We start from the raw sequence: 57,671 nt of genomic DNA on the forward strand, positions 1-57,671 counted from the left end.
AAGAAATTATATACAAAAATTTCTTATTAATAAAAATACCATTCCTAATGCAAGCGCTGTGGTATTTAGAAAAGATAAGTATATTGAAACTGAAGGAGCTGAAGTAATGTTAAAGATAAATGGAGACTGGGAGCTATGGTTAAAGATTTTGCTATTAGGTGATATATATTTTTCAAACGAAACTTTGAACAAGTTTAGATATCATTTAACAAGTGTTATAGCTAAGGCTAAAAATGGCAATCTGACGATTGAAAAAAAATACTATTTACTTGAGCAAAGAGTATTAATGAGAGAAAGCTTTAGAAATAGATTAAAAGATAAAAGATTTAGTGATAGTCAGATTAACCTGCTAAATAATAGAAAAATATTTATTGATAAGCTTAAATCTAGAATTGTATCAATTTATATCTTTTTTAAGAAGTAAATATGGAAAAGAGTTTAAAAAAGGAAACAGTTTATCTGTATTTAATACAGTTCTCAAATTTTTTAGTTCCTTTAGCAGCTTTCCCATATTTAACCAATAAGCTGGGTATAGAGGGTTTTGGTAAGTTTGGTTATGCTCAAACTTTATTTTTTTTATTTATGTTTCTGATTGATTTTGGTTTTATTCTCTCAGGTGCCAAAAGTATTAGCTTAAATAAAGAAAATAAATTACAGGTAGATAAAATATATTCAAATATACAGTTTGTTAAATTTTTAATTTATACATGTATTATTTTAATCTTGTTTATTTCAACATACTTTAATCTATTTGGTTTGAATTTCTTAGATATTGATACACATCTGCTATGGTTTGCTATAGTTGCTTCATTTAGTGCTATTCTGATACCGACTTACTTGTTTAATGGGTTAAGTTTAAACTCAACCTTAGCATTTATTACAATTTTTATAAAATTGGTTTTTTTAATACCAGTTTTTGTTTTTGTTAAAGATGTTGGTGATTTATATTTGGCAGTGGTTTTTCAATTAATGTCAGGTTTAATTGTAGGTGTGATTGTTCAATATCTAATATTTAAAAGAAATTATGCTAGATTTTCATTTAAACTAATTAACAAACAAATTAGTATAAATGAAACGCGCCAAAGCTACGATAACTTTATAGGGTCATTTTTTACACTAGGTTTTACTTATTTAACACCATTAGTTATTAAATTTACCCTAGGTGATGTTTCATTAGGAGTTTATACAGTAGTTGATAAATTAGTCAATGTTTTACGTCAACTGTATGTTCCACTTAATCAAGCTTTTTTTGCTAAAATTTGTATAGCATATGATTCAAAAGACAAATTAAATTATTACTCAATGATAAGAAAAGTTTCTCTTTTTTATTTAATTCTAGGAGGGGTAGCTTTTTTTGGTAATCTACTTTTAGGTGAGTGGTTGTTACCATTTATTTTTGGTTTTAATTATGATTTAAGTAATTTTTTAAGTGTCGCAATTGCAACTCAAATTATTATCTCGATAGCTTCAATTATTGTGAATTTCTTTATCATTCCTTCAGATCTAGCCTATATACTAAAAAGAATTTATTTTGTCGGGTTGTTGTTTTATTTTCCTATTTGTTTGCAATTTGTGAATTTATTTAAATTATATGGGGTGTTTTTTTCTATGTTATTAATTGAGGTGTTTATATTGCTAATAATGCTAGTATTTATTTACATCAAAAGATTTAAATTTTCATTTATAGATTCTAGTAAATTAGGTTGAGATGTTGAATATGAATATTAGTGTAATTATTGTTACCTTTAATCCAGATATAAATAAGTTATCAAGTCTGCTTGATTTTATTTTATTTGAAAATATTAATATCATTATTGTTGATAATAACTCAAAAAATAGTGATGAAATTAGAGAGTTGTTAAAAAAATCATCATTGATAGATGTTGAAGTTGTTGGTGAAAATAAAGGTATTGCTTACGCGCAAAATTTAGGGATAAAGATCTCCACAAATAAAAATAGTGATTATGTGCTTTTTTTTGATCAAGATAGTTCAATTGATAGTAATTTTATCAGTAATTTATATCTTGAATTTATTGATTTAAAAAATAAAAACATTAATATAGCAGCTATAGGTCCTAGGTTCATTGATGAGAAAAGAAAATTTTATTTCCCAGCTCTTAAGTTAAATGAATATAATTTGATAGAAAAGATAAATGTTGAAAACATTACAACTCCTAAAGAGGTAAGTGTTTTGATTTCATCTGGATCTTTAGTTTCTATTGAGAGTTTAAGTAAAATAGGAGTTATGAGAGAAGAGTTTTTTATTGATTTTGTGGATACAGAGTGGTGTTTTAGAGCGTTAAGTAAGGGTTATAAAATATTTGTATCAAGTAGCGCAATTATGAAGCATAGTATAGGTGATGATACTATAGAAATATTAACTTTCAAAATTCCTGTGCATTCGGGATATAGAAGATATTATAGGATAAGAAATTTGTTTTTTATGTGGAAAATGACATATATACCAAAACGATTAACATTTAAACTTATGCTAAGTAACTTCTTTCATCAGATTCTATTATTTGTTTTAAAGAGAAATAAACTGGATTATGTTAAATACTATTACAAAGGTGTTAAGGATGGTATTAAACACAGTAAAGAAATCAAATTTGAATAATTTTAATAAGTTAGGGTTGTATTAATGAGTGTTATTTTTGTAAAGAAAAATCCTAATTTTCACAACATAATTCAATTTTTAGTTGTTTTTTTTATATTTTCAGTAGTTATTCTTCCCTCAGGTACTATTGGAGATATTAATATTAAACTTCTGTCAATTGGACTTTTATCTTTGGCTTTTTCTCTTGAGTTAATTTCAAAGAAAAGTATAAGTAAAAAAAGTTTATCTCTTTTTTTAGTCTTTTTGTTTGGTTTAATGTTTGTTGCTCTAAATTATAGTAAATCATCATACTTGTCTGCAATGCGTGGATATAATTTAGATGAATCTATTCTTTTTCTTACTTATTTTATTTCTACCGCACTTTTATCAATAATAATTGTTGAGAAAATTGTAAGTACAACACTGATATTAAAGTCAATTTTTTACTCTTCTGTGTTTTATGCTTGTATCAAAATATTATTAACTTTTTTATCGTTCGCAAATATTATACCAATCCAAATAACTTCCGAGTTTATTTTTCACGAATTTAAGGTTCAGCCTATGCTGTTCCCTATTACTGATAATTTAAGTCGTTTACAATTGGCAAATGATTATATTGTTTGTTTTTTACTTTTTTTTATAATTTCAATGCCATATAAGTTTGATTTTTTAGATAAATATAAATTATCTTTGTGTTTTTTTATTTTACTATTTTGTGTCCTTATATCATTTTCAAGATATATGATGATAGTCCTTTTTTTAGCAATTGTAATTTATATTGTAAGTTTCTTTAGATTTACTATTAAGAAAATAATTTATTTTTTAATTTTTATATTGATTTCATTGCTTGTCTATTTTCAGTATATGGATGTGATAAATAACTTTTTATCAATAAGATTTTCTAATGATACAAGTGGGAGTTCTGATTCAACTAGACAGTTGCAGGTAGATTGTTTGCTTTCTGCATTTCAAGAAAGACCTTTTTTAGGTTATGGTGGTATGGGTGATTATTCATCAGCTTGTCCAGGTCCTTATGGTGCTGAGTTTTCCTATGAGGTACAATATCTTGGTTATCTGTTCAGATTTGGAATGTTTCAAACGCTAGCTATTGTCATAATATATTTCACATTGTTTTCTTTAAGTATAAATCGTAGATTTTATACTATTGAAAACTTTATCCCTTTATTGGCAGTTTTAATATGGATGACCATAGGTTTTTTTAATCCATATTTAGTTAGTAGTTATGCTTCGGTTATTGTTATTTTGTGTGTGATTATGACATACAATAGAGAAATCAATTTTCAATAAACATACCAACTTACACCATCAAAAAAAGCCTCTTTATTCCATTCTTTTTCTTTGATGGTTAAATTTTTATTACCATTTATTTTTGTATTTGATTCTGAAGTTTCAAAATGGACGCTTCCTTGTGATGTTATTTTTGAAACTTTAACTGTATAGCCTTTAAATACTCTTTCTATTGCTGGGAGTTTTAGAGTGATATTACTGTTATTATTTATAATGTACCTTCCTACATCATCTGACATTTCTGTACTATCAGTGATTTTTACTGTTTTATAGCCGATTTTTGATATTAATCCATTAGAGTCTATTTCTGCCATGATTCTATTGTTATTCTTCCATAAAATTGAGTTTTTCTTATTTTTTCCTGTAAAAACTAATCCATTTTCTGCACTAGAATCTTCTAAAAAACCAATTTGTGGTGGTGAAATTGCTGAGTCCGAACTTCTAAAATTAATTTCACTACCTTGAGATATAAAACCTACACGCCATCTTTGTTTGTAACCAGTTTCTGCATTTCTTGCTAGATAAGCAGCTGTTCCACCATATACTGATTGAGGTAGAACTACGGTGTCTATTCCATTTATTGTGTTTGGTAGTTCAACTTTAGCATTAATCAATCCATTTTCTTGAATAGCTGCACCAGTCGCTAGGCTTTCTTTGGGTATAAAAGAATTAAAGTTGGTTGTCCATATTTTTGTTACAGGATTAATTAATACACGTGTTCCATCTTTTGGAGTGCCAATTTCTTTTGTTTTAGAGTTAACCCAGCCCGCTGTTGTAATTTTGCCAGATTCAACACTAATAACATATGATGACCACTTTTCTTTTTCATCTGTATCTAAAATCATTCCTTGTCTAATTTTAACTTCATTTATTTCTTCTGAAATTAAACTATTCTCTCTGAATTTTGTATTCGAAATGATTTCCCAAGACTTTAGTGATGGTGCTGTATTATCTGCATATAAAGTAACAGAATCTCTATCTTGGTAATTTGCCATATCTAATAAATTTGCAAAACCCAATACAGGAAAATCAAAAGGCTTCTCAGAATTAGCTTGAAATGCAGCAACTACAGCATTACTTCTCATACCATATGTATCTCGCGCAGCAAAAAAATTCGAAGCAATTTTTTTTGAAATTAATAAATCTGTCGAATCTATAATTCCAATTGGATTAATTTCTATTGTTTCAGAGTAACAAAGATTTGAGCTAGATATTACAATTGCAATAAGTACTTTGTTACTGTAAGACATTTATCTTTATCCTAAATATTTTTAAACTGTTTTAAGCATTCTTTATTGATATGATCTCTTCTGGTATCTATCAACCATCCCCATTTATTAAAATATTGATAAGCACTTTTTAGATGGGCTTTCAAAAGAGTCTTATTTTTATAAGAACCTTGTTCATGTAAGTGGGTGACATAGGCTAGAGGGTAGTAAATTGCACCATATTTCTCAGCACAACGTCTTGATAAATCAACATCCTCCATATACATAAAGAAGCGTTCATCAAAGCCAGCTAGATCGAGTAGTGCATGACTTGCAAATAGCATAAAGCATCCAATCAAATTGGGCGCAAATATTGGTTTATCAATAGAAAACTTTTTTAATAAATAATTTTGATCCAGTTTCTCTCCTAATGCTGGAGAGAAGCGTCGAGCAAATAAATTCATCGGTGTTGGTAATAAACGAGCGCCATGCTGATCTACACCATCGCCTTTAAATATGCGAGGTAAGAATAATCCAGCATCTGATTTTGCCGCAAAACTTAATAACTTCTCGAATTCATTTGCTTCAAACTCAATATCAGGATTACAAATCAAAAAGAAATCTGAGGCTTTTGCATATTGGTGAATTGCAAGATTATGACCATATCCAAATCCAAAATTACCCTCAGATTTTATGTAAACAATTTTTTCATTATTTAAAGTTTGAGCCCAATTACTTTGGTCATTATCTATAAGAATGATTTTTTGTATTAAAGGGGTATTGCTTAGGGAGTCTAAAGTTGGCTTCAAGTCTAAATAGGAATGTTTGTAAATAACAATAGAGGCGAAAACTATCTTGTCAGAAACTAGTTGGGAGTCCTCAATGATCATATTAGTATGCGCCTTTGCCAAGAATAACAATGATAAATGTTTTTGCGAGAATTTTTAGGTCTTGGGAAAATGACCAATTTTTGACGTATTGAGTGTCTAATGATACACGTGTTTCATAATCAATATCGTTACGTCCACTGACCTGCCATAGCCCTGTTAGACCTGGTGTAACTGCCAGATAGTAAATAACATTGTCTTTATAACGAGTTAGTTCATCTTGGGTTACAGGTCTAGGACCTACAAAGCTCATTTCACCTTTAATGATGTTAATAAGTTGAGGCATCTCGTCTAAACTTGATTTTCTTAAAAAATGACCAATTCTTGTCACGCGAGGATCATTTTTTAGTTTGTAGGTACTGTGCCATTCTTCATATGCTATTGGATCAGATGCTAAGAGATTCTGTAATAGTTCTTGGGAGTTGCTGGCCATAGATCTAAATTTTAAACATTTAAATTTTTGACCATTTTTGCCTACTCTCTCATGTCCGTAAAAAGCACTGCCACCATCTACTTTTACAATAATGGAAAATAATAAAAACAAAGGTAGTAATACAATAAAAAGTATGATTGCAAAGGATAAATCAAAGACTCGTTTGAGAGGGGGTTGAGGTTTGATAATCATGAATTGATTTTCTTCGTTCGATATTGGGTATGTTAATTTTGTATTCATAAGAGGTAAAATTTTGCGTTCATCTATCATGATACAAGTGTAATGTGGTTTTTATTACAACTGTATTGCAAATAGCGATTGGGCAAACTTAATTAACCCGAAGTTTATTCAATTTTAAGGAATAATTCAATAAGATAGAATTTTTAGGATTTAAATAACAGCTATAGATTAAAAAATACTGAAAATTACATTCAAATTTCGATAAGATAGTTATCATTGCTCGAATAGTTTTGAGATTATAGAATGATGAAGCTGAAGCAAAAACAAATTTTAATGGGATTATTTCTTTTAGGATCAACAACATCAGTTGTTTTTGCGCAAGGAATTTTATTGAATGACAGTGAGTTGCGTAATGATTTGAACTGGCTGAATCAGCAAGGTGTAATTCAAATAAGCACGTCTACATGGCCATTGAGCGGTGATGAAATTCAAAAAGCCTTATCGAATGCAAAACCGAAAAATTCCGTACAAGAAAAAGTTATTGCTTCAATACAAAAAAATATAAATTTAGACAACAACGCTGTAAAGATTGGATTGTTTGCAGAGTCTGATCCAAAATATTTACCTAAAAGTTTTGCAGATACAAGCAAATCTGAATATCAAGGCTATTTGGAATTGAATACAGGTGGAACCTTTTGGGATGCAAAGCTTCATGTTAATGTAGAAAAAGATCAAAAAGACACGATGAATGAAGATATTAACGTTGAAGGTTCTTATCTTGCTACTAAGCTATGGAATCAGTGGTTAATAGCAGGTCAAATACCAACATGGTGGGGTCCTGGTCATGAAGGTAGCTTAATTCGTGGTGATGCGAGTAGACCTGTCTATGGTGTCACTATGCAAAGAGCCTTACAAAATCCATTTGAAACAAAATGGTTGTCTTGGTTTGGATCATGGCAGTATCAGGCTTTTGCCGGGCAACTCAAAGATTATGATGCTGTTCCGCATGCAAAATTACTCGGGCTAAGAGTAACGGCTCAACCATTTCAGTTTTTAGAGCTTGGTGCTTCACGTGTATTACAATGGGGTGGAGAGGGGCGTTCTGAAAGTTTAAATACTTTATGGGAGGCGATCAAAGGCAATGATAATGTCGATAATCCTAACGAAGATCGTTCTAATCAGCTTGCAGGGATAGATTTTAGACTTAATTTAAATAAAGCTTTAGGATATCCAATAGGTGTCTATGGACAAGTAGTTGGAGAAGATGAAGCAAGTGGTTTACCTTCGAGAAAAACTTACTTAGCCGGTTTGGATTACGCAGCTTCTTATAAAAATATGCCTTTTTCAGCTTATGTGGAGTGGGCGGACACTAGCACAAATGGTGAAAACTTAGGTTATAGTTATAATCACTATATTTATACTGATGGTTATTATCAGAATGGTTATCCCCTTGCTTACCCAATTGGCGGTGATGGTGATATGTTTTCATTAGGTGGGGATATTCAGTTCGATAAAGTTAATCGTTTAATGGGTAGAGTGTTTTATACTCAAGTTAATCAATCGAATGTAGAAACTAATCATGCATTTGATCAAAAAGATAAGATAAAAGGTTTGGATCTTACTTGGACTCATAATATCAAACCTCAAATTCCTTTAAAGATTAATGCTTGGTTAAGTGACTCTGATGTTAAAGGAAAAGATAGTGGTGCTTCTGTGAGTCTAGAACTTCCATTAAATATGAAATTTTAAAGATGAAAGAACTGTTTTTTATCTGACTAGACGATATAAATTTATCCAAACCATCTCACGGTTTAATAACATGTGAGATTTATTTAATCTTAGATAGAAAGTTTTATAGTGAATAAAAAAATGATCAAAAAAGCCATTCTTCCTGTTGCTGGGTTAGGGACTCGTTTCTTACCTGCCAGTAAGTCAATTCCTAAAGAAATGGTCACGGTTGTTGATCGTCCGGCAATTGAATACGTTGTTCGAGAGGCTGTTGAAGCAGGTATTGAGCAAATTATTTTAGTGACTCATTCATCGAAAGTGTCGATAGAGAATTATTTTGATCGTAATTTTGAGTTAGAGACAATTTTGATAGAAAAACAAAAATTTGATCTCTTGGACGAAATTACAGATATTATTCCTGATCATGTCTCTATTGTTAGTATTCGTCAACCTCAACCACTTGGCTTAGGGCATGCTGTTTTATGTGCGAAAGATATCGTTGGTGATGATGATTTTGCTGTCCTACTTCCTGACGTTTTAGTTAAAAATGCCTCCAATCAGCAAAGCGATTTGGAAATAATGATTGGGCGCTATAACAAAGTTAATATTGCTCAGGTTATGGTTGAAAGTGTGTTGCCACATTTAGTAGATCAATATGGGATCGTTGATGTTGCGACATTACCTCAGGAGGGTGGAAGCGAGGTGATGCGAGGAATTGTTGAAAAACCTAAAATTGCTGATGCACCATCAAACCTTTCTGTAGTCGGTCGTTATGTTTTACCTAATAAAATTATGAAAATTCTAGAGCACACATCAAAAGGTGCGGGTAATGAAATTCAATTGACTGATGCAATTGCAACATTACAAAAAAATGATGTAGTTGAGGCTTATAGAATGAGAGGTAAAACGTTTGATTGTGGAAATAAATTAGGCTACTTAAAAGCTGTATTGGATTATGGAGTAAACCATCCAAAATTAGGAAAGGATTTTAAACAATTAATTGCAGACTTGGATATTCATCTTTCTTAGATAATAGGATGCAAAATGAAAATTGCAATCTTTGGTACCACTTTACATGCTGGAGTTATGGCAGCATTGTTATCTGAGTATGGTAATCAGGTTTATTGGTGCCGTCAGAATTCATATTTGAACAACAATATTTCAGGTATCGAATATCAAGAAGAAGAAGTAAATCGTAGGCTAATCAAACAGCGAGATTTAGGCAGTTTAATTGAAAAGAACTTGACTGATATTCCTGTGGATGTGGAAGTTTACTTTTTCTGCTTTAATCCAACAGAGTATGATCTTGCATTCAATACATTGAGTCTGCTATCACATCGGTCTATAGTTCATCCTCGATTAATGATAAATAGTTCAACCTTTGGTTTACATGGAACTGAAAAACTAAAAGCAATATTACCAAATGATTATTGGGTTTATTTCCCTGATGTTATTCAAGAGGGAAATGCTGTTAATAGTGTCTTAAATGTTAAACATGTTATTGTTGGTGTAGAGGTAGAAGAATCAAAACTATTGATTAAAGAGTTATTGAGACCATTTTTTCGATATGAGAATCAATATTTATTTATGCCTATTTTAGATGCAGAATTTACCAAATTGAGTATCTCAGGCATGTTGGCGACACGTGTAAGTTATATGAATGACTTGGCTTTAGTTGCTGAGAAACTGGGTATCGATATATTGAATGTGAAACAAGCATTAGGTGCAGATACTCGAATTGGCTCGGCTTATTTATCGCCAGGATCTGGTTTTGGTGGAGAGAATTTTTCACATGATATTTTGACCTTATCAAGTGCGGTTTCCAAGACAGGTGCTAAAAGTCGTCTTCTTCAACAGGTTTGGGAGATTAATGAAACACAAAAAGAAATTCTTTTTAGGAAACTTTGGAATTATTATCATTCAAATCTGAAAGAAAAAACCATAGCTATATGGGGAGCATCGTTCAAGGAAAATAGTTCTAATGTCAATAACTCTCCTATCCACACGATATTAGCCGCATTATGGGCTCAAGGGGCAAAGGTACGATTACATGACCCCCAAGCATTACAAGAAATATATAAAATTTACGGTGAGCGAGAAGATTTAGTCCTTAGTCACGATCCTTATGAAGTTGTTAATGATGCCGATGCACTGTGTATTGTTACAGCATGGAAGTGTTATTTTAGCCCTAATTTTCAACAATTACATAAAAAAATGCGTCATCCATTAATTTTAGATGGGCGTAATATTTATGATCCTGACTATGTTAAAGCAAACGGCTTTGTTTATGAGGGTGTTGGACGTAAATGAATGAAAAAATTGAAGAATATTTAATGAAAAACATGCATATACCAAATTACACTTTGCAGTTATTAGCTGACAAACTAAAATCTAAACACCTTAATGAATTATTTTCAGAGCAAGTTGATCGTTTCGAACAGTTTTGCTTACACTATGACGATATAAGTTTTGATTTTAGTAAACATAGAATAGATATAGAAATAATAAATGCTTTAGTCGAATTTGCTAATAAAAAACAGCTGGATATTTGGATCAAAAGATTGTTCTCTGGTGAGAAGATAAACTACACCGAGAATCGGTCAGCGATGCACTGGGCTCTGAGATTACCGAGATTTAACACCGAATTTGATGAGTTATCATCATCCGTGCATCGACAACTTGAAAACATGTACAAGTTAGTAAACCAAATACATGCCGGACAGTATCGTGGTGTAACTGGTGAAGTTATTCAAGATGTCGTAAATATTGGTGTTGGTGGATCAGATCTAGGACCTTTAATGGTTACGCACGCACTTTCTGATTTTAAAGTGCTTACAGCTAAACCTTTAGCAGTACATTTTGTTTCTACCATGGATGGTAGTCAGTTATCTGATTTATTACATCAATTACGACCTGAAACCACTCTTTTTATTATATCCTCAAAATCGTTTGGTACTATTGATACTTTATCAAATGCGGAAACGGCTCGTCAGTGGCTGCAAAAAGCTCTGGGAGATAGAGAGTGTGTGATAAAAAGTCATTTTGTAGGTGTATCGACAAAACCTGAAAAAATGACAGAGTGGGGAATATCCCCTGACAAACAACTTCTGCTCTGGGATTGGGTCGGTGGTCGATATTCATTATGGTCATGCATTGGATTTCCTATAGCTTTAAGTATAGGTGTTGATGGTTTTAAGCATCTACTCGCTGGTGCCTATGCGATGGATCAACACTTTCAAACAACAGCTTTTGAGAACAACATTCCTGTTTTAATGGGATTACTCGGAGTTTGGAATAATAATTTCTTAAATATTCAAACTCATGCAGTATTACCATATGATGGACGTTTAAAGTACTTTGCTTCCTATTTGCAGCAATTGGAAATGGAGTCCAATGGAAAGTCAACTCAACGTAATGGAGAAAAAGTGGACTCTGTTACATGTCCAATTATTTGGGGAGAAGTTGGACCAAATGCACAACATGCATTTTATCAGCTTTTGCATCAAGGCACGCATTCCGTAAGTTGTGACTTTATTGCACCTGTAAAACGATATAACGCTAATCAATTTACTTATGCAGAGAATGCTGCCGCTCTAGTAGATCAACATCATCTTGCTTTATCTAATTGTTTGGCTCAGTCACGGTTATTAGCATTTGGTAACCAGGCGCTTTCGAATAATGAATTAAATAATTTACCAACTTATAAACAATATGAGGGTAATCAACCAAGCTCTACTATTCTTTTAAAAGAATTAAATCCATATAGTTTGGGTATGTTGATAGCAATGTACGAACATAAGGTTTTCGTACAATCAGTTTTGTGGAATATTAATCCTTTTGATCAATGGGGTGTTGAGAAAGGGAAGGAAATTGCTAGTCAGTTATTACCTGTTTTAAATCGTGAGATCGAAGATATTTCAACTTTTGATGTTTCAACACAAGGTTTATTAAAAATATTATTAGGGAAGACAGATGGCTAAAATATTAGTGACCGGAGGTGCTGGTTATATTGGTTCACATGCTTGTCTTGAATTACTTAATGCGGGTCACGAAGTTATTGTATTGGATAATTTGTCAAATAGCTCTGAAGAATCTCTAAAACGTGTACAAAAGCTGGCGAATAAATCCTTAATTTTTGTTCAAGGAGACATCCGTGATGAAGATGCTTTAGATCAGTTGTTTAAAAATTATGATATTGAAGCGGTTATTCATTTTGCTGGTTTAAAAGCTGTTGGCGAAAGTCAGGAAAGACCATTAATTTATTTTGACAATAATATTGCAGGTAGTAATCAGCTTGTTAAATCTATGGAGAAAGCAGGAATTTTTAATCTTGTATTTAGTTCATCGGCAACAGTTTATGGTGAACTAAACCCATCTCCATACCATGAAGATATGCTTTTAAGTATTCCTAATAATAATTATGGGTATACTAAAATGATTATTGAGCAGATGCTACAAAAAATAGCACTGGCAGATTCTAGATGGTCGATTGCTTTATTACGTTATTTCAATCCTGTTGGTGCTCATAAAAGTGGACAGATTGGTGAAGACCCTCTAGGTGTTCCAAATAATTTGATGCCTTATGTGACACAAGTTGCTGTAGGGCGGCGTGAGAAACTGTCGATTTTTGGCAATGACTACCCAACTAAAGATGGAACTTGTGAACGGGACTTTATCCATGTTGTTGACTTGGCTAGAGCCCATGTTTTGGCAGTGGCGAATCGTTTGAATAGTCGTGGCTGTCGGGCTTGGAATATTGGAACAGGTGTTCCAATATCAGTTTTGCAAATTAAAGAAACCTTTGAAAAAGTGAATGGTATTCAAATTCCAACAGAGTTTGTTGATAGACGTGAGGGGGATTTATCCGCTTTTTATGCAGATGCCTCTCGTGCTGAACAAGAGTTGGAATGGAAGCCACAATATACTTTGGAAGATATGCTAGCGGATAGTTGGAACTGGCAAAAACAAAATCCCAATGGTTTTTAAGTAGTTGAGTAGTGATAATAAAGGAGCTTTAAGCTCCTTTATTTTTGGGATGAATTAGCCCTGAATTAAAGCAGTGAGTTCATCGACATAACTTTGCATAGGTTGCGGATTTTTATCAGCACGACTTTCAATGTTTAAGCGAAGCAGTGGTTCTGTATTCGATGCGCGAACATTCAAACGCCACGCACCAAAATCAAGGCTGACGCCATCAGTACGATCGATCTGTGGATTTTGGTCCGCATAATGATCAAAGATCTTTTGAACCGTTGCTTGCGTGTCTGCCACTTTAAAATTAATTTCGCCGCTACACGGGAATTTGGCAATCATATTTTCAACGAGTGTGGAGAGGGATTGTTCTGTTTCTGAGAGTAGAGCAATGGTGAGTAACCAAGGAATCATACCGCTATCACAATAAGCGAAGTCACGGAAATAATGATGTGCACTCATTTCTCCACCGTAAACAGCATTGTGTTCACGCATTACATCTTTAATAAAAGCATGTCCAGATTTTGATTGAACTGCGATACCATGGTATTGCTCTACGATATCAAAGGTATTCCAAACTAGACGTGGGTCATGCACTATTTTCTCGCCAGATTGTTTGATCAAGAATGCTTGTGCCAATAAGCCAACAATGTAGTAGCCTTCGATAAATTGACCTTTCTCATCAAATAGGAAGCAGCGGTCAAAGTCGCCATCCCATGCAACGCCCATATCTGCATGGTGTGCGAGCACAGCATTACGGGTACTGTCTCGGTTTTCAATTAAGATCGGATTCGGAATACCATTAGGGAAGGTTCCATCGGCTTCATGATGAATTTTAATAAATTCAACAGGAATATTCAGTTGCTGAAATTTCTGTTCAATCGCATCAATCACATGACCTGCTGCACCATTACCTGCATTTACCACCAGCTTGAGTGGTTTAATTTTCTGAGGATCGATATAGGTTAATAAGTGATCGACAAACTCTGGCAAAATATTATAGTTTTCAGTTGTACCTTTTTGCTCAACTTCTGTAAAAGTACCTGATTCAGCGAGTGCTTGAATGTCTTTTAAACCTGTATCAGCACTGATTGGACGTGCATTTTCACGTACCAATTTCATGCCATTGTAGTCCATCGGGTTGTGGCTGGCAGTTACTTCAATGCCACCTTGGACATCAAGATGGAAAGCGCCGAAATAAACTTCTTCAGTACCCGTCATGCCTAAATCTAGAACATTGACACCTGCATCATTGAGACCACGAATGGTTGCTTGCTTTAAGCCTTCACTGCTCTGACGGATGTCACAACCAATCACCACTTTTTTAGGTTGATAGATTTGTCCGTATGCACGACCAATTTTATAGGCGATTTCTTCGTTCAGTTCGGTACCTAATTTTCCGCGAATATCATACGCTTTGAAGCAAGTCAGTTGAGTCATTTTGAAAAGTGCTGTTGTAGTTAATTAATGTGTTGCAGTATACAAAGACTGAGCTAGATTGAACATTGAATGATACAGATTTAATCATTAAATCATTTTTCTTTGCCTAAGCTTGATGATCAATCTTAAATATATGAGTAGCAAATAAAAAAGGTTGTTTCACGTGAAACAACCTTTTTTGATACATAAAGTCTCCCTTTTAAAAGGGAGATGAGGAGCGAATATAGCTCCGCAAGGGGATGTTAAGCTGATTTTGCTAACACTTCAGCCATTGCTTTTGCAACTTTATAAATATTATTCATATTTAAACCTGCAACGCAGATACGACCACTACGAACAAGGTAAATTGCATATTCTTCACGTAAGGTGTCGACTTGCTCGCCTGTCAAACCTGTGTAGCTGAACATACCTTTTTGGTTTACAAGGTAGCTAAAGTCACGCTCAGGAAGTGCTTTCGTCAACTCATCTTTTAAGATACTACGCATTTTGATAATACGTTCGCGCATCTCTTTAACTTCGTTTTGCCATTGTTGATTAAGATCAGCATCATTTAATACTTGATCAACCAACCATGCACCCGTTGTTGGTGGGCTAGAATAGATACGACGGACCGTTGCTTTTAACTGACCGAATGTGCATTTTGCTGCTTCAGCATCGTCACATACGAAAGTTAAACCACCAACACGCTCACCATAAAGTGAGAAGATTTTAGAGAACGAGTTGCTTACGATGAAGTTCAGACCAGCTTGGTCTAAAGCACGAATCGCATAAGCATCTTGTTCCATGCTATCGCCAAAGCCTTGGTAAGCAATATCAAGGAATGGAATCAAGTTACGCTCTTTTAATGCTGCAATGACTTGATCCCACTGTGCTGGATTTAGATCAGCACCTGTCGGGTTATGGCAGCAAGGGTGTAACAATACGATGCTTTGCTCTGGCAAAGTTTTTAATGTAGACAACATGCCGTCAAAATCAACACCACGAGTTTCTGCATCGAAGTAAGGATAGTAGTTGCTCTTGATGCCAGCACCGTTGAAGATCGCAACATGGTTATCCCACGTTGGTTGGCTCACCCACACTTCTGAATTTGGGAAATAAGTTTTTAAGAAATCTGCACCAACTTTTAATGCACCTGAACCACCAAGAGTTTGGATGGTAGCAACACGACCTTGTTGAATTGCAGGGCTATTTGCACCAAACAATAACGCTTGAATCGCATCACGGTAAGGTTTAAAACCTTCCATTGGTAGATAAAGTTTGGTTTGAGTATTTTTAGGTGCAATACGTTTTTGAGCTTCGATAATAGTTTCGAGCTGTGGAACGATACTGTCTTCGTTGTAGTACAAACCAATACTTAAATTAACCTTTTCAGCGCGTGGATCAGCGTTGAACTGTTCCATTAAAGAGAGAATTGGGTCGCCTGCATAAGGTGGGATATGTTGAAACATTAACAATGTCCTTTTATTCAACAAGGTGCATGGATGTGTCTTGTGGAGCGCTGCTCCAGATGCCCAATAATGTACCAATAAAGCGATGATGAAGCACGCTGTTATTTACATTTCTAGTGTAGGGTCTGTTGACATTTCACAGATGCTTGCGACAGAGGACATTTTTTTAGCCGGTACAAGGCATGTTTAGCGAAATTTAGTTATTCTAAATGAGCGAAACATAACGCAGTAACGACAAAAATGTTCCTGTCCCGCAGGGTTATGGCTAAAACCTCCCTAAACTGCGTTATGAAACTTGACAAGGGAAGGCCATTGCCTGCGTTTCATGTCTTGTTTATGTTGTTTTAGCCGATAACGCAATGCATGGCTGAAATATCAACAGACCCTATTATTTACTTACAAAAATTTGTAGCAAAGCACTCGATTATAAAGATTGTCTACAATCAAGCTGTCATACCATAGTCGTAGCATAAGCAATATCAATGGGTCCAAAGATATAAAAAATTGAGCTTAGACTAATTGCAGTAAAATCATAAACATTTGTTTTATTTATACTTATTATGATTTTTATGACGGTTTTGAATGATTCTAATCAGAATGGATAGAATGTCTGACTGACTGCACAGGTCTATTTTATTGTCGACAATCCTATTGCATTATTTCTATTATCCCGTTATAAAATCATCAAAACTGTAGAGATTGTCGACAATATGCAAGATACCCTTGTTCCTCAAGCCATCAGCACAAGTCAGAGTATTACCCTGACGGAACATGTATTTAAGCAAATTCAATCCGCAATCGTGTTAGGGCAGATTCCTGCGGGAAGCAAGATTTCTGAACCTGAACTGGCACGCATCTATGGCATTAGTCGTGGGCCTTTGCGTGAAGCGATTCATCGTCTTGAAGGGCAGCGATTGGTTGAGCGTACCGCCCATGTTGGTGCGCGAGTTGTTTCTCTTTCTCTACAACAATTTAAAGAACTTTACCAAATTCGTGCTTCACTTGAAGGCTTAGCTTGTAAGTTGGCTGCACAGCATATTGATAAAAAACAAATCTTAGCATTGCGTGATGTGTTACGAATGCATGCTGAAGATGAAAACTTTAAAGCAGGTAAGGGTTATTACCTACAAGAAGGTCAAGACGATTTCCATTACTGCATTATCAAAAGCAGTGGCAATAAAACCTTAGAAAAAATGTTATGTGATGAGCTGTATCACCTCATCCGTATGTACCGAATTCAATTTTCAAACACCCCAAATCGACCGAGCAAAGCTTGGGACGAACATATCCGCATTTTAGATGCGATCGCAGAAGGTGACGGTGAACTTGCCGAAATGCTGATGCACCGTCACATCAATGCATCTTACAAAATTGTTGAGCAAACATTGCTGCAAACCCAAGGAGAACATCAACATGGCTAAATCTGCTGGTCAGCTATTCCGCGACGCGGTCGCAAATGAAAAACCATTACAAGTGGTTGGTGCGATCAACGCCAATCATGCATTGTTAGCAAAACGTGCAGGCTATAAAGCAATTTATTTGTCAGGTGGTGGTGTTGCCGCAGGTTCGTTAGGTTTACCTGATTTAGGGATTAGTAACCTTGATGATGTATTGACGGATGTACGCCGTATTACTGATGTCTGTGATTTACCATTATTGGTTGATGTGGATACAGGTTTTGGTGCTTCAGCATTCAACATTGCACGTACTACTAAATCAATGATTAAGTTCGGCGCAGCAGCAATGCACATCGAAGACCAAGTGGGTGCAAAGCGTTGTGGACACCGTCCAAACAAAGCAATCGTGACCCAACAAGAAATGGTTGATCGTATTAAAGCTGCGGTTGATGCGCGTACTGATGAAAACTTTGTGATCATGGCGCGTACTGATGCACTTGCAGTTGAAGGTTTACAAGCAGCAATTGACCGTGCAGGTGCTTACATTGAAGCAGGTGCGGATATGTTGTTCCCTGAAGCGATCACTGAATTGGCGATGTACAAGCAATTTGCTGATCTGACCAAAGTTCCAGTATTAGCAAACATTACTGAATTTGGTTCTACACCATTATTCACGACTGAAGAATTGGCTTCTGCGGATGTGAGCATTGCGTTGTACCCACTTTCAGCATTCCGTGCGATGAACAAAGCAGCGGAAAATGTGTATGAGACTCTGCGTCAAGAAGGCACACAGAAGAACGTTGTTGACACCATGCAAACTCGTCAAGAATTGTATGAGCGCATTAACTACCATGCGTTTGAACAATACCTAGATGGAACTTTCGCGAAGAATAAATAAGGAATCCCCCTAAATCCCCCTTTGTAAAGGGGGACTTCCCTCCCTTTGGAAAGGGAGGTGAGGAGCGGTTGTAGCTCCGCAAGTGGGATTTTAGAACTCATAATTCACATAGAAAGAACAGAAAAGGACAATCTTATGAGCAGTAATGAAACTCCAACAGGCTTCAAGCCAAAAAAATCAGTTGCGTTAAGTGGTCAAGTTGCAGGTAACACAGCACTTTGTACCGTAGGTCGTAGTGGTAATGACTTGCACTATCGTGGTTATGACATTCTTGACCTTGCAGTGGGTAGCGAATTTGAAGAAGTTGCGCACTTGCTTGTACATGGCAAACTGCCAAACAAAGCTGAGTTGAAAGCCTATAAAGCAAAACTGAAAGCACTTCGTGGCTTACCAGCCGCATTGAAAACTGCACTTGAGCAGTTACCACCATCTGCACACCCAATGGACGTGATGCGTACGGGCGTTTCAGTTCTAGGTTGTTTAACGCCTGAACATGAAGACCACAATGAAGCAGGTGCAAAAGACATCGCTGATAAATTGATGGCAAGCTTGGGTTCAATGTTGTTGTATTGGTACCACTTCAGCAACAACGGTCGTCGTATCGAAGTTGAAACGAATGATGACTCAATCGCTGCGCATTTCCTCCATTTACTTCATGGTGAAGCGCCATCTGAAGAATGGATTCAAGCAATGCATACGTCTTTGATTCTGTATGCTGAGCATGAATTCAACGCTTCTACATTTACTTCACGTGTTGTTGCAGGTACAGGTTCAGACATGTACTCAGCAATTACAGGTGGTATTGGTGCGTTGCGTGGTCCAAAACATGGTGGTGCGAATGAAGTTGCATTTGTGATTCAACAACGTTATGACAACGCTGATGAAGCAGAAGCAGACATCCGTAGCCGTGTAGAGAAAAAAGAAGTGATCATCGGCTTTGGTCACCCTGTTTATACGATCTCTGATCCACGTAACGAAGTGATCAAGAAAGTGGCGCGTGATCTTGCTGAAGCGCAAGAGAACACCAAAATGTACCTCATTGCTGAACGTTTAGAAGCAGTGATGAAAGAAGTGAAAAACATGTTCCCGAATCTCGACTGGTTCAGCGCTGTGAGCTATCACTTGATGGGTGTGCCAACAGCCATGTTCACGCCATTATTCGTGATTGCACGTACAGCGGGTTGGTCGGCACACGTGATTGAACAACGTCAAGACGGCAAAATTATTCGCCCAAGCGCGAACTATACTGGCCCTGAAAACTTAGAATTTAAACCATTGGCGGAGCGTGGTTAATGACAAATCAATACCGTAAACCGCTGCCAAATCAGAATGGCAATACCCAGCTCGAATACTATGACGTGCGTCAAGCCGTTGAAGATATTCAGCCAGGCGCATATGAAACTTTGCCATACACCTCGAAAGTGTTGGCAGAGCAGCTTGTGCGTAAAGCTGATGCAGAAAACTTAACTGATTATTTAAAGCAACTGATTGAACGCCGTCAGGACTTGGATTTTCCTTGGTATCCTGCGCGCGTGGTGTGTCATGACATCTTAGGTCAAACAGCATTGGTTGATCTTGCAGGCTTGCGTGATGCGATTGCTGAAAAAGGTGGTGATCCATCTAAAGTCAATCCAGTGGTGCCAACGCAGTTGATCGTGGATCACTCTTTGGCAGTTGAATTTGGTGGCTTTGATCCTGACGCGTTTGAGAAAAACCGTGCGATTGAAGATCGTCGCAACGAAGACCGTTTCCACTTTATTGAGTGGACGAAAACGGCATTTAAAAATGTCGACGTGATCCCTGCGGGTAACGGCATCATGCATCAAATCAACTTGGAGAAAATGTCTCCAGTGATTCAAAATCGTGATGGTTTAGCGTTCCCAGACACATGTGTAGGTACAGACTCACATACACCACATACGGATGCACTTGGTGTGATCTCAGTGGGTGTAGGTGGTTTAGAAGCTGAAAACGTGATGTTGGGTCGTGCATCGTGGATGCGTCTTCCAGACATTATCGGTGTTGAGCTAGTCGGTCAGCGTCAAGCAGGTATTACTGCAACGGATATCGTACTTGCTTTAACTGAGTTCTTGCGTAAAGAACGTGTCGTTGGTGCATATCTTGAGTTCTTCGGTGAAGGCGCTGACAGTATGTCTGTGGGTGACCGTGCAACCATCTCGAACATGACACCTGAATACGGTGCAACGGCTGCGATGTTCTACATCGACCAAAACACGATTGATTATTTACGCCTGACAGGTCGTGAAGATGCACAAGTGGCATTGGTTGAGCAATACGCAAAAGAAATCGGTCTTTGGGCATCAGATATGACCAAAGCACAGTATCCACGCGTACTTCGTTTTGATCTTTCAACAGTCACTCGTAACATTGCAGGTCCATCAAACCCACATGCACGTGTATCTACTGCTGACTTGAAAGAAAAAGGTATTGCTGGTGTTGTTGAAAACCGTACGGATGGTTTAATGCCTGATGGCGCGATCATCATTGCGGCAATTACTTCTTGTACCAATACCTCAAATCCACGTAACACGGTGGCAGCAGGTCTATTGGCACGTAAAGCCAATGAACTTGGTTTAGTGCGTAAACCTTGGGTGAAATCTTCATTTGCACCAGGTTCTAAAGCTGCTGCACTTTATCTTGAAGAAGCTGGCGTACTGAAAGACTTAGAAAAACTTGGTTTTGGTATCGTGGCGTATGCATGTACTACGTGTAATGGTATGTCAGGTGCGCTTGATCCAGTGATTCAACAAGAAATCATTGACCGTGATTTGTATGCGACAGCGGTACTTTCGGGTAACCGTAACTTCGATGGTCGTATCCATCCATATGCAAAACAAGCGTTCTTGGCATCGCCTCCACTTGTGGTAGCGTATGCGATTGCAGGGACAATTCGTTTTGACATCGAAAAAGATTCATTGGGTACAGACAAAGACGGTAATCCAATTTACCTGAAAGATATCTGGCCATCTGATGCTGAAATCGATGCACTGGTAAAAGAAGCTGTGAAGCCTGAACAATTCCGTAAAGTCTACATTCCTATGTTTGACCTCGGTGAAGTTGAGCAAGCGGAAAGCCCACTTTACGACTGGCGTCCTATGAGTACTTACATCCGTCGTCCGCCGTATTGGGAAGGGGCGTTGGCTGCACCACGTACTTTGACCAACATGCGTCCGCTTGCAATTTTGGGTGATAACATCACGACTGACCATTTATCGCCTTCAAATGCGATCATGATGGATTCGGCTGCGGGTGAATACCTACACAAAATGGGCGTACCTGAAGAAGACTTCAACTCATACGCGACACATCGTGGTGACCATTTGACCGCACAACGTGCAACATTTGCCAACCCGAAATTGTTTAATGAAATGGTGGTTCGTTCAGACGGCACGATTAAACAAGGTTCAAAAGCGCGTGTAGAGCCTGAAGGCGAAGTGATGCGTATGTGGGAAGCGATTGAAACTTACATGAACCGTAAGCAACCGTTGATCATTGTAGCGGGTGCGGATTATGGTCAAGGTTCAAGCCGTGACTGGGCAGCGAAAGGTGTTCGTCTTGCAGGTGTTGAAGCAATCGTGGCTGAAGGTTTTGAGCGTATTCACCGTACTAACCTAGTCGGTATGGGCGTGTTACCGCTTGAGTTTAAACCAGGTGTGAACCGTAAAACGTTGAAGTTAGATGGTACTGAGCTTTATAGCGTGATTGGTAATATCTCACCGCGTTCGACTTTGACTTTAGTGATTGAGCGTTCAACTGCTGATGGTAAAGAAGAAATTCTTGAAGTTCCTGTAACTTGCCGTTTAGATACAGAAGAAGAAGTTTCTGTATATGAAGCGGGCGGTGTATTACAGCGTTTTGCGCAAGACTTTTTAGAAGGTCAAGTGGCTTAATACTTTAGCTAAAATTAATTGATATGATTTAAAAAAGACCCTACATTAATGTGGGGTTTTTTAATACTAATATTTATGGATTAAACAATGTATAAGATTGAACGTGTGGACATCAGTGATTTTTGGCATAGATTTGATGTTGGCTGTGAGTTTAACGAAGATGTAAATATCATTATTGGTAGAAATGGTACTGGGAAAACTACATTTATGAATATTCTCCATGCTATTTTAACGGTTGATCCTGTTGGTTTAGTTGAGAATGATTTTGGATCCGCCAAAATACTATTAAAAAATGAGAGTAAACAAAGAAAGACAATCATAGTTAAAAAAATTGAAGATGAGCATTTTAATTTCCCTATTATTGAATACCAAATTTCAAATAAAAAATATAAGTTTAGACTAATAAATTTAGAAGAACGTAGAATTTCTCAAATGCAAAAACGTCGAATATCAGAGGAATCAATGGATATTCGGAATGAAATGTTTGGTTTAACTTCAGTTTCTTCATTGTCAGTATATAGATTAAGAAATGATGATGAATATGAGGTGAGAGATAGGCATGGTGCTGTTTTTTTATCACCAGTTGATTATAGGCTATCACAAGCCTTAGCAGGATTAACGGAATTTCAATTAGCATTGGCTGAAGAAGCTCAAATAGTTGCTAAGGATCTACAGAAAAATGTTTTAGCATCAATTTTATATAGTGAAGAAGATGCAAAGCAAAAAGCTTTGAATCTATCTTTTGACAAGGAAGCCGAACAAGAAAGATTGATTTCTGCTTATGAACAGTTAAGTTCTTATGATGCAGCTATTAGAAAAAAAATAAAATTCCATGTATCTAGTATTGCTGAAACAATGGATGAAATTCAGAGTAATAAACCTGAAAAAAATATTGATATTAAGTCTTTGGAAGCACTTCGTAAAACAAGAAAAATTATTGATTTATCACTAGCTGCTAAAGATAAAACACAATCTATTTACTCTCAAATAAACTTATTTTTATCAATAATACAAAACTTTATACCAGATAAAAAATTTAGCTTTATTTCTGGTCGTTTGATTATTGAAAATAGTTTAGGAGTCATTGAACATTCAAAACTTTCATCTGGAGAAAAACAACTAATCATATTAATGATTGAAGCATTATTGCAAAAAGGGAATAAACATATATTTATGGCTGATGAACCAGAGTTATCTTTACATATAGCATGGCAACGTCAAATTATTCCTGCAATTAGAAAAATAAATCCGAATTCTCAAATAATTGTTGCTACTCATTCTCCAGAAGTTGCTTCTAGATATAAAGAGTCAATTTTTGATATGGAGAAATTGATTAATGCCTAGTCTAGATTATTCACTTGATGCTCTTAACCTCCTCAATGCTTTTCATCAAGTTGATAAAGTGATTTATGTTGAGGGTCAAGATGATGTCCCTTTTTGGGAATTTCTGTTTAAAAAATTTACTAATTTAAAGATCTATATTGAAGATGTTGGTGGAAAGGAAAATCTTAAACCTTACATTAAAAAAATTAAGCATGAGTCTGTAGAATTTATTGTTGCCAAGGATCTAGACTATGATAGTTTTTTAGATGAAAGCTTGAAATATAACAGTATTTTAACAACAGCTGGATATTCAATAGAAAATACGCTAATAGACAAAAATACTTTATTCTATGTAGTTAAAAAGTTGAGTTTATTACCTGACTCAAAAATTGAAAAAGATGAATTCAAAGACTGGCTTTCAAAGCTTAACTCTATAATAAAAAATCTAATATTATTCGGAATACATAATGAGTTAACCGAGAGTGGTGTTTCTGTAGTCCCTACAAACGCAGATAGATTTATGGTTTCTAAAAACTCAGCTTTACTTTGTTCAGAAAAAATAGATACCTATCTAGAAAAAATAGATTTGATAATAAGTGCAGATGAACTGAATAGATTATTAAATAAAGTAAATAAAGTAAATAAAGTAAATAAAGACTATCTAGATTTATTAAATGGTCATTTCTATTTTTCTGCTGCACATAGATTTGTAACGCTCAAAAGTGCAGAGTTGAAATCATCGACCAAAGCAGAGAAAATTCAATGTTCTATGGATACTTTTTTAGCGTTATTGATGAGTGCATTTGAAAATTGCTTTAATTCAGAACATATACATTATGTACATTATCGAGAACAATTCTCACTGGTGGTATAGATGAAGCTGATAATTTAAGGATTCTGCATTAACCTTTCAGCCACTATCATTTGTCAGAAAGGTCAATAAATAATCAAAACTATCACGCTATAGTATATGAACCATTTCTAAAATCTATGGAGAACAAAGATGGTTACTGCTGGCGAAAGACCTGGAACTGGCTTCTATTTTTGTGTCCAATGCGGACATCGCACCTATTTAGAAATTGGTACTGATCGTTTACCTCCGTGTACCAAATGCCTTGGCAATCAATTCAACAGTAAGAATGCCTAAGCCGCAAACACCAAACAGTTACCCACTGTTTTGATGAAAGCCCTGTCACTCGATAGGGCTTTTTTGTTACTGTAAAATATGAAATAACAAGATAGGGATATCTGACAAAAATAAGGAAAACCCAGATGGAAACAATTTTAGGACTTTATATCGGCGTAGGATTAAGCGCAGCCTGTGGTTTTCGTGTCTTTGTTCCTTTATTGGTGATGAGCATTGCAACCCTGATGGGCTGGTATGAACCTGCAAAAGGCTTTGAATGGTTAGCGATCCCTGCTGTATGCGCTGCACTTGGATTTGCAACCATCTGTGAAATCGCAGCTTATTATGTGCCGTGGGTCGATAATCTCTTGGATACCATTGCCACGCCTGCTGCTGTAGTGGCAGGCACACTCAGTACGATGGCGGTCAGTAGTGGAGAAATGTCACAATTTGCGACTTGGGCAGCCGCGCTGATCGTGGGGGGCGGAACAGCAGGCGTGGTGCAAATGAGCACGGTAGCTGCACGAGGTGTTTCAACAGCAACCACTGGTGGACTGGGGAATTTTGTAGTGGCAACAGGTGAGTTGATTGGCTCAATTGTCTTGTCGATCTTGGCATTTGTGATGCCTGTTGTGATTACGGTATTTGTGATTATTCTCGTGATTGTGGTCGCACGTTGGGTGAGCCAAAAAAAACAAGAAAAGATCAGTCATTCAACATCGTGAGTTTTTAAATTCAGTACAATCAGGAAACTTAGACCTAATTTTATAACCTAAGTTTCCTATATGTATTACCACTTCACACGTTTTAATAAGATATCTTTATACATAATAAAATCGCAGGCGAGACTAAAGAATGGCTGCTTAAAGGTTGCAGGTTTATTATGCTCATAAAAGAAATGACCTACCCACGCAAAGCCATATCCGACTACAGGCAAAGCCCAAAGTAATTTGGCATTTCCAGTTGCGATAGATGCAGCAGCAATACCAATTACGCAGCTTGTCCCCACGAAATGCAGACGACGACAAGTCGCATTTTCATGTTGCGAAAGATAAAAAGGATAAAATTCAGCAAGGGTTTTATAACGAGCTTCACTGGCTTCCATCTGCACAGTATTGTTTTTCATCAGTTCTTGAGTATTGTGAGACATACGACTATTCCTTTCGTTTAAAGTCGTCTTCATTTTGAACACTCCAACCGAAATGGTCTTGAACGAATATGCTATCTCAACATAAGGAATTGGACTCGACCACACCGTATAAAAGCTTGGTCTATGCGTGGGATGGTGTGATTGTGTATGTGACTCAAGATCATTTGAATAAAACACACGCGCATTTTCCAGCACTATTACAAATCGGTTTGGACACTGCTTTCACATTGGCTGTTGAAGATCAGCCTGTGAACTATCATGAAATTGTAGTGATGGCACCCAATATTAGCCACAGTACCGATTCACAGAATCAACCTTATATTGCAATTCTGATCGATCCTGATCATGTGCTTTATGCTTATCTGCATCCTTTATTGAATGGACAGACATTTAATTCATTATCTGCTGATCGACTTCAATCTTTTCAAAAACAGTTTCAGCAATTGATGACTGCTCAACTCTGCTTAGAACAAGTAAAGCAATTGCTGAAGGATGTGTTATTGGCACTCAATCCTCAGCCATTATTGGCTTTACCATGGGATCAACGAATTCAACTCGCTCGTGAATACATCAAACGCTGTGTGCCCCATCAAATTCCAACCATCGCAGATGTTGCGCTACAGGTTGGGCTATCAGAGTCACGCTTGATGCATCTGTTTAGTCAGCAACTCGGACTATCTATGCGGCAATATATCTTGTGGTTGCGTATCCGCTATGCCATCAAGCTGTGGATGCAGGGCAAAACTTTGATTGAGATAGCAGTTGAATCAGGCTTTTCTGATCAAGCTCATTTCACCCGAACTTTACGTCGTATGGTGGATTTTGCGCCGTCGATGTTGAAAGCCAATACGATTTTTATCAGCGATGACGCTACCGAAAAATAAACTAAGCATTGAAAGAGCTCGGTCAAAGTATTTCTAAGATTCGATGCTAAGATTTTCATGAACACTCAGAAGAATTACAGATATGAAAATCGTCGCCATTCAGCCTGCATTGCAGTTAGGACAGGTTGAAGCAAATTTAAAAAAACTCGAACAATTGATTTTAGCGGCATATCAAGAGCATACGCCTGATGTGATCGTACTTCCTGAGTCGATGACTTCTCCAAATGTCTATTCACCACAAGCTTTGCTGACGCCACAACCATTACAGGGTCAGCCCTTACAGCTTTTAATTCGCTTAGCCAAGCAATTGAATGTGGTGATCACAGGGGGCTTCGTGGCAATTCGTGACGGGCATACCTATGGTACTTATGTCATGGTGGAGCGGAATGGCGATTATCATCTGCATGACAAAGATATTCCAACCGCATGGGAGCAAAATTTTTATCGCGGTGGTTCGGATGATGGAGTTGTGGATTCAAGTAGCTTGAACTGTAAGGTTGCATTGCTCTCAGGTTGGGAGTGGGCAAGGTTCCGTAACGCCAAGCGTGTTCGAGAACAACATGCACAGTTGATTTTAGGTGGAATGTGTTGGTATTCGATGCCGATCAATTGGTATGGATTGTTGGGTACTTGGATGCGTCGTGAACATGAAATTTACAAACAACAAAGTAAAGCGTTACCTGTGCAAATGGCACGCTTAACAGGTATTCCCGTAGTGCATGCCGCTCATGTCGGCGAAGTCTTGAGTGATATGCCGATGTTACCTTATGTCAAATGGTTAACTGAAATGGTGGGCGAAACGCAGATTTGTGATGCTGCTGGAAATGTTTTAGCGCGTATGAGTCTAGCCGATGGTGAGGGCTATATCGCCGCAGAAATTGAATTGGCTGAACCAAAACCTGTCGATCCTTTAGCATCTAGTTATTGGATTCCTGACATGACGCTGACTTCAAAATTAGCATGGCATGTCGGCAATCTTCATGGCGGACTGATGTATCGTGTGAGACATCGCCTAAAAAAGTTTCCTTGGCAAAAACAGTTGAAGTGAAGCAAAGCTAGCTTCTCATTCAACAAACAGCGATGGCATGGTGATCTTACCCATCGCTTCTGAGTTGCAAAGACAGTATTTTTCTCAATCAAAGCTCGAAAAATCATCTTCAAGCGAGTAAATTACACCCACATTTTGAGTGGGCATGGTTGATGATGGCGTTTACTTGGATTTTATTTACCTTGATGGCTGCTTTTATGCAGGCGTGGCGCAATGCATTTCAAAAACAACTCAGCACCACAGTCGATGTTTATGGCACGACATTGGCACGCTTTCTATTTGCACCGATCTTTGCTTTTAGTTATATCGTCATTCTTTATGCTCAGCAGCCTGTCAGTGTTGAAGTTAGTTTTTCCAATAAATTTTGGTTCTATGTGGTGATCGCAGGGATTAGCCAAATCTATGCAACGGCTTTAATGGTCAAATTATTTCAACAAAAGAATTATGCCATCGGGGTCGGACTCGCCAAAAGTGAAGCTATTTTAGCGGCATTGGTCGGTGTACTGTTTTTACAAGAGCATTTAACAGCATGGGGCTGGGTGGGTGTTTCGATTGGTGCAGTCGCGGTATTTTTACTGAGTAAAGGCAGACAACATACTGAACTTTCAATGAAAACATTGATGATCGGTTTAGGCAGTGGTTTGTGTTTTGCCATCACCTCATTGTTGGTGCGTGAAGCAAGTTTAGAGTTGAACATGTTGCCATTTCTACATCGTGCCGCATGGGTGCTGTGTAGCTTGATTAGTTTTCAGTGCATTATATTGTTGCTATATCTTGGTATTTTCAGTCGTCAGACTTTATACAAAATGTGGCAACGTCTTGGACTGACTTTCAAAGTGAGTGTCTGTAGTTTTCTTGCTTCATTGGGGTGGTTTAGTGCGATGAGTATGCAAACCGTGGCAATCGTGAAAACACTGGGTCAGGTCGAGATTTTATTTAGTTTATTGATCTCTGCATTTTTCTTTAAGGAAAAATTGGCGAGAACCGATCATTTAGGTTTGTGGTTGGTGATCGTGGCTGCGATTATGGTGATTTGGGCTTAAATTTTTAGGCTCATGAAAAAATACACATGTAAATTTGAATATATCGGAATTTAAATCAGTTATTTTTTGTTGAAATGGGAAATAATTCTGATTTTAGAATCTGTTACGCAAAACTATTTCATTTGTGGCGAAAAATACCATTTTTTAGGAAAACAATCCCATCCCGATCTGCCTAAACTATGTCTCAAGGGTGTGAAAGGGATCGAAAAGAGTAGCATGCACCGACGCTTATAAAGCAAGTGTGTACGAACCCAAAAGGTCTCGATTCGGCTTAGGACGCTATAGATCAAAAGTTTATAGGCAAAGGTTATGGCTTACAAAGTCATAGGTGTTGAAGTAAACAACATGTTTTCCCTTGATACCCTAAAAAATTAATCTAAACAGAATATGACGAAAACATTAAAAATAATAAAAACTGGATCAATAAAAGAAAATTCGAATGTGAAACACATCTTTAAATTCAAAAAATGTGAATAGAAGTCGAGATTTTTATATTAAAAAACAAAGTGATATAATGCCATTAAAAGCTAAAAATCAAAATATGATCATACTGGAATAGGTCAGAAAAATAATGAACGAGTTCGATCTGAAAATACGTTATCCCCATCAAACCAACAGAAATGATGCTGCTCATTTGGGTATATTTGACGCAGAGACGATCATTCGTAAGTTTGATGAAATGGGATGGCGACAACAAATGGTCCGTCAGTTACAACTGGATGGTACAAGCACCAGTTTTATCGTAACGAATGAATATACAGGACAAAGTGTCCGTATCATTTTGGATGCCTATGCTCAATCCCAGCAACTTGAATTTAAATTGGATAGTGATATTCCTGTTCTGATTTCGAGAAAGGATGTATTTGGATTGGTCACCCGCAAAGCCAAAGATACGATTTCCTTTAATCACCTGACACTAGACCGTGCCAAAGAATATCTCATCGCGTTTATGAATGGTGAGGTTGAGGAGTTAGAAGCACTTTATCGTGACAGCTTAAATAAACCGATGAAGACAGCGTCTTAACTTTTAATCTTCCTGAACTCAATCAAATAAACCCTTAATAAAGACATTTTATTCAGGGTTTTTATTTTAGATAAACCAAGGATAAAAAATAGCGATCCGCTGGCTGTGATTTTTTTGAATGGGTCGATTTTCTATCCGTTGTCGTTATAATCTGCTCGCTTGATTCAATCTGTTTGCTTCCTATGCCTTTAAACGATCATTTTATTTACCAACCTCCCCAAGAACCTCTTGAGATCATGTACGAAGATGAGGATTTGGTCGTGGTCAATAAACCTGCGGGCTTATTGTCCGTGATGGGGCGATTACCAGAACATCATGACAGCGCGTATTTGCGTGTATTGGATCTCCATCCAACGGCTAAAGTAACGCACCGTTTAGATATGGCCACTTCAGGTTTACTGATGTTTGCTAAGCATCGTGATGCAGAGGTCGCCGTGAGTAAAATGTTTCAAGCGCGTACCGTTAAAAAATATTATGAGGCCTTGGTACAAGGTGCAATTCAGGCTGAAGGCAGTGTCGATGTTCCATTGATTACAGATTGGGAAAATCGTCCACGTCAAATCGTACATTTCGAGTTGGGTAAGCAAGCCAAGACACTGTTTCAATTGATGGATTACGATGTTGAAACTGATCAAAGTCGTGTGCGACTAGAACCCGTTACAGGTCGCTCACACCAACTTCGTGTGCACATGATGCATATTGGACATCCAATCATGGGCGATAAACTTTATCATCCTGAACCTGCCAAATTTCATTTAAAACGTATGGCATTACATGCTGCATTCTTGTCTTTTCAGCATCCTTTACAACAACATCTCGTTGAAATTAAATCGGTGATTCCATTTTAAAATGTAAGCTAAGGTGAAATAAGTGTAGCTAAGCTAGGTATGTGGATGGATTTATAATAGATTATAAAAACATATAATGTTTTGTGAGATGCCCGATGAGTCAACCATTAACCCAGCATTGGCAAACCATCTATTCCACCAAAGATCCTAAAGAAGTCAGTTGGTTCCAAGCTCAGGCTTCGACCTCCTTGCGATTGATCCAAAAAGCGCAACTCCACCCTGAGGCAGAAATCATAGACGTTGGGGGTGGCGCCTCAGTTTTAGTTGATCAGCTTTTAGAACAAGGCTTTAAACACATCACAGTTTTAGATTTGGCAGAGGCTGCGTTACAAAAAAGTCAGGTACGCTTGGGAGAACTTGCCAACAAAGTGACATGGCTTATTGCGAATATAGTCGAGGTTGAGTTTGCAGATCACCAATTTGATCTTTGGCATGATCGGGCAGTTTTTCATTTTTTGACAGAGCACAACGATCAGCAGCGTTATTTGCAAAAAGTAACTGCTGCGCTGAAATCAGGTGGTTATCTAGTGATCTCAACCTTTGCAGAAGATGGAGCATTGAAGTGTAGTGGTTTACCTGTGCTACGTTACAGCACACAAGAGCTGATACATTTCTTTGGACAATCTGCATTTGATGTGGTGGAAGAGGGGAAAGAAGTTCATATCACCCCAGCGGGAAATGAACAGAAGTTTAGTTATCTACTCTTGCGAAAAAAATAAAATAAGGAATAACGTTCTTAACTATGTATTCGTGTATCAACGAGTTAAAGTGGGCTGGTTTGCCGACTTTGACTCAAGCGCAATTAAAAAAATTACTACTTGAAGCCGATCCAGATTGGCAGCATGTTTTAGCTTATCTATCAGAAGTAAAAATCTTTGTGATTTCCAATGATCGTCGGGATGTAATTGCAGAATTATGTTTATTACAACGCGGGGATGAAGCGGAAATTATCAATTTAGCCGTCACCAAAGAGCATCGAGGTTTTGGTCTAGCCAAATCATTGATTAAACATGCGATAGAAAATGCATGGCAATCTTCGGTCAGCACTGTTTTGATTAAAACAGGCAACTCAAGTTTTGATCAGTTGGCTCTATATCAGAAGTGTGGTTTTCGTATGTCATACATTGAGCGAGATGTGTTTAAACACTATCCTGAACCGATTTATGAAAATGGAATCCGTTGTATCGATCAAGTTGTTCTATCCATCGAGTTGACCATATAGCTATCGGAGATCCACATGAAGATCATTTATGCTTTCACTACAATAATGATCTTCATGCGTCTAAAAACTGACATAAAAATAGGTTAATCTATAGCCAAATAATTAAACTGAAACGACAACAAAGGATATTCAAATGACACGTGATTACGAGCAATTTCCTGATAATGACAATGGTAATGTGCTTTGGCAAATGGTTGAAGATGGCAATGACCTAAGTGAACCGCATGAAGTCGAATTTTCAATTGTGTTTGAAAAGCAAGAACAAGCAGAAAAGTGTGGATTGCATCTGTTACATCAAGAGCAAAAAATTTCACTGTATCAAGAAGAATTGCATTCAGATGGATCGGATTTGTGGGTATTAAATATTCACGTCAATATGATGTTGGAATATGAAGATATTGCAGATTTAGAAGAGTGGATGACGCGGATTGCGCAAGAGTTTGATGGTGAATACGACGGATGGGGTTGTATGAGCTATATCTATGATGATGAAGACGAATAATGATACATATTCAGCCTGCGTTTGCAGGCTGAAATATTTTTAATCGTGCATCGTACGACATCTAATTTTATTTACTCACATCTAAATAAAGACTTTCTTTGACTTCTTCCATCACCACATAACTATGGGATGATGCCGAAGCAGGCAGTTTTTTCAGTAAATCACCCAATAAACGTCGATAAGCACTCATTTCTTTGAGTCGGGCTTTGACTAAATAATCAAACTCACCTGATATTAGATGACATTCCAAGACCTCAGGAATATCGACTAAATCTCGAGCCACTTGATCAAAGACATCACCTGATTTTGCTGACAGTTTGATTTCCAAAAACACCAACAGGCTGCGATCAACATGCGCAGGATTAAGTCGAGCATAGTAGCCCATAATAATACCTTCACGTTCCAAACGTTTGACGCGTTCTGAGCAAGGCGTGGTAGATAAGTTCACACGTGAAGCTAACTCACTAATTGCGATGCGCCCTTCACGTTGCAGAATGTCTAAAATCAGGCGATCAATACGGTCTAATTTACGCATAGATTATTCCCTTTTATTTTAATTTTTCCGCGATAAAAACATTAAATTACCTAGATTATAGCCATAAAAACAGTCAAAAAAACTATTGAAGCAAAAATATACTAGTTAAATAAACTAGTGGGCGAGAGGGACCTATTATGCGCGTCATCGTTTTAGGAAGTGGTGTTATTGGTGTAGCAAGTGCTTACTATCTTGCGCAACAAGGTGCCCAAGTGACTGTACTTGATCGTCAGTCTGGTCCAGCAAAAGAAACCAGTTTTGGTAATGCTGGGCAAATCTCGCCAGGATATTCAACACCTTGGGCTGCACCAGGGATTCCATTCAAAGCAGTAAAATGGATGTTCCAGCATCATGCACCACTTGCCATTAATATAGATGGCAGCATGTGGCAGCTTCAGTGGATGGCACAGATGCTGAAAAACTGTAATCCACAAAGTTATGCGGTCAACAAAGAACGCATGATGCGTGTGGCGGAATACAGTCGTGATTGTTTGCGTCAACTCAGAAGTGAAACAGGTATTCATTACGAAAATCGTTCCAAAGGTACCTTACAGGTATTTCGTAATGAAGCGCAGCTTGAAGCAGTGCAACGAGACATCCAAGTACTGAAAGAATGTGGTGTTGATTTTAATTTACTCAATGCTCAAGAACTGGGCAGCGTAGAACCAGCATTGGCACACACCGATAAATTAGTCGGTGGTTTACATTTGCCGAATGATGAAACGGGTGATTGTTATTTATTCACCAATGCTTTGGCAAAAGTGGCGCAAGACTTAGGTGTCGAATTTAAATTCGATCAAAATGTTGAGCAACTGATCGTAGAAGGTGACGAAATCAAAGGTGTGATGGTCAATGGTGCGATTTTAACGGCTGATCGTTTCGTACTTGCCTTTGGTAGTTATTCACGCGATTTCTTAAAACCATTGCAATTGAATCTGCCAGTTTATCCAGTGAAAGGTTATTCATTGACGATTCCAATTGTTGAACCAAAATTTGCTCCGCAATCAACGGTTTTAGATGAGACATATAAAGTCGCGATTACACGTTTCGACCAACGTATCCGTGTGGGTGGTATGGCGGAATTAAGTGGCTTTAACTTGGGCTTGAATGATGATCGTCGTGCAACTTTGGAAATGGTTACCCAAGACTTATTCCCAGGTGGTGACTTACAACAAGCATCATTCTGGACAGGTCTACGTCCAATGACACCAGACAGCACACCGATTATTGGTGCAACCAAATATAAGAACCTATTCTTAAATACTGGTCATGGCACTTTAGGTTGGACCATGGCATGTGGTTCAGGCAAATTGATTAGTGATTTGGTGATGAATCATCGTACCGAGATTAGTACGGATGGCTTATCGATCCAGCGTTATTCACACGCGGCATAATTTGATTATACAAGGAAGTTCATTATGCCTCGCCCAATTACTGCGGTCATCCATACTCAAGCTTTGCGCCAAAATCTTGAAGTCGTGAGAACTTCTGCTCCAGACAGCAAGGTGTTTGCAGTGGTCAAAGCCAATGCCTATGGACATGGAATCGAACGAGTTTACGATGCTTTAAAAACTGCGGACGGCTTCGCATTGCTTGATATAGATGAAGCGAAACGTTTGCGTGCATTAGGTTGGACTGGTCCAATTCTATTGCTGGAAGGAATTTTTTCGCCACAGGATTTATTTGACTGCGCTGAATATCAGTTGAGTTTCACGGTACATAGCGAGCATCAAGTCGAATGGATACAGCAGCATATCTATCCAGCCCAGTTTGATATTTTCTTAAAAATGAACAGTGGCATGAACCGTCTAGGTTTCAAGCCTCAACAATACCGAAAAATCTGGCAACATCTGCAACGCCTCAATAATGTTTCCAACATCACCCATATGACGCATTTCTCTGATGCTGATGGCGAACGTTTTGGTCAAGCTGGGGTTGAATATCAACTCGCAGAATTTGAAAGCACCATTCAGGACTTACCTGGCGAAAGATCGGTGAGTAATAGTGCTGCCATTCTCAGATATCCCTCGCAAGTACACTCCGATTATGTCCGTGGCGGCATCATGCTCTATGGCAGCTCTCCCGATTATCCGAAGCATAGTATCCACGATTGGGGACTTGCACCGACCATGAGTTTGCGCAGTGAACTGATCGCGATCCAGCAGTTAAATGCCAATGAAAGTGTGGGTTATGGTTCAAGTTTCGTAGCTGCACATGCAATGACGATTGGTATTGTCGCGTGTGGTTATGCAGATGGTTATCAGCGTACCTCTCCTACAGGCACGCCAGTGTTAGTCAATGGAATCCGTACTCGAACCATTGGGCGAGTCAGTATGGATATGTTGGCAGTCTATCTAACGCCAGTTCCGAATGCTGAAATTGGCAGTGAAGTTGTGCTTTGGGGAACATCAAAAACAGGACAAATTCTCTCTATTGATGATGTTGCAGCAGCCTCAGGCACAGTTGGCTATGAACTTATGTGCGGCGTAACTGCACGAGTTCCATTTATCACTCAAGATTAAGGAAGTCATCATGTCACATTCAGATATCCAGAAAATCAATAGCACCGAAGTGATGAGTGCAGTCACGGTTTTTAATCAGGTGGTGTATCTAGCAGGACAAGTGCCTAAAAATCCTGATTTAGATATCGAAGGACAAACGCGTGATGTATTGGCAACGATCGAGCAATTGTTAGCCTCCGCAAATAGCGATAAATCACGTTTACTTTCGGTACAGCTTTTTCTGAAAGACCTAGCTGATTTTCCTAAGGTCAATGCGATCTATGTTGATTGGTTAAAAGACTGTGTGGCGCCATCACGCGCTACGATTCAAGCTGATTTGGTCAATCCAAATTGGTTAATTGAAATTGCAGTGATTGCAGCACAAAAATAAAGCGAATCGCTTTATTTTTGTTTAAATGAGATTAAAAAAGAAGAAAAGTAACGTATTTGTCATAGATAAAAGTAAGGCAAATACGTATTTTCTTGCAGTCAAAATGAATGGGTCATTTATAAAGGACAGCTGGTTAAGCTCATAAATTAGCGACCGATTCATTTTAGGAAGTAGTAAAAAGGAACTTTTTTATGACGGTGATACATAATCAGTCTTCAGGTGATGATGCACCTCAAGACTTACAACGAAAACTTTCCAATCGCCATTTGCAATTGATTGCCATTGGTGGCGCGATTGGGACTGGACTGTTCATGGGTTCAGGAAAAACCATCTCCCTTGCTGGTCCATCAATCTTGTTTATTTACATGATTATTGGTGGCATGTTCTTCTTTTTGATGCGAGCACTCGGTGAATTGTTGCTTGCCAATTTACAGTACAAATCTTTCGTCGATATGGCACACGATCTGATTGGACCGTGGGCCGGATATTATTTGGGTTGGACCTATTGGTTAGGTTGGGTCTTGGTCGGTATTGCGGACTTAGCTGCTGTGATTAATTATCTTGGTTTTTGGCTGCCTGATGGAACGACCTTTACTCCAATAGGGCAGGCGCTGATTAGTGCGGGCTGCGTATTATTCGTTTTGGCGTTGAATTTACTTACGGTCAAATTGTTTGGTGAAGTCGAGTTCTGGTTTGCACTGATTAAAATCTTGGCGATTATTGGTTTGATTGGGGTTGGGGGCTATATGATTTTTAGTCACTTTACCGCACCTCATGGCACAGTGGTTTCGCTAAATAATATTTGGTCGCATGGTGGTATGTTCCCGAAAGGTGATGATGGCTTCTTGGCTGGTTTCCAAATTGCCGTTTTTGCCTTTGTCGGAGTGGAGCTGATTGGAACCACGGCGGCAGAAACCAAAGACCCACATAAGAATCTTCCCAAAGCGATTAATGCGATTCCGATTCGTATTATTTTGTTCTATGTCTTAGCTTTATTGGTGGTGATGGCTGTGACACCGTGGGATCAAATTCGCGCAGATAAAAGCCCATTCGTTGAGTTATTCCTGAATGCGGGGATTGTGACCTCAGCGATCATCATGAATTTAGTGGTGTTGTCTTCGGTGATGTCGTCGATGAACAGTGGTGTTTTCTCTACCAGTCGTATGTTGTTTGGTCTGTCAAAAGATGGTCAGGCGCCAAATTCATTTAGTCGCTTATCCAAAAGTGCAGTGCCAGCAAATGGTCTGATCTTCTCATGTGTATTTATCATGGGTGGAGCTGTGCTTCAGTATTTTGTCCCGAACACCATGGAAGCCTTTACTTTGGCAAGTTCGCTCTGTGTGATCCTGTTCATTAGCGTATGGAGCCTGATCATGGTTTGCTATATCCGCTATCGCAAATGACCCCAACCTTGGCAAGGTCACCGAGATTTATTCCATTAAATGACGCTAATTATAAGTATATGATTTAATTAATAGTATATGTTTTTTGGTGGGGTAAAATTTTGATCAATTTGGATCATTTAATGTGGTTTTGGTCACTTTATTTTAGACGTTTTAGCTCATAAAAGTCACCTATTTTTTGATGCTGATTTTCATGAGAAATAATAACAATATATAAGTTAATATAATGATTCTTAATCCTCATGAAAATGTTTTATATTCAATTCAATAAATGAATATTATGCTCAATCCTATTTTGGATCATTTGGATAGTTTCTGCTTGAATTTGTGCAGGTAATAGATCATGAGCGATATCACTGAATCGGATTGCAACCTTACAAATCGAGCCAATAATTTCATCGACTTCTTGGGCAGAAAGTTCCGCTTCCTGAGTACCAAGTTTTACAAGAGCTTGTCGAGGAATATCCAGTGCTTCACCCATGATATCCATTTGATGATATCCACCTGGCCCTTCACAGAAAGTAACATCATAGGCAGGGGAGAGTTTCCATTGCCCATTTTGGGACATCAGAAATGAAAAGTTTTTGCAATGATCATCTCGATTATTGAAGACTACATTGAAAACAGCTCGCTTGAATGCAATTGCTTTTTCGCGAACATCATTGGTGCAAAAGTGTGCAGCGCGAAGAAAATTACTGTAGTCTAAACTCCCTGGTGATTTAAAATCAGCTCCGGTGAAGGCAGCTAAACTTTGCATAGGGATACGCATACCATCATGGCGGTCAAATCTTTTTGATGCAAATGCGGTTAATCCATTCGGAAGAGTAAAATATTGAGTGTCAGGGGTGTCAATATCACAATGACGTAAACATTCTGCATAAACAGCTTCAATTGCACAAACTTCAGGATGCTCTTGCTGAGCTGGAAATTTGATCAGCCAGGCTTCATGTTGATATGAGCTAACTGTTGAGAATTCGTTGGTGACAGGATCACGATAGACGAGCGCTTTTGGCCTTGCACCTTGTGGAGATCCACCCATAATTAATAAGTGCTGTAAAAATTCTGCACCTTCTCCTTTGAGAACTTCCTGAACTTCTTGAGCGAGTTTAATCAGTGGAATATTTTTAGTTAATGCTAACTCAGGTGCTGAAGGTTCAAAGGATAATGCCCCCATTGCATGTGTATTAATATACGTGAGTCGTTCTAATGGCCCAATCCGTGCTGGATTGAGTCCATTTTTTTTAAATAAGCGATCCATAAGAAGCATGCCCCAACCATCGGGCAAGGCATCATATATAGGACCTGGCAATCCCATTTGATGTGTAGGAAAGTTCGTTCTTAATGAGTCACCTTTTAATGGAAGTAGGTAAGAGGAAAGTTCTAAACCTTTACTGATCGCTTCTGCACTGTATTCAAAGGCAATTAATGGCCGACCTGTGATTGCGGTTGAGGAGACCAGTGTACCCCAAAGCCAATATTCACCCCATCCATTGTAGTAAACATTAAGTTTTTTGAGCATGGACTTATTTCCTTTTGATACGTTGGCGAGCCGTATTGCTCTCATAGCGGAGAATGTCATTTACACTGTTTAAATGAGGTTTGAAGAGTTCCTCTAATTCTTTTAATCGGCCCAATACCATGGCAACGCGTACTAAATTTTCAAATGAAACATTTCGACCAGCTTCCAGATTAGATACTGTATTCACACTAATACCAGCACGTGTAGCGACGTCTGCCTGAGTCATTTCCAGATAAAGTCGTTCTTTGCGAAGCCTTTCACATAATAACGTGACAACCTCTTCAGGTTTTTTGAAGTTTAAATCCATAATATTGGGTCTTATGTGTATATATGTATATTAAAACACAAAATAATGGATTTATATAAATAAACCATTTGATGTAAGGAAGGTGCTTTATGGGCTGATTGATCCTATTAGATTAAAGAAGTCTAATTAGATATTTAAAATCTAAAGGAATCTAATACGTAAGCGTCCGCTGAGCCCCATAGCTATTTTAATTCGGTTCAGGTTTCCAGCGGTGTGTTAGTAATTCTTCTATTTGGGTCACTTTATGTGTCGGCAGCCTTTTCAGCACATCATTTAAATAGGCATACTGATCTAGGCCATTCAGCTTTGCTGACTGTATTATTGACGGAATTAGGCCAGACATATACATCTTGAGAAGAGGGGAAATTCTTATTCCTTGCATTTGAATTATTGGAGAGGGCCATCACTTTCAAATTTTTCTGTAATACTTTGCTTATCTTAAAGTTTAGCCCGAAGACCTTCCACCAATTGTAAAATAGAGGCCAATCCCTGAGGGTTCTGAATCTGTTCTATTGGAATGTCACTCATCAATTTATTGGGTGATCTCATAAAATGCTGTATCCAGGCTGTATCCCCACCTGTCAGAGCATCTAGTGATGTGGTAATACCGGATTAAAGTGAGGGCGATTTCTCCCTGTTTTGAAGTGGGATCTAATTCAAGAGATGTTAAAGTTTTCACCGAATCTATATTGAGTGTTAAGGCTAGTTGATCCTGTGCAAGACCAAGTCGTTTAGCAGCAGCTAAAACTGCCTTAGCTAATATCATTTTCTGTTTTGCAGTTTTTTCTGATGTTGTATACATGACCGATCCCTGTTTCAGACGCTGCTAATTCATAGAGTTTATACGATTTAATTATCGTTGATTAGACATCCAATGTTTACTAAAGATATATTAAATTTGACTTTAGATAAGGAAACAACGGTTAAATTATTTAACAGCATGTGGTTGTTTTTAGACCTTCAGCTTTAAGTTCAAGAGATCGAGGTCTGCCGATACATGCTAGATGTAAGCAAAATTTAAATGCAGCAAGAGCATGACCATCTTTTACTGAGTAGAGTTGTAGACGAGGAAATTCCTCTTGAGTTGATGGATGTTTATCTATTGATGCTTTTGCTAATTTGAAAAGTTGAGGCTGTTGTTTAGCATCTAACTTTGTTTGCAAATCTTGTCCAAGTAAGTGCCAAAATTTGGCAGGAAATAAAGCCTTAACTTGGGAGTAAAAATGTTCGAGTTGATCGATATCCTTCCAGCGATAATGGATACCTGTGTGTGATGCGGTCACTCGATTCAAAAATATATTCAGGACGCATGCAATTTGTATTGGATTTTTACGAGCTATTTTCTGTAGATGTTCAAAAAAATAAGTCACCGCATAAAGCTCTTCAGCGCTATCAAGCATTGCTGGTTTTAAGTGAGTTGAGCTATCAATACTAAATAAACGTGGATTCCCTTTTTTTGATTTAATGTTTGCTAAATTTAGAGCATTTTCATACCAATAATTGACGAGTTCTTCTGGCAAGCACATACGTTGAGCTGTACTTTTAGGATCTTTAGTAGTCTCCAATATATTGAGCGTTTCATAGAAGCATTGAAGTGAAATTTTAGAATCTTCTGTTCCAACAAAGAAAGCAAAAAAATCATGGGATTGATCTATTTGTAACGACAGTTCATCTAAAATGTCAGTAGCATTACTTTGAAGCCATTTTGTTTGATCGTTCAATAATATAGTTGCTAGAACGGCCTGGTTTTTTTCAAAATTAAAGTCTTTTTCACCATTTGTTATTTGCAAATTTTTAAACGTTGCATTGTGTCCCATAATTTTTTTAGCCAATTCATTAGGCATATCTGGATGATGTTTTAGTAGTTTTTGACCAGCTATGAGATAACTTAAATGAATATAGCTTTTGAATGTTTCAACTGGCTCTATATGTCCTAAGAGATGTGCAATAACAAACCAATGGTTTTGTCCATGTTGATTTTGAAGTAGCTCAGCTCGAATTTTTTGATATTCGTTTTCGCTATAGTCGGTTAGCTTTTGCACAAGTGGTGCATATTCACAGTTCAGTAAAAGCGATAAATGATTCGCTGCAGTGTGACGAAAAGAGTGAAAGGAGTAATGATGCCCTTTAAAGACCTGATTTAATATCAGTTTTAGGGGTACGGTGACAGTGTGTTTATTCAGTTTTTTATTTTCATTCAAGTTGCTGAATAAATATAAACTTTTCTTATTTTCTAAGCGTTTTTCAACAACAAAATCGCTAAAGAATTGGTACTCATCATCTTTTAGCAAAGCGTATGCAGGCACAATCCGTTCCGCACTATCCGTTTTGAGCAGATGTTGATTCCCTTGTTTTTTTGAACCATAAGGTTGAACCCAGATAGAAAATTGATTTAAACCCTCGATATCTTTTACACGTAACCCGAGTATTTCGTTAATACGCATACCAGTACGGTAAGCCAAAATATAAATAATTTTTAATAATTTATAGTGATGGTCTGAGATGGATTGGTCATGTAAGAGCTGATTTAATTTCTTTAATATGACCTGGAAGGCTGTATGACCAATGATGCGTGCACGAGGTCTACTTTGCGATGCAATAAATTCAAGTTCAAAATCTTCTGCTTGAAAAACAATTTGTTGAAAGGTGTGAAAGCGTTTCAACATGCGGATTGTTTGGTCTTTAGATTTTTTAAACTCAGGTCGATCTGCTTCATCAGCAAGTCGTGTATTGCTAATGATTTGTTGATAGATTTTGTTCAGCAGATCATTAATGTCATCGTCGGCATCGAAGTATTGTAAGGCATGAGTTAAAAACGGTTCTGCGATCCGGGTGTAATATGTATAGATTGAACTATCTGCGAGTTTTTGATTGTCTTGAAATGCCTTCGTGTACTGAGTTGTATCAAAATCAAAGGTGGCTGATAATTTTTTTATTTGCTCTGAACTTGGTAGATAGAGACTGATGAGCCACAAAATAATACGTTTAGAAAACTCATTAAACTGCTCTTGGTGACGCAGGCAAAAATCAATAATGAGTTCAGCAATAGGTTGGTCCGTTGATGATGTGCGAATTATTTTCAGCAAGTTTTTATGAATAAATATCACATTCTCTACTGCTTCAGACGTATTGAGATCTGGTAGGACTTTGGCTGTAGAAGAGACATTTCGTTCGATTTCATCACTTAATTGAGTTTTAAATTTTGGGAATGCAAAGTTTTCAAACTCATGTTCTGATAAACCACACGTGAGTGTGTTTTCTAACAAATATTGTGAAAGGGCAGGATCAACATCTGCATTCTGCAGTTGTAGCCAATTAAAATTGGCGTAGTCACGTAAAAACTTAAAAGTCTTGTTGGTGTATGGATGTTTTATTTTTTGAAAAATGAGGTGCAGATACGCATTCACGTCTAGACTGATATCACGAATTTGTCTTGTATTAAAGTGAATGAGCCAGAGTCGTGTGAGTTGATCTGGAACAAAATTACGTGATTTTCGTATTGTTTTTTCATCAACAAATAGATCGCCATAGCTTGGAGAAAGTGGCTCTAAAAAGATGATATTAAAATCGCAAATTTTTTGGATTTTTTCAGGGTTGTTTAAATGTTCGAGCAAAGCATTTAATGAAGCTGTTTGATTTAATCCACCGTATAACATTGAGCAAAGCAGAATATTCCCAATAATTTCATCATCAGAAAAAGCGGAACTATCTTGAGCAAGAATCCAGTAATCCCACAGTTTTTCGAGGATGATGTCAATTTCATGACCGGCTTGGATCCAATCTAGGGTGAAAATTGGTTCATCGCGTTTCATCTCAAAGGTGAGATAAGGTAGTGGGAGGTCTAGGTTATTACTTTTATTGAGGTCTTTGATATATGTTCGGAAGAATTCATGAGCATATTTTTTCCAAGCAAGATTCGGTGCTTTACGTTTAATAAACTCATAAATTGCAGGATAAGCTTGAATTAAGTCTTCATTTGAGAATTTTTGCTCATCAAAGTACTGTCGGAGCTCTTGTTCTGCATCGGCTCGTAGGTTCCTTTCTAATTCATTACGTTGAAGTTGACGTCTATCTTCAGCATAGCGTTTTTTTGGATTTTTTTATTGAATGATGACATTTACTTCAATCCCGCTAATTTTAAATTGATCTTTCATTTGCTCTAAAACATTCGCAATTTTAGAAAATTGAGATAGTGATAAACTGGAAAAAGGATGTGCGGCTTCTTGTTGCATGAGCTCATGTCAAAAGAGAGCTAAAATCTCAGGTTCGGTAATTTTATGAGTCAAAAATGCACGAGCTGTATGGCGATGCCAATTTGCATGATCAAGTCCTAATTCAGGATGGAAATCTTTGACTGTAGAAGGACTTAGTGGTTTCCACTCATCATCTTGGATGATCCCCAAAAAGGGCAGCTTACTTGCTTCTATTTGTTGTATAACATCACTTAAAGCTGGATGGCTCATCATGATTTGAGTCGAAAAATATTCTAAAAATTTAAGGAATTTTTTTATCTCTTCAACTAAAAATGAACAAAGTGGGATTAGACGTCCGAATCCATTGCGGCCGCCTACTTCTTTGTCAGAAACCATCAAAATTTGGCGTTTTAAATTAAAGTTTTTAAGAAATCCAGGGAATTCAGCAACGGGGCGTGCTGCTGTAAAAAGAAGGAGGGTATGCCACATCCATATGTTGTAGTGGTTGTATATAGCAATCAGATCGTCTTCAGCTTGTGAAAAAATATTAAATTTCAATACAGCAAAAATCTCTGTAATGACCTGTGGTTTTGGAGCCTTACGACTACCAAAATGAATTATTGAATCAGGGAGCGAAGGTACACAACTTTCATATGTGTTTGCTACATCTGCACAAAGTGATTTTAGAATATCAACATATTGTGCATGTAATTGTGAAATATTCTGATGACAATAAGAAACAGATGATGACTGATTGGCATCAATCCCTGTGATTAAATCTGCGAGTTGTTTATTCCCTGTTTTTGCAAGAACCGTATGATGCAGTAGAGAACTCACCTTTACGACAGACAGTTTTGGAATCAATAATTCTTGTCTTAATTTGCGTAAATATTGCTGTATATCATCGAAACTAACCGAATCCATTTTGCGGAGATCCTCAATGAATAGATTCGGGATTGGAATGTCTAAATAGATCGTCTGATTAAGCAAGCTTTTTGAATACTCAAAATCACGGTTCTCAAATACATTAAATTTACTGCTTAAGAAGAACTGATCATTTTTATGGATCAATTTTTGGCAGTTATTTAAGTTTTTAGCTCGCTTGCTTTGTATATATAGCCACTCATTCACACTGTTGCCTGTTAAAAATGCGAGCATCAGGATCAAAGCACTTTTATTTTGATGTTCAGAGTAGTCCACATGAAGTCTTTTCAGTAGATGGTTCACGCTAGATGGATTCGGAAAAAAACTACTCGACGTGAGTAAATGTTCTTTGCGTTGAATATGTTTTGCAACAAGCGGTAGAACATAGCTTTGACTCGTTTCTGAATGTGCTGCGAGTGGTGTGACGTCAGTTGGATTGACAACAATTTGCCGATTAATCGGCTCATCGATTAAGGTTTCTATATTCAGTGCTTTAGATTTAGCCCCTTTTTTGATTTCGATACTTTCTTCAATGAATTGTTCTTCATCAAGAAACTGATGTTGAAGCTGCGTATCGATACTTGCACGTGCGATCTTCGCTTTGTTTTTTAAAACATAGTTAAAAGTAATGCGAATATCATTGAGTAGATTGCGATCAAACTCAGGCAATTCATCCGTATCTAATGTGATCAGATGTTGAATAAATTGCTCTAAGCTCAGCGTTAGATCTTTAAGATAGACATTCCAGAGGCGTTTATATTCTTCTGTATTATAATATTTTTTTTCAGTATCTAAATTTTTATTTGCAGTCCTAAAGCGCTGGAATAAGCGCTTTACGGTATTGAAGTGTTCTGCGTGCGCTTGTTTAAAAAGATCTGGCTTGAGCTCAGGAAGAGCAATTAAATAAATTGCTGCTTTTAAAACTAGAATATTCCAGGTTAAGGCATTTTCTTCTGACTTTGCTAATTGTGCAATTGAGTTCACATACCAAGTAACGGGTGTTGCACTAACAGTATGTTTTCGAGAGGAGACCAAGGCAGCGGGTCTAGCAACAACAGAATTAGTTTGTAGATCAAAATCTAATAGATCGAGATTCAGCTCCTTCAGATATTGATCAGTAGGGTGTAAAGTCAGTAAATCAGCAATATATTGAATATGTTCTGCACGGTTGAACTGCTCATTACCAAAGAGTTTTTCCAGTGTCTGTTTTAATGATACCCGCGGAATATCAGCAGCATTTTGATGGTTTGGGTTATATTCTGACATTATGCTTTCCATAGCTGATCTGGCGTGAGAACGAAGTCCACATTGTTTAAAAGTTGTTGCACAATTCCACTGGTTTGTTGCAGTTGATCAAAAATCTTCTGTCTTTTCCGGTTTATAACTTTATTTCGATAATTCAGCTGATTTCGTGTGAATGAGAGTAGTTTTGCTAGCAGGTCTAAGCTCATAGTACGGTGAGGTTTGAAAGAATTTTCTTTGTTTAAAGCCAAGATAACTTCATATGAAATATGTGCATTGATCAGCGATTGCATTTTTGCAGGATTCATTCGATCCAGATCATGGTGATAAGAGGCCAGAAATCTCATGAATTCCAAACTTGCCTCTTTTTTTAATAGCTCAATTTTGTCCTCATCTTGAGGAAAAGAATGGACGAGTAAGTTGATATTCTTAGGTGTGTTCTTAGACCAATATAAGTGCCACTGACAGGCATTTGCGATGGTATAGCCAGATCTATTAGGGTCTTTCCAGACACGGATTTCAGGGTAAGAAGTCAATATTGATAGATCAGTTTTTAAGGATTTGAAAGCCTCTTGATAGCAAAGATAAATTCCAGAAAAATCAGGGTGGATACTGATTTGGATTTTATTAAAATTTTTGCACAACAATTTTTTAGGTGTGCCAAATTTTTCATTGAAATCAAAAGCGGTTTCCATAGTCCTTCATAAGTGTAAAAAATAATCAAGTGAATATTCTTATAATTTTTTGAAATATTAAACAAGATTGATCTACCCTATATTTTGTGTATATTTACAAACTATATACAATATATTGTGATTTTTTATATTTTTAAGAACGGGGTCACAACTTATAGCAATGCTATTTATTTTAAAACTAAGAGTTTCTTAATATGGAAATTAAACAATAGAAACAGGTAGAAGTCGTTACAGATGCTGTATGTGATATATGCAACCAATCAACGAAACTAGAGTTTGGCACTTTATCGGCGCATTGGGGCTATGGTTCCAAGCATGACGGGGAAAGATATGAATTGCAGTTATGTGAGAAATGTTTCTTTTATGCCTTAGCGACATTAAGAAAAGGGCGAGCAGATGAGTTTGTGTTTGATGAAAATTTTGACCCTTCGACCCTAGAGGGGTTAGGCTTGAAGTGAACCTATCATCACGATAGGTTCTAAGAATCCAGAAAATACTGATTCATATCCACGCTAGCAGCTTCATTTTTAATGGCGAGTAAGGGATTCAGGAAAAATATTTTTCTTTGCTTCGAGGTCACTGAGTTCGGAAAATGCTTGAATACCGCCTGCGGCTTTAATTCCATCTATAGCAACAGATAGAGCTTCCTGATCTGACGGGAATGTTTCATCCCATACCGTAGAAGTACCATTTTGGTTTACCACTTCCAGTGTCCAGTTACTATCAGGTAATCGATAAATGAGAATTTCAACTTGCTCATTATCCTCTTGTAAAATTTGAGACAAGGGAGAATCGATTAAATCATTTTCATCATAATCCAGAGTACTGTCATTATCAGACATCAGTGGCAGCCTTTATTGTATTTAACATCTGTCCATAGTAATGAATGAATTAAATTTTGCCTATAGGAATGAATGTTATGGGTGCAAAGAATGGGTAAATTTAAAAAATAATTGCCCCGACAATAAAACAAAATAATCCAAAAATTACCCAAATCCAGACATTCGATTTGGGTTGTTCGGTATCTGATGTATAGAGTGGTTGTTGTTCGTGAGCAGGATTCTCTTGGTTGCCAGCTCTGTTCTTATAGGGTTGGTGCTTGGAATAGGATAGGCCTGTGCCTGGAATACCAACGCTGGTTCGGGTGCCTTTTTTCCCAATATTTAAAGAAGCACCAGGTTTGCCAATGCTTGCACTGCTGATGCCTTTATGCGTCAGATTGATTTTTAATCCAGGTAGCAGTTTAATACTCTTGCGAAATCTGAAGCCCATATTTTTTCCATTTACAAGAACCAGTTTGGTTTCTATCTCAGTTGTCCGGATACAGTGAAATAAAAGTTTGATTCATTCATAGGACTGATCATTTGACTTAGCTAGTGAAATATCAGTATGTTCTTTAACATAAGATATTGGCTTTTAGACAATGAATCAAACATCAAATTATTACAATCAACATGCTCAAGCATTTTTTGAAAATACCTATCAGGTTGAGATGGAAAGTCTTTACACACCATTTCTAAGATATTTGCCGGAACAGGCATTGATCCTGGATTTGGGCTGTGGCTCTGGGCGTGACACTCTGGCATTTAAGAAAAAAGGCTATCAAGTTGAGGCAATTGATTATTCTGCCGAGCTGGTTGAAAAGGCGAGAGAGCTGACAGGCATCGAGGTACGTCAGCAAAATTTTTATGAGCTGAATGAAGTAGCTAAGTATGATGGGATTTGGGCTTGTGCTTCTCTTTTACACTGTGAAAGAGATCGCCTGACTGAAGTACTGGCGCGAATATTTAAAGCATTAAAGCCAAATGGTGTGTGTTATATGTCTTTTAAATATGGCGATACAGACCGTGAGAAAGAAGGGCGCAGCTTTACTGACTTGAATGAGCAGCAAGCTTACGACTTACTCAAACAAATAGATCAGGCTTTACTGTTACAGCAATGGATTACTGTAGATAAACGTCCAGACCGTACAGAAGATTGGCTTAATATTCTGATTAGAAAAGTGCAAGCTTAGATATGTTATTCAGTATAGCCGAAATACCAACCCCTCAAGAACAGTTAAAATTCTTGAAGCATATTCAGCAGATATTGCAGTCAGGGACTTTTACTTCGACATATAAGTTTGCTTTGCTGATAAGTATCACGCGTCTGGCGATTGAACAGGGTCAAGATACCGGCGCTGTGTTGCATTTGGACTATCATGATATTGCTGAAAAGTTTATTGACCTGTACTGGAAACAGTCAATGCCGTTTCAGTTTAACCAGTACGAGCCTTTTACTATTCATCAAAGTACTGGTAAGCAGGCAAAGATCATCAGTGAAATTCAGAATGCACAGCAACAATTCAAGACCTTGGCCGCGTTGAGAAAGGATGTACTTTACTGGAACAGGTTGAAGCGAGCAGTTGCAACAACGGTAAAGCAAATGCCGGTGGTATATTTGCAGAATCTGAATGGTCAAACGGTAGAATTTCTTTATTGCCTTGAAGACTCTAAACAGTCCCTCAACTTGTTGCCCAAGGTGATGTATTGCTTAAGACAATTTAGTGAAATCATTGAAGAGTTGTGCCAGAAGCGCTGGATTGATTTTGTTCGGCTAAATAAGCAGAACCTGGTGGTACTGGATGGTTTGCCTGACCTAGATGAATTCATGTTTGCTCCAAGTCGTAATCAATTGGGGCAGGTCGCGGACTTCTTAATTGACTTACAGCAATGCCAGTGTTTTTACTGTGGAAAAAGTCTCAAAAATTCAAAATATGCCGTGGATCATTTTATTCCATGGTCTTTATATCCTGCCGATACCGGACATAATTTTGTCCTGGCGGATGAAAAATGCAACTCACAAAAAAGTAATTATTTAGCATCACAGCAATTCTTACATCAGTGGCAGGAACGTAATCATCTGCATGATCAATCTATTATTCGAGAGATTTCTCAATTAGGTTTTCTAACCGATCTGCAACGTTCGCATCGGGTTGCCGACTGGGCGTATAAGCAGGCAGTAGAGAATGAGTATTTAGTTTGGTTGGGAGGGAAAGAGAAGAAGATATTTGCCGCAGTGTATTAAGTTTTAAAAATATTTTTAACTGTATGAATCACACAAATTCTTGAAAAAGACTGCGTCAATATGTGACGTTAATTTCCTAAAATTTCTTTAAATAATTATTCGAACAGGATATTTTAAGGACAACTCTTCTTCATAATTGATGATAAGAATGGAACAGCTTAATCCATCAGATCTAAAAGCAATATTACATTCGAAACGTGCCAATTTGTACTATCTTGAACATTGCCGTGTGATGCAGAAAGATGGTCGAGTTCTTTATCTGACCGAGGCTAAAAACGAAAATCAGTACTGGAATATTCCGATTGCCAATACTACAGTGATTCTATTGGGTACAGGCACATCAATTACTCAAGCAGCAATGCGCATGCTCGCAAGTGCAGGTGTTCTGGTTGGTTTTGCAGGTGGAGGTGGCACGCCTTTGTTTATGGGCTGTGAAATTGAATGGATGACACCACAAAGTGAATACCGTCCAACTGAGTATATGCAAGGTTGGATGCAATTTTGGTTTGATGAAGCCAAACGCTTAGATGTTGCTAAACATTTTCAATTGGCACGAGTTGAATATATTCAGAAGATTTGGTCGAAAGACCGAGATTTAAAAGAATATACCTTTCATGTGGATGATTTAGATATTCAACAGGCTTTAACGGGTTATGCAGCAAGAATTTCACAACAAACTAAAGTCGGAGACTTACTACTTGCAGAAGCTGCAACCACAAAGCAACTTTATAAAATTGCAGCGACTCGTACAGGTTTAAAGGATTTTAGTCGCAATCCTGAACAAGGTGATTTAGCCAATGATTTTTTAAATCATGGCAATTATCTGGCTTATGGTTTAGCAGCGACAACACTTTGGGTACTTGGAATTCCACATGGTTTTGCAGTCATGCATGGCAAGACGCGTCGGGGGGCTTTAGTGTTTGATGTGGCAGATTTAATTAAGGATGCTGTGGTTTTACCTTATGCCTTTATTTGCGCCAAAGAAAAAATGACTGAACAAGAATTTAGACAGCAGATTTTGCAGAAATTTACCGAGCATAAATGTCTGGACTTTATGTTTGATCAAGTCAAAGCACAAGCTTGTAAAAATCATGATGTAGATGGAGAAACATTATGATTGTGACCTTTATTAGCCAATGCGAAAAGAAAGCCATTCCACGAACGCGTCGGGTATTAGATGCCTTTGCAGACCGAATTGGTGATAACACCTGGCAGACAGTGATTACTGAGGAAGGTTTAATTGCAGTTAAAAAATTGCTGCGTAAAACCGTGACCAAAAGTACTGCGGTCAGTTGTCATTGGATTCGGGGTAGACGTAGAAGTGAGTTGCTGTGGGTAGTGGGCAATCACAACAAATTTAATAGTGAAGGAATTGTGCCAGTCAATCGAACATCAAAACAGCTAAAAGTAGATTATTGTGATCAGAATTGGCACTCAGCAAGTTTTGTGAGTCAAATCACTCGTATCGCGGCACTATTTCATGATTTTGGTAAAATTAATCCATTTTTTGCAGCAAAGCTAAAAAATGCTTTAAAGAATAAAAAACCAGTAGCAGATCCGTTTCGACATGAATGGATTTCTTTGCGATTATTTGAAGCTTTTGTGCATAGTTGTGGTGATACAGATAAGGATTGGATTTCTCAGCTAACATCTATATCAGGAAAAAAACATGATCTTTCGTGGCTTAAAAATGTCATTAAAGATGAAATTGATCAAGTATCTCCATCACCATTTCAAAATTTACCACCCATTGCAAAACTAACGGCGTGGCTGATCGTTTCTCATCATCGTTTACCAATTCCTGAATATTTAATTGTTAAAAAGAGTAAAAAGGATAAACATTCTCAGGATGGAAATTATAAAAGTGAATTTTTCGATAAGGTCTTATTCGATCTAAAATTTAATTGGTGTTATCCAAAACAATACTTAGAGGATGATACGAGTAAAGCAAAAGAAATTAAGAAATGTTGGGATATTCGGCAAGAGCACATCCCTTTCAATAGTGACACATGGTGTAAAGAAGCAAATTCATGTGCAGGAAACTTAATGCAACTGCTGAATCTTCCTCATTCAATTGGGTTAGATGATCCTTATGTGAGTCACATTTCACGCCTAACCTTAATGTTGTCAGATCATTATTATTCAAGCTGTGATGCCAATCCTAAATGGCATGATCCAAGTTATGAGCGATATGCTAATACAGATAAATTTGGATCATTAAAACAAACACTAGATGATCATTTGGTGGGAGTGAGTCAATCGGTTAGGCAACTTATGGGGGCATTGACTCGATTAGATGCCTTGTTTGATCGTTTACCTCAGCAAAAAAGTTTGGAAGGAAAAACCAATAATCCATATTACCAATGGCAAGATAAGTCTTATCAACTGGCGCGTAAAATACAAAAAGACTATCCAAATCATGGTTTTTTTGGTGTGAATTTAGCTTCGACAGGTCGTGGCAAAACCTTGGGTAATACACGCATTATGTACGGCCTTGCTGACCCTGATAAAGGCGCACGTTTTAATATTGCTCTAGGTCTTAGAACATTAACTTTGCAAACAGGAAAGGCTTTACGTCACAAACTCGATTTGGATGAAACTGATTTAGCCATTATGGTTGGTGGCGGAGCAGTTAAAGAAATCTTTGAGCATTATAGTCATAAAGATTCATCTGAAATTTTAGAAGAAAATATAGAAAATTTTGATCCTGAACAAAATCAGTATATTGCAGAAAATATCGGTTCAGAATCTTTAAATGGACTTACAGATGAAGAGAGTTATGTCGATTACGATGATCATGAGCTAGATTTTGAAGGCATACTTGATCAGCAGCATATGTTTGCCAAATGGTTAAAGGGGAATCATCAAGTTAGAAAAATGCTGATGAGTCCAATTTTATGTTGCACGATTGATCATCTAATTCCTGCTACTGAAAGTACGCGTGGCGGTAAACAAATTGCACCGATGTTACGTTTAATGTCTTCAGATTTGGTACTTGATGAACCTGATGATTTTTCTCCTGAAGATTATTATGCATTGACACGTTTAGTACACTGGGCAGGTTTACTGGGTAGTCGGGTATTATTGTCCTCTGCAACGCTAACACCTGCCGAAATTAATGGTTTGTATTTAGCGTATAGTTCAGGGCGAAAATTTTATAATGCCAATCGTACACAAGCAGACCAACCGATTATTGCTGCGTGGTTTGATGAAAATCCAAGCAGTATTTATCATGAGGTCATTCTTTGTGATCAAAATATCAGTGACAGTCAAGCGAACGACATCTTTAAAAAATCCCATCTCAAATTTACTAAACAACGTGTTGAATTCTTAAATCAGCAAGCACAGCACACTAAACGACGTACAGTTGAATGGGTGGGATTACCCCGAAAAATATCAGCTCAGGAGAAGTGGGAAAAAGTATTTGCGGAAAAAATTCTGCAAACAACAATGCTTGCACATCGTGAAAATTCGATTACAGATCCCGATACAGGCAAACAATACAGCGTAGGCTTGGTACGTTTTGCCAATATTGATCCTTTGGCGGAGATTGCTCAGCAATTATTAAAACAGCAAATTGATCCAAATATACGTATTCATATTTGTGTCTATCATTCGCGTTTTCCATTGTTAATGCGTGCAAATATTGAAAAATATTTAGACGAAATTTTAGATCGAAACCAAGCTAAACAGCCACACGATCATGCCATGGTTAAGGGGTGGTTAAAAAGATATCCAGAACAACAACATATTATTTTGGTTTTCGCCTCGCCTGTCTGTGAGGTGGGGCGAGATCACGACTATGATTGGATGATCTTAGAACCATCATCTATGCGTTCGATTATTCAGGCTTCTGGACGGGTGCGACGCCATCGGATAGAAGCTTATAACAAACCAAATGTATTTTTAATGGAAACCAATATTCGACATTTTAAACATCCTGATCGAAGTTGTTTTTCACGCCCAGGCTTTGAAGCGACAGGTTTCGAGTTTAAAGCGGATAGACATTTTTTAAATGGTACTGCTGAGAATGTTGATAATGGGTTAATTCGAAAAGTACATCTAGATCAATTAGATGCTATACCACGTTTGCAACAACCGGGAGCAAACTACTTAAAGAAATATTATGAAAAATTTGGTTATCCAAATTTAGTTGATTTAGAACATGATCGCATGCATTCAATTTTATTAGGGCAAGGAATTAGCTCTGATATGCGAGTGAGTAAAAGTGTACCGATTAAATTTCCAACCTATGCTTTTTGGAACACGCCCATTCATTACACAGGTATTCTGCAACGCTTGAGCCAATTTAGACAATCACAAGCAGAAAAGTTAATGGCATTTAGGGCAGAGGAAGAAGAGAGCGAGTTAGGTCTTTATGCCTATAACGATAAAACGGGAAATTGGCTTTATGAAGAAAGTTTAATTCGACGAGTTGAGCTACCTAACAATCCGCAGATTCATTGTTGGCCAAATCAGAATCCTCAGCAGGCATTGCAGAAATATGTGGAGGTCAATCCAAATGAAAGAATTTGGAGTGAGAATTGTGGGCGTTATTTAAGTTTAAATTTACCCAAGCTAGAAGACCTGCAAAAGTGGAAATACCACGATTGGTTAGGATTTATCAGGGAATAACCCTGATAAACCTTGCTTTCTAAGCTGCCTATATGGCAGTGAACAGATTGAATAAAAGGAACTATTTCTAAGCTACCTTTATGGTAGTGCCTTACTTAGTAATGATAAGTCTTTTTATTTTACATAGAAATAGCTTGTGGAATAAAAGAAAAATCTGTATTTTACTTGTTATGGTTACTTTTAGTTTGAATAAAAGTAACTAGGTTTAATATTTAAATAAAGATTAACCATCGATCTGGCAGGATCACACATCACCCGATAGGGTAAGGGGGAAATAATGTTTAGCACGCATTTAATCAGAAGGGTCTGATTAATTGGATACATTCATCATTTACGATAGTTAATCTATCTAGATGATAACAAAAAATGATTTAAAACATAATTTATTTTGTAATGAGTACAAAAAATGAATGATGAAGTAGAGGGAGTTCAAGACTCCGAGCCTGCTAGCATTCGTGAGTTAATCGAGCAATATATTCAAGGACGTTTGAATGAAAAGCTAGAAAAACTTAAAGCGGATGACACGGCAGAGCGTAACAAGTTATTAGAAAAATATGAGGTTGAAACGTGGCTTGATGATGCAAGTTTGCGTATTAGCCAATTACGTTTGGCGACTCATACGCCGAAACAGCATCATCCTGATTCAAAAGCATCTGCCATGTTTTATAGCAATACGGATAAAACACATGACTATGTGGGTTCCCAAGGTATCAAACTAGATGCGGATGTCATTGGTAATGCAGCTGTACTCGATGTCTTTAAGATGCTGCGTTTATCTTTTCAAGGTACGTCGTTACTAGAGCGTTTGTTAAATGCAGATCAGGAATTAATCACAGCATTGTCTGTGAAATCTGAAACGGCACAACTGCGTTATGAGCGTTTTTTAGCATTTAGTCAGTTGCCAACAGAACTCAATGCAGGACGTTTATCGAAACAAGTGTTATTTCCTGTGCAAGATGATGAATATCATACCTTGGTGATTTTATATCCGAGTTCATTGGTTCATCGAGCGTATCAACAGCTCTCATATGATCGGTTTAGCGATGAGAGTAAAGCACTACATGAAGCACGGTTTAAAAAATTACATCATGCACATGAAAGCCGTGAATACCCGAATCTATTGGTACAAAATTTTGGTGGTTCTAAACCACAAAATATTTCACAGCTTAATAGTGACCGTCGTGGCTCTATGTGGCTATTACCGTCTATTCCACCCACTTGGAAAGGTCAGCAGATTGAACTACCAAAACGTGGTTCGGTTTTTACAGGGTATTTAAGCAACCGTAAAGAGATTAAGCCTTTATTGAAAAAAATCGTGACTTTGTATCGTAAAGAAGATCGTCGTAATAATGATGAATTCCGTTCCCAGCGTGATGATTTGGTCTCTAAATTGGCGGATTGCATCATTGATATGAGTTTTGAACTACAACAAAGTGCGCCATCAGGCTGGACACAGGATTCTGATTTTAGTCGTGCAGAAAGCTTTTGGCTCGATTATGGCTACCGAGAAGCACTGTTTGATAAAGAAGATGCCGAAGAATTGACGGAAGAAGAAACCGAGTGGTTACAGGCCTATCGTGAACGAGATTGGCATACTGAAGTGGGTTATAACTTTGGCAAATGGCTCAATGATATCCTCACCCAAAAAGGAAAAATTTTGGATTTAGATGATCATGAAGCCCGTGCTTGGTCTCTGATTTTACGTGACAAATTACAATTGCTGAAAGAGGAGTTTGCCTAATGCATCGGACTTATCCTAAAGCATTGTATGTTGTACGTTTAAATGTTGAAAATACATCCATTATCAGCAGTCATTTAACGTGGGGTTTTCCTGCACCAAGTGCATTCACTGGATTTATGCATCATTTACAACGTCAGCTGAATCAAATTGCTGAATATGCAACTGTTGAATGTTGTGGTGTCGGGATCATATCGCATCAATTTAATCCACAAATTACCAAAACCAATAGTTTTCGCTATTCCCCGTATCAACTGAATTTGGCTCGTCACCCCTTGAAAGCAGATGGTTCTACACCAGCGATGATTGAAGAGGGCAAGGGACATTTTGAAGTCAGTTTAGTGATTGGTTTGGCGGGAGATGGTCTTGATCCGCATCTATCTGCCAATGATGAAGATTTATCTACTCAGACACAAAGCCTGTTAGATCGATTAAATCACTTGGTCTATAACATGCGTTTGGCAGGTGGTTCTGTTTTCCCACATAAGCGTGTCAAAGCTAAATTGATCAATTGGTCAGAACATGATGCGGTAGATAAAACCAAAATACTACGTCGGAGTGTATTACCAGGCTTTGCTTTACAGCATCGTCATGAGCTTTTGATGGCACATCAAAATTGGTTGGCTCAGTATCCAACATATTTAGCGACTCAGAAAAATAGTCCTGATTTACTCGATACTTTATTGGACATTCACCGCTTCAATTTTGTCAGTACTGCACAAGAAGCATCAGTCGATCAAGAGTCAGTAGACGGTGTTTGGACGTTACGACCACGGCCTGAACATTTAAAAGGTTGGCTCGTGCCGATACCGATTGGTTATGCAGCTTTAACGGATTTACAGCCTCAAGGTGTTATTAAAGGATTACGTCATGATGACTATCCCGCCACCTTTGTCGAAACCTTAATTAGTTTAGGTGAATGGCAAAGCCCACATCGTATTAAAAATATTGTTGATACTTTATGGAATTACAACACTGAACCTAAAAATGGGCTGTATGAGCTCGTTCAACCATTTGCACCGAAATTAGATATCGACACGTCATTACCAGACGAAGACACCCATCAATCATTTGAATTTGAATCTGAAATAGAAGAAGAGGAATTTTAATCATGGCTAAGAATGACAAATTAAAAACAGCATCGGTACTTTCATTTAACCGTCATCTTGATGCATCAGATGGACGTATGTTTGCAGTAAATTGGGTGGAGATTGCACAAGGCACAGGTAATACACCAATTTTAATTCAAGCAAAATCTGTGCGTGGTACGATTTCGAATCGCCCTAAAAATAGCAAAGAAACTGATGAAGCAGCGATTAATGCAGCAGTGAATAAACCAAATTTACAAACGGTTGATGTTGCTGCTTTACCACAAGGTAAAGATACGGTTGCCGTGACGTTTAGCTTACGTGTATTGCCAAATGTAGGTCGTCCATCTGCATGTAATGATGCAGCATTTGCTGAACGCCTTGAAGCGGCGGTGTCAGGCTATGAAACAGCGAATAAGTTTAGTGAACTTGCGAATCGCTATGCTGTGAATTTAGCCAATGGTCGTTTTTTATGGCGTAACCGTATTGGCGCTGAAAATGTTACGGTCACAGTTGAGCGTTTAATTGATGGTAAGAGCGCAGAAAAATTAAGTTTTGATGCATTACAAAATCGTTTAAATGAAGCAACTGTACACCAAGATCAACAAACTGAAATTAAACAGCTTTCAGCTTGGATTGAAGCAGGTTTAAGTGGTCATGAGCATGTATTACTTAAAGTGACAGGTTTTTCTCGTTTAGGTGAGGGACAAGAAGTCTATCCATCACAGGAACTCATTTTAGATACGAGTAATTCCAAAGGTGCTAAAAGCAAAACTTTATACTCATTTGGCAACAACGAAGCTGGTATGCATTCTCAAAAAATTGGTAATGCACTACGCACAATTGATATATGGTATCC

48 protein-coding genes and 5 pseudogenes (2 of these 53 cut by a window edge) are annotated in these 57,671 nt (G+C 37.5%); 37 read left to right on the forward strand and 16 right to left on the reverse strand.

Features of this window, described 5'->3' with window-relative positions; all coding sequences use genetic code 11:
* The 4 genes in view from MKL32_RS14125 to MKL32_RS14140 are tightly spaced (at most 24 nt apart) and all read left to right on the forward strand, a layout consistent with a single transcriptional unit that may run on beyond the window.
* Positions 1-424, forward strand: the end of a protein-coding gene (locus MKL32_RS14125; protein ID WP_039909097.1) for a glycosyltransferase. 470 nt of this gene lie to the left of the window's left edge; the window shows 424 of its 894 coding nt (coding positions 471-894); the start codon falls outside the window, past its left edge; it ends in the stop codon at positions 422-424.
* 2 nt (positions 425-426) lie between these two features.
* Entirely contained in the window at positions 427-1,707 is a 1,281-nt protein-coding gene (locus MKL32_RS14130) for an oligosaccharide flippase family protein (RefSeq protein ID WP_005403851.1), read from the forward strand.
* Positions 1,708-1,717: 10 nt separating this feature from the next.
* Entirely contained in the window at positions 1,718-2,617 is a 900-nt protein-coding gene (locus MKL32_RS14135; RefSeq protein WP_050758687.1) for a glycosyltransferase family 2 protein, read from the forward strand.
* Positions 2,618-2,641: 24 nt separating this feature from the next.
* A complete protein-coding gene (locus MKL32_RS14140) occupies positions 2,642-3,904 on the forward strand; it encodes an O-antigen ligase family protein (protein ID WP_005403853.1) in 1,263 nt (420 codons plus the stop codon).
* On the opposite strand, the gene MKL32_RS14145 is transcribed toward MKL32_RS14140, so the two are convergent.
* Genes MKL32_RS14145 through MKL32_RS14155 form a run of 3 tightly spaced genes read right to left on the reverse strand, consistent with a single transcriptional unit; the run spans position 3,898 to position 6,702 of the window.
* Positions 3,898-5,154, reverse strand: a complete 1,257-nt coding sequence (locus MKL32_RS14145; RefSeq protein ID WP_270900678.1) for a hypothetical protein — start codon at positions 5,152-5,154, stop codon at positions 3,898-3,900. The two genes, MKL32_RS14140 and MKL32_RS14145, sit on opposite strands and share 7 nt — an antisense overlap.
* 11 nt (positions 5,155-5,165) lie before the next feature.
* The gene (locus tag MKL32_RS14150) at positions 5,166-6,002 is read right to left on the reverse strand and encodes a glycosyltransferase (RefSeq protein ID WP_270900695.1); all 837 of its coding nucleotides are present in this window, start codon (positions 6,000-6,002) and stop codon (positions 5,166-5,168) included.
* 1 nt (position 6,003) lies between these two features.
* Positions 6,004-6,702, reverse strand: a complete 699-nt coding sequence (locus MKL32_RS14155; protein WP_270900679.1) for a sugar transferase — start codon at positions 6,700-6,702, stop codon at positions 6,004-6,006.
* Between the two features lie 213 nt (positions 6,703-6,915).
* Here MKL32_RS14155 and MKL32_RS14160 point away from each other — a divergent pair, with 213 nt between their 5' ends.
* The 5 genes from MKL32_RS14160 to galE all read left to right on the forward strand — a co-directional run bounded on the left by MKL32_RS14160 (position 6,916) and on the right by galE (position 13,326).
* Positions 6,916-8,361, forward strand: a complete 1,446-nt coding sequence (locus MKL32_RS14160; RefSeq protein ID WP_442866715.1) for a capsule assembly Wzi family protein — start codon at positions 6,916-6,918, stop codon at positions 8,359-8,361.
* A 120-nt stretch (positions 8,362-8,481) separates the two neighbouring features.
* On the forward strand, positions 8,482-9,369 hold the full coding sequence (galU, locus tag MKL32_RS14165) for a UTP--glucose-1-phosphate uridylyltransferase GalU (RefSeq protein WP_270900680.1): 888 nt from the start codon (positions 8,482-8,484) through the stop codon (positions 9,367-9,369).
* Positions 9,370-9,384: 15 nt separating this feature from the next.
* Complete coding sequence (locus tag MKL32_RS14170; protein ID WP_005403859.1) at positions 9,385-10,650, forward strand: nucleotide sugar dehydrogenase; 1,266 nt, start codon at positions 9,385-9,387, stop codon at positions 10,648-10,650.
* Between the two features lie 32 nt (positions 10,651-10,682).
* Positions 10,683-12,320: a glucose-6-phosphate isomerase gene (gene pgi / locus MKL32_RS14175; protein WP_228127666.1), complete on the forward strand. Its 1,638-nt coding sequence runs from the start codon at positions 10,683-10,685 to the stop codon at positions 12,318-12,320.
* On the forward strand, positions 12,313-13,326 hold the full coding sequence (gene galE, locus MKL32_RS14180) for a UDP-glucose 4-epimerase GalE (protein ID WP_005403861.1): 1,014 nt from the start codon (positions 12,313-12,315) through the stop codon (positions 13,324-13,326). Before pgi ends, galE begins: the two co-directional genes overlap by 8 nt.
* Before the next feature lie 54 nt (positions 13,327-13,380).
* Here the strand turns inward: galE and MKL32_RS14185 are convergent, their stop codons facing one another.
* The gene (locus MKL32_RS14185) at positions 13,381-14,751 is read right to left on the reverse strand and encodes a phosphomannomutase CpsG (RefSeq protein ID WP_262578677.1); all 1,371 of its coding nucleotides are present in this window, start codon (positions 14,749-14,751) and stop codon (positions 13,381-13,383) included.
* 242 nt (positions 14,752-14,993) lie between these two features.
* Complete coding sequence (locus MKL32_RS14190) at positions 14,994-16,199, reverse strand: amino acid aminotransferase (RefSeq protein ID WP_004966980.1); 1,206 nt, start codon at positions 16,197-16,199, stop codon at positions 14,994-14,996.
* Between the two features lie 710 nt (positions 16,200-16,909).
* Here MKL32_RS14190 and MKL32_RS14195 point away from each other — a divergent pair.
* The 8 genes from MKL32_RS14195 to MKL32_RS14230 all read left to right on the forward strand — a co-directional run bounded on the left by MKL32_RS14195 (position 16,910) and on the right by MKL32_RS14230 (position 25,579).
* Positions 16,910-17,620, forward strand: coding sequence for a GntR family transcriptional regulator (locus MKL32_RS14195; protein ID WP_004956801.1), 711 nt, complete (start codon positions 16,910-16,912; stop codon positions 17,618-17,620).
* Positions 17,613-18,494, forward strand: coding sequence for a methylisocitrate lyase (prpB, locus tag MKL32_RS14200; protein ID WP_004680108.1), 882 nt, complete (start codon positions 17,613-17,615; stop codon positions 18,492-18,494). Before MKL32_RS14195 ends, prpB begins: the two co-directional genes overlap by 8 nt.
* 135 nt (positions 18,495-18,629) lie before the next feature.
* Positions 18,630-19,787 carry a bifunctional 2-methylcitrate synthase/citrate synthase gene (gene prpC, locus MKL32_RS14205; protein ID WP_004966984.1) on the forward strand — a complete coding sequence of 386 codons (1,158 nt, stop codon included), beginning with the start codon at positions 18,630-18,632 and terminating at the stop codon, positions 19,785-19,787.
* Entirely contained in the window at positions 19,787-22,405 is a 2,619-nt protein-coding gene (gene acnD / locus MKL32_RS14210) for a Fe/S-dependent 2-methylisocitrate dehydratase AcnD (RefSeq protein WP_270900681.1), read from the forward strand. The genes prpC and acnD overlap by 1 nt, the downstream gene beginning before the upstream one ends.
* Positions 22,406-22,492: 87 nt before the next feature.
* Positions 22,493-23,749 carry an AAA family ATPase gene (locus MKL32_RS14215; RefSeq protein ID WP_270900682.1) on the forward strand — a complete coding sequence of 419 codons (1,257 nt, stop codon included), beginning with the start codon at positions 22,493-22,495 and terminating at the stop codon, positions 23,747-23,749.
* Complete coding sequence (locus MKL32_RS14220) at positions 23,742-24,602, forward strand: DUF4435 domain-containing protein (RefSeq protein WP_270900683.1); 861 nt, start codon at positions 23,742-23,744, stop codon at positions 24,600-24,602. Before MKL32_RS14215 ends, MKL32_RS14220 begins: the two co-directional genes overlap by 8 nt.
* A gap of 129 nt (positions 24,603-24,731) precedes the next feature.
* Positions 24,732-24,875, forward strand: a complete 144-nt coding sequence (locus MKL32_RS14225; protein WP_004665293.1) for a zinc ribbon-containing protein — start codon at positions 24,732-24,734, stop codon at positions 24,873-24,875.
* Positions 24,876-25,000: 125 nt separating this feature from the next.
* Positions 25,001-25,579: a DUF4126 domain-containing protein gene (locus MKL32_RS14230; RefSeq protein ID WP_270900684.1), complete on the forward strand. Its 579-nt coding sequence runs from the start codon at positions 25,001-25,003 to the stop codon at positions 25,577-25,579.
* A gap of 65 nt (positions 25,580-25,644) precedes the next feature.
* On the opposite strand, the gene MKL32_RS14235 is transcribed toward MKL32_RS14230, so the two are convergent.
* A complete protein-coding gene (locus MKL32_RS14235; RefSeq protein WP_151814790.1) occupies positions 25,645-26,004 on the reverse strand; it encodes a DUF962 domain-containing protein in 360 nt (119 codons plus the stop codon).
* A gap of 68 nt (positions 26,005-26,072) precedes the next feature.
* Between MKL32_RS14235 and MKL32_RS14240 the strand changes: the two genes are divergently transcribed.
* From MKL32_RS14240 to MKL32_RS14275, 8 genes are all read left to right on the forward strand, one after another.
* Positions 26,073-26,888, forward strand: coding sequence for a helix-turn-helix transcriptional regulator (locus tag MKL32_RS14240; protein ID WP_270900685.1), 816 nt, complete (start codon positions 26,073-26,075; stop codon positions 26,886-26,888).
* A gap of 82 nt (positions 26,889-26,970) precedes the next feature.
* Complete coding sequence (locus MKL32_RS14245) at positions 26,971-27,936, forward strand: carbon-nitrogen hydrolase family protein (RefSeq protein WP_270900686.1); 966 nt, start codon at positions 26,971-26,973, stop codon at positions 27,934-27,936.
* 155 nt (positions 27,937-28,091) lie between these two features.
* Complete coding sequence (locus MKL32_RS14250) at positions 28,092-28,979, forward strand: DMT family transporter (RefSeq protein ID WP_270900697.1); 888 nt, start codon at positions 28,092-28,094, stop codon at positions 28,977-28,979.
* A gap of 571 nt (positions 28,980-29,550) precedes the next feature.
* Positions 29,551-30,003 carry a hypothetical protein gene (locus tag MKL32_RS14255; protein ID WP_270900687.1) on the forward strand — a complete coding sequence of 151 codons (453 nt, stop codon included), beginning with the start codon at positions 29,551-29,553 and terminating at the stop codon, positions 30,001-30,003.
* 182 nt (positions 30,004-30,185) lie between these two features.
* Complete coding sequence (locus MKL32_RS14260) at positions 30,186-30,851, forward strand: pseudouridine synthase (protein WP_004956772.1); 666 nt, start codon at positions 30,186-30,188, stop codon at positions 30,849-30,851.
* A gap of 95 nt (positions 30,852-30,946) precedes the next feature.
* A complete protein-coding gene (locus MKL32_RS14265; protein ID WP_005403872.1) occupies positions 30,947-31,570 on the forward strand; it encodes a class I SAM-dependent methyltransferase in 624 nt (207 codons plus the stop codon).
* A 23-nt stretch (positions 31,571-31,593) separates the two neighbouring features.
* Entirely contained in the window at positions 31,594-32,073 is a 480-nt protein-coding gene (locus tag MKL32_RS14270) for a GNAT family N-acetyltransferase (protein ID WP_039909080.1), read from the forward strand.
* Between the two features lie 133 nt (positions 32,074-32,206).
* Positions 32,207-32,575: a ribonuclease E inhibitor RraB gene (locus MKL32_RS14275; protein ID WP_005403874.1), complete on the forward strand. Its 369-nt coding sequence runs from the start codon at positions 32,207-32,209 to the stop codon at positions 32,573-32,575.
* 67 nt (positions 32,576-32,642) lie between these two features.
* On the opposite strand, the gene MKL32_RS14280 is transcribed toward MKL32_RS14275, so the two are convergent.
* Positions 32,643-33,110: an Lrp/AsnC ligand binding domain-containing protein gene (locus MKL32_RS14280; RefSeq protein ID WP_004665270.1), complete on the reverse strand. Its 468-nt coding sequence runs from the start codon at positions 33,108-33,110 to the stop codon at positions 32,643-32,645.
* A 137-nt stretch (positions 33,111-33,247) separates the two neighbouring features.
* On the opposite strand from MKL32_RS14280, the gene MKL32_RS14285 reads away from it, so the two are divergent.
* From MKL32_RS14285 to MKL32_RS14300, 4 genes and pseudogenes are all read left to right on the forward strand, one after another.
* Positions 33,248-34,504 carry a D-amino acid dehydrogenase gene (locus MKL32_RS14285; RefSeq protein ID WP_005403875.1) on the forward strand — a complete coding sequence of 419 codons (1,257 nt, stop codon included), beginning with the start codon at positions 33,248-33,250 and terminating at the stop codon, positions 34,502-34,504.
* A gap of 24 nt (positions 34,505-34,528) precedes the next feature.
* Positions 34,529-35,632, forward strand: a complete 1,104-nt coding sequence (alr, locus tag MKL32_RS14290; RefSeq protein WP_005403876.1) for an alanine racemase — start codon at positions 34,529-34,531, stop codon at positions 35,630-35,632.
* 10 nt (positions 35,633-35,642) lie between these two features.
* Positions 35,643-36,002 (forward strand): RidA family protein, encoded by a 360-nt coding sequence (locus MKL32_RS14295; protein ID WP_005403877.1) that lies wholly within the window; start codon positions 35,643-35,645, stop codon positions 36,000-36,002.
* A 191-nt stretch (positions 36,003-36,193) separates the two neighbouring features.
* A pseudogene (locus MKL32_RS14300) lies at positions 36,194-37,402 on the forward strand (amino acid permease); the annotation flags it as partial.
* A gap of 262 nt (positions 37,403-37,664) precedes the next feature.
* Here MKL32_RS14300 and MKL32_RS14305 read toward each other — a convergent pair.
* The 7 genes and pseudogenes from MKL32_RS14305 to MKL32_RS14340 form a co-directional block, all read right to left on the reverse strand.
* Positions 37,665-38,924 (reverse strand): type II toxin-antitoxin system HipA family toxin, encoded by a 1,260-nt coding sequence (locus MKL32_RS14305; RefSeq protein ID WP_134253011.1) that lies wholly within the window; start codon positions 38,922-38,924, stop codon positions 37,665-37,667.
* 4 nt (positions 38,925-38,928) lie between these two features.
* Positions 38,929-39,231 (reverse strand): helix-turn-helix transcriptional regulator, encoded by a 303-nt coding sequence (locus tag MKL32_RS14310; RefSeq protein ID WP_004907175.1) that lies wholly within the window; start codon positions 39,229-39,231, stop codon positions 38,929-38,931.
* 187 nt (positions 39,232-39,418) lie between these two features.
* Positions 39,419-39,562, reverse strand: a pseudogene (locus tag MKL32_RS14315) (transposase domain-containing protein); the annotation flags it as partial.
* Positions 39,563-39,669: 107 nt separating this feature from the next.
* Positions 39,670-40,033: pseudogene (locus MKL32_RS14325) on the reverse strand (antitoxin Xre/MbcA/ParS toxin-binding domain-containing protein).
* Between the two features lie 130 nt (positions 40,034-40,163).
* Positions 40,164-43,348 (reverse strand): annotated as a pseudogene (locus tag MKL32_RS14330) (site-specific integrase).
* Positions 43,332-45,614: pseudogene (locus MKL32_RS14335) on the reverse strand (hypothetical protein). The pseudogenes MKL32_RS14330 and MKL32_RS14335 overlap by 17 nt, the downstream one beginning before the upstream one ends.
* Positions 45,614-46,285 carry a hypothetical protein gene (locus tag MKL32_RS14340; protein ID WP_270900690.1) on the reverse strand — a complete coding sequence of 224 codons (672 nt, stop codon included), beginning with the start codon at positions 46,283-46,285 and terminating at the stop codon, positions 45,614-45,616. Before MKL32_RS14340 ends, MKL32_RS14335 begins: the two are co-directional and overlap by 1 nt.
* Positions 46,286-46,533: 248 nt before the next feature.
* Between MKL32_RS14340 and MKL32_RS16165 the strand changes: the two genes are divergently transcribed.
* Complete coding sequence (locus MKL32_RS16165; RefSeq protein WP_329603207.1) at positions 46,534-46,743, forward strand: hypothetical protein; 210 nt, start codon at positions 46,534-46,536, stop codon at positions 46,741-46,743.
* 69 nt (positions 46,744-46,812) lie between these two features.
* Here the strand turns inward: MKL32_RS16165 and MKL32_RS14345 are convergent, their stop codons facing one another.
* Complete coding sequence (locus MKL32_RS14345; protein ID WP_005092537.1) at positions 46,813-47,127, reverse strand: hypothetical protein; 315 nt, start codon at positions 47,125-47,127, stop codon at positions 46,813-46,815.
* 100 nt (positions 47,128-47,227) lie between these two features.
* Positions 47,228-47,557, reverse strand: a complete 330-nt coding sequence (locus MKL32_RS14350; protein WP_233739025.1) for a DUF4236 domain-containing protein — start codon at positions 47,555-47,557, stop codon at positions 47,228-47,230.
* Between the two features lie 151 nt (positions 47,558-47,708).
* Here MKL32_RS14350 and MKL32_RS14355 point away from each other — a divergent pair, with 151 nt between their 5' ends.
* The 7 genes from MKL32_RS14355 to csy3 all read left to right on the forward strand — a co-directional run.
* Positions 47,709-48,299: a class I SAM-dependent methyltransferase gene (locus MKL32_RS14355; RefSeq protein WP_126132531.1), complete on the forward strand. Its 591-nt coding sequence runs from the start codon at positions 47,709-47,711 to the stop codon at positions 48,297-48,299.
* Positions 48,300-48,301: 2 nt separating this feature from the next.
* A complete protein-coding gene (locus tag MKL32_RS14360) occupies positions 48,302-49,351 on the forward strand; it encodes an HNH endonuclease (protein ID WP_270900691.1) in 1,050 nt (349 codons plus the stop codon).
* Positions 49,352-49,499: 148 nt separating this feature from the next.
* Positions 49,500-50,468 carry a type I-F CRISPR-associated endonuclease Cas1f gene (cas1f, locus tag MKL32_RS14365; protein WP_005163444.1) on the forward strand — a complete coding sequence of 323 codons (969 nt, stop codon included), beginning with the start codon at positions 49,500-49,502 and terminating at the stop codon, positions 50,466-50,468.
* The gene (gene cas3f / locus MKL32_RS14370) at positions 50,465-53,986 is read left to right on the forward strand and encodes a type I-F CRISPR-associated helicase Cas3f (protein ID WP_270900692.1); all 3,522 of its coding nucleotides are present in this window, start codon (positions 50,465-50,467) and stop codon (positions 53,984-53,986) included. The genes cas1f and cas3f overlap by 4 nt, the downstream gene beginning before the upstream one ends.
* A gap of 406 nt (positions 53,987-54,392) precedes the next feature.
* Positions 54,393-55,727: a type I-F CRISPR-associated protein Csy1 gene (gene csy1 / locus MKL32_RS14375; protein WP_270900693.1), complete on the forward strand. Its 1,335-nt coding sequence runs from the start codon at positions 54,393-54,395 to the stop codon at positions 55,725-55,727.
* Positions 55,727-56,833, forward strand: a complete 1,107-nt coding sequence (csy2, locus tag MKL32_RS14380; protein WP_270900694.1) for a type I-F CRISPR-associated protein Csy2 — start codon at positions 55,727-55,729, stop codon at positions 56,831-56,833. The genes csy1 and csy2 overlap by 1 nt, the downstream gene beginning before the upstream one ends.
* A 2-nt stretch (positions 56,834-56,835) precedes the next feature.
* A protein-coding gene (gene csy3 / locus MKL32_RS14385; protein ID WP_087536695.1) for a type I-F CRISPR-associated protein Csy3 crosses the window boundary here: on the forward strand, positions 56,836-57,671 show its 5' portion. It continues 205 nt past the right edge of the window; 836 of the gene's 1,041 nt are visible here — the first part of the coding sequence; its start codon is at positions 56,836-56,838; its stop codon lies off the right edge, out of view.

Origin of the sequence: Acinetobacter sp. AOR34_HL, assembly GCF_027854795.1 — a bacterium.
GTDB classification, from domain to species: domain Bacteria; phylum Pseudomonadota; class Gammaproteobacteria; order Pseudomonadales; family Moraxellaceae; genus Acinetobacter; species Acinetobacter junii.

Coding starts and splice junctions, on each gene's coding strand:
- MKL32_RS14140 (WP_005403853.1), top strand. CDS start 2,642: ATGAGTGTTATTTTTGTAAAGAAAAATCCTAATTTTCACAACATAATT.
- MKL32_RS14230 (WP_270900684.1), top strand. CDS start 25,001: ATGGAAACAATTTTAGGACTTTATATCGGCGTAGGATTAAGCGCAGCC.
- pgi (WP_228127666.1), top strand. CDS start 10,683: ATGCATATACCAAATTACACTTTGCAGTTATTAGCTGACAAACTAAAA.
- MKL32_RS14240 (WP_270900685.1), top strand. CDS start 26,073: ATGCTATCTCAACATAAGGAATTGGACTCGACCACACCGTATAAAAGC.
- MKL32_RS14285 (WP_005403875.1), top strand. CDS start 33,248: ATGCGCGTCATCGTTTTAGGAAGTGGTGTTATTGGTGTAGCAAGTGCT.
- MKL32_RS14355 (WP_126132531.1), top strand. CDS start 47,709: ATGAATCAAACATCAAATTATTACAATCAACATGCTCAAGCATTTTTT.
- MKL32_RS14350 (WP_233739025.1), bottom strand. CDS start 47,557: ATGGGCTTCAGATTTCGCAAGAGTATTAAACTGCTACCTGGATTAAAA.
- csy2 (WP_270900694.1), top strand. CDS start 55,727: ATGCATCGGACTTATCCTAAAGCATTGTATGTTGTACGTTTAAATGTT.
- MKL32_RS14235 (WP_151814790.1), bottom strand. CDS start 26,004: ATGTCTCACAATACTCAAGAACTGATGAAAAACAATACTGTGCAGATG.
- MKL32_RS14265 (WP_005403872.1), top strand. CDS start 30,947: ATGAGTCAACCATTAACCCAGCATTGGCAAACCATCTATTCCACCAAA.
- MKL32_RS14260 (WP_004956772.1), top strand. CDS start 30,186: ATGCCTTTAAACGATCATTTTATTTACCAACCTCCCCAAGAACCTCTT.
- cas3f (WP_270900692.1), top strand. CDS start 50,465: ATGATTGTGACCTTTATTAGCCAATGCGAAAAGAAAGCCATTCCACGA.
- MKL32_RS14190 (WP_004966980.1), bottom strand. CDS start 16,199: ATGTTTCAACATATCCCACCTTATGCAGGCGACCCAATTCTCTCTTTA.
- cas1f (WP_005163444.1), top strand. CDS start 49,500: ATGGAACAGCTTAATCCATCAGATCTAAAAGCAATATTACATTCGAAA.
- MKL32_RS14185 (WP_262578677.1), bottom strand. CDS start 14,751: ATGACTCAACTGACTTGCTTCAAAGCGTATGATATTCGCGGAAAATTA.
- MKL32_RS14270 (WP_039909080.1), top strand. CDS start 31,594: ATGTATTCGTGTATCAACGAGTTAAAGTGGGCTGGTTTGCCGACTTTG.
- MKL32_RS14305 (WP_134253011.1), bottom strand. CDS start 38,924: ATGCTCAAAAAACTTAATGTTTACTACAATGGATGGGGTGAATATTGG.
- MKL32_RS14195 (WP_004956801.1), top strand. CDS start 16,910: ATGCAAGATACCCTTGTTCCTCAAGCCATCAGCACAAGTCAGAGTATT.
- prpB (WP_004680108.1), top strand. CDS start 17,613: ATGGCTAAATCTGCTGGTCAGCTATTCCGCGACGCGGTCGCAAATGAA.
- MKL32_RS14170 (WP_005403859.1), top strand. CDS start 9,385: ATGAAAATTGCAATCTTTGGTACCACTTTACATGCTGGAGTTATGGCA.
- MKL32_RS14225 (WP_004665293.1), top strand. CDS start 24,732: ATGGTTACTGCTGGCGAAAGACCTGGAACTGGCTTCTATTTTTGTGTC.
- MKL32_RS14340 (WP_270900690.1), bottom strand. CDS start 46,285: ATGGAAACCGCTTTTGATTTCAATGAAAAATTTGGCACACCTAAAAAA.
- acnD (WP_270900681.1), top strand. CDS start 19,787: ATGACAAATCAATACCGTAAACCGCTGCCAAATCAGAATGGCAATACC.
- MKL32_RS14360 (WP_270900691.1), top strand. CDS start 48,302: ATGTTATTCAGTATAGCCGAAATACCAACCCCTCAAGAACAGTTAAAA.
- MKL32_RS14295 (WP_005403877.1), top strand. CDS start 35,643: ATGTCACATTCAGATATCCAGAAAATCAATAGCACCGAAGTGATGAGT.
- alr (WP_005403876.1), top strand. CDS start 34,529: ATGCCTCGCCCAATTACTGCGGTCATCCATACTCAAGCTTTGCGCCAA.
- MKL32_RS14150 (WP_270900695.1), bottom strand. CDS start 6,002: ATGATCATTGAGGACTCCCAACTAGTTTCTGACAAGATAGTTTTCGCC.
- MKL32_RS14245 (WP_270900686.1), top strand. CDS start 26,971: ATGAAAATCGTCGCCATTCAGCCTGCATTGCAGTTAGGACAGGTTGAA.
- galE (WP_005403861.1), top strand. CDS start 12,313: ATGGCTAAAATATTAGTGACCGGAGGTGCTGGTTATATTGGTTCACAT.
- MKL32_RS14345 (WP_005092537.1), bottom strand. CDS start 47,127: ATGTCTGATAATGACAGTACTCTGGATTATGATGAAAATGATTTAATC.
- MKL32_RS14220 (WP_270900683.1), top strand. CDS start 23,742: ATGCCTAGTCTAGATTATTCACTTGATGCTCTTAACCTCCTCAATGCT.
- prpC (WP_004966984.1), top strand. CDS start 18,630: ATGAGCAGTAATGAAACTCCAACAGGCTTCAAGCCAAAAAAATCAGTT.
- MKL32_RS14145 (WP_270900678.1), bottom strand. CDS start 5,154: ATGTCTTACAGTAACAAAGTACTTATTGCAATTGTAATATCTAGCTCA.
- MKL32_RS14160 (WP_442866715.1), top strand. CDS start 6,916: ATGATGAAGCTGAAGCAAAAACAAATTTTAATGGGATTATTTCTTTTA.
- MKL32_RS14250 (WP_270900697.1), top strand. CDS start 28,092: ATGGCGTTTACTTGGATTTTATTTACCTTGATGGCTGCTTTTATGCAG.
- csy1 (WP_270900693.1), top strand. CDS start 54,393: ATGAATGATGAAGTAGAGGGAGTTCAAGACTCCGAGCCTGCTAGCATT.
- MKL32_RS14135 (WP_050758687.1), top strand. CDS start 1,718: ATGAATATTAGTGTAATTATTGTTACCTTTAATCCAGATATAAATAAG.
- MKL32_RS14310 (WP_004907175.1), bottom strand. CDS start 39,231: ATGGATTTAAACTTCAAAAAACCTGAAGAGGTTGTCACGTTATTATGT.
- MKL32_RS14280 (WP_004665270.1), bottom strand. CDS start 33,110: ATGCGTAAATTAGACCGTATTGATCGCCTGATTTTAGACATTCTGCAA.
- MKL32_RS14215 (WP_270900682.1), top strand. CDS start 22,493: ATGTATAAGATTGAACGTGTGGACATCAGTGATTTTTGGCATAGATTT.
- galU (WP_270900680.1), top strand. CDS start 8,482: ATGATCAAAAAAGCCATTCTTCCTGTTGCTGGGTTAGGGACTCGTTTC.
- MKL32_RS14255 (WP_270900687.1), top strand. CDS start 29,551: ATGAACGAGTTCGATCTGAAAATACGTTATCCCCATCAAACCAACAGA.
- MKL32_RS14155 (WP_270900679.1), bottom strand. CDS start 6,702: ATGATAGATGAACGCAAAATTTTACCTCTTATGAATACAAAATTAACA.
- MKL32_RS14275 (WP_005403874.1), top strand. CDS start 32,207: ATGACACGTGATTACGAGCAATTTCCTGATAATGACAATGGTAATGTG.
- MKL32_RS14130 (WP_005403851.1), top strand. CDS start 427: ATGGAAAAGAGTTTAAAAAAGGAAACAGTTTATCTGTATTTAATACAG.